The sequence below is a fragment of the Zestomonas ipomoeae genome (assembly GCF_057128665.1).
Genome location: NZ_JBSKHQ010000003.1, coordinates 168,295 through 225,965, shown reverse-complemented (window position 1 = coordinate 225,965; position 57,671 = coordinate 168,295). Strand labels below are relative to the sequence as shown.

Below are 57,671 nucleotides of genomic sequence, written 5' to 3'. Positions count from 1 at the left end.
TGGTGTCGCCGCGCTGGATCGACCACAGGCCGATGATGGCGTTGTGCACCGAGAGGCTGAACTGGGTTGGTGACAGCGGCTCGCCCTTGGCCAAGTCGCTGAGAATGGCGAAGGTGCGCGGCGTTTCGCCGTGCCGGGAGGCGAACACCAGGGGCATCGGCGCCTGCTGCTCGGCCAGCGGCCAGGCGACATCGAAGACCATGCGCGCCAGGCGGCTCAGGCGGCGGCGCTGCATGGCCGGGAGAAAGCTCACGTCGGGTTGCGAATCATCCGCCGGCGGCTGCCAGGGCGACAGGCTCCATTGCAGCCAGTCCTGCGCACTCGCCAGCCCTGGCGCCCAGGCTCGCCATTGATCGATATTGAAATGAATCACGCGTAGAGCTCTTCCGGCCCTTTCTGGGCATCACAACGTCGACGGAGGCGTCCTGAACGACAAGACCTTGTCGATGGTGCCATAGCAAAGTGATGGCATTATCCAGGCCGCGCGGGTCGCAGGCAAACTCCCACTAGCTTATCCGGACCGGAGGTTTCAGTGCACCTGGCGTGACGGAAGGTTGCCTGGATAGTTCCACTGGGGCGACGTTCGGTCACGAGCTGACCGAGAGCCTCGCCCTTGTCCCGTTCATTGCATAGAATCCTTGGCTTCACTCTCAGGGAGGTGTGGCATGCGGCGCGTGGTATTCAATCAGAAGGGAGGCGTAGGCAAGTCGAGCATTGCCTGCAACCTGGCGGCGGTGAGTGCGGCGGAGGGCTATCGCACATTGTTGATCGACCTCGACGCCCAGGCCAATTCCACCCATTACCTCACCGGGCTCACCGGCTCGGACATTCCCGAAGGCATCGCCGAGTTCTTCAAGCACAGCCTGTCGTCCGGACTGCTGGCGAGGAAGGGCAAGGTGGACATCTATGAGACGCCGTTCGACAACCTGCACGTGGTGACCGCCACCGCCGAACTGGCCGACCTGCAGCCGAAGCTGGAGGCCAAGCACAAGATCAACAAGCTGCGCAAATTGCTCGACGAACTGGCGGAAGACTATGACCGCATCTATCTGGATACGCCGCCTGCGCTGAACTTCTATACGGTCTCCGCGTTGATTGCCGCCGATCGCTGCCTGATTCCCTTCGATTGCGACAGTTTTTCCCGCCAGGCGCTGTACGGGCTGCTCGCCGAGATCGAAGAGCTGAAGGAGGACCACAACGAGGGGCTCGAGGTCGAGGGCATCGTCGTCAACCAGTTCCAACCTCGCGCTTCGCTGCCGCAGCAACTGCTGGACGAGCTGGTGGCCGAGGACATGCCGGTGCTGCCGGTCTACCTGATGAGTTCGGTGAAGATGCGCGAGTCCCACCAGGCCTGCACGCCACTGATCTTCTTCGAGCCCCGGCACAAGCTGACCCAGCAGTTCGTCGAACTGCACGGGTTGCTGGAGGGGACTGCGCAGGAGGGGTAGCTCTCCGCTCATTCCAGCGAGGCGTTTGCGGACCAAGGATGAGGACCTGCGAGCCTGCCCCTGGGCCCCGGCCTTCGCCGGGGTGACGGACAAATAAGTTTGTCGATATCGGGTATCCCCACGGCTTGGCTGGCTACCGGGAGGCAGGCCGCTCGGTGATTTTGATCGGCACCCTCCACTAGCCCCGTCATACCGACGCAGGTCGGTATCCAGGCCAGGCAGCGCAAGAGACTGGCTGATGCACGGCGGAAGGCGCCGCTAAGGGCAAGCACCTACCCGCCTGCCCCTGGGCCCCGGCCTTCGCCGGGGCGGCGGGCAAATAAGTTATTTCGATATCGGGAGTCCCCGCTGCCTGGCTGGCTATGAGGAGCCAGGCCGCTCGGTGATTTTGATCGGTACGCTCCACCAAGCCCGTCATGCCGACGCAGGTCGGTATCCAGGCCAGGCAGCGCAGGAGGCTGGCTGATGCACGGCGGAGGGTGCTCCGAAGAGAGAAGACCCTAGCCGCCTGCCCCTGGGCCCCGGCCTTCGCCGGGGCGACGGGCAAATAAGTTTGTCGGTATCGGGAGTCCCCTGCTTGGCTGGCTATGGGAAGCCAGGCCGCTCGGTGATTTTGATCGGCACATCCTTCCAGACCCGTCATACCGACGCAGGTCGGTATCCAGGCCAGGCAGCGCAAGAGACTGGCTGATGCACGGCGGAAGGCGCCGCTAAGGGCAAGCACCTACCCGCCTGCCCCTGGGCCCCGGCCTTCGCCGGGGCGACGGGCAAATAAGTTATTTCGATATCGGGAGTCCCCGCTGCCTGGCTGGCTATGGGAAGCCAGGCCGCTCGGTGATTTTGATCGGCACGCTCCACCAAGCCCGTCATGCCGACGCAGGTCGGTATCCAGGCCAGGCAGCGCAGGAGACTGGCTTATGCATGGCTGAAGGCGCCGCTAAGGGCAAGCACCTACCCTCGTGCCCCTGGGCCCCGGCCTTCGCCGGGGTGACGGGCAAATAAGTTTGTCGGTATCGGGAGTCCCCTGCTTGGCTGGCTATGGGAAGCCAGGCCGCTCGGTGATTTTGATCGGCACCCTCCACCAGCCCCGTCATACCGACGCAGGTCGGTATCCAGGCCAGGCAGCGCAAGAGACTGGCCTATGCACGGCGGAAGGCGCCGCGAAGGGCAAGCACCTACCCTCGTGCCCCTGGGCCCCGGCCTTCGCCGGGGTGACGGGCAAACAAGTTTGTCGGTATCGGGAATCCCCTGCTTGGCTGGCTATGGGAAGCCAGGCCGCTCGGTGATTTTGATCGGCACGCTCCACCAGCCCCGTCATACCGACGCAGGTCGGTATCCAGTCAGGCAGTGCAAGAGACTGGCCTATGCACGGCGGAGGGTGCCGCGAAGGGCAAGCACCTACCCTCGTGCCCCTGGGCCCCGGCCTTCGCCGGGGTGGCGGGCAAACAAGTTTGTCGGTATCGGGAATCCCCGCTGCCTCGCTGGCTACCGGGGGGCAGGCCGCTCGGTGGTAGTGACTGGCACTCTCCACCAGCCTCGTCATACCGACGCAGGTCGGTATCCAGGCCAGGCAGCGCAAGAGACTGGCCTATGCACGGCGGAAGGCGCCGCGAAGGGCAAGCACCTACCCGCCTGCCCCTGGACCCCGGCCTTCGCCGGGGTGACGGACAAATAAGTTTGTCGGTATCGGGAATCCCCTGCTTGGCTGGCTATGGGGAGCCAGGCCGCTCGGTGATTTTGATCGGCACGCTCCACCAAGCCCCGTCATACCGACGCAGGTCGGTATCCAGGCCAGGCAGCGCAAGAGACTGGCCTATGCACGGCGGAGGGTGCTCCAGCGGCGGAGTCCCGTCACGTCCCTTCCCGTACACCAAAGAACAAAGGACGCCGATGGCGTCCTTTTCTGGGGTGCATTTACCGGGCTCAGTGCACCACCATCACATCGCACGGGGCCTTGTGCAGGAAGTGCTGCACCAGGTCACCGAGCAGTGCGTTGGCCAGCGAGCCGCGGCCGTGGCTGCCGAGTACCAGCAGTTCCGCATCGCGGTTGCGAATGGCGTCCTGCAGGGTGCGCGGCATGCTGCCGGGTTCCACCTCGTGGCTGAGGGTCGGGCCGGGCGGCAGCCCCTGGGTTTCGTCCTTGAGCAGTTGGGCGATCAGCGCCCGCTGGGTACCCAGTTCCGCCTGCAGATGCCGCGGCGACCCTTTGCCGGCATCGAAGACGTGCAGCGCATGCAGTTCGGCTGTCGGTGGCAACATCAGGTAGGCGTGATTGAAGGCGTGGCAGGCGCAGAGCGAGAAGTCCAGGGCGGCCAGCGCTTTCTCGTAGGGCGCGGCACTGTCGCGGGCGGCGAGCAGCAGGGGAATCGGGCAACGCTGGGCGATGCGGTCGAGCGTGGTGCCGGAGAACAGGTCGTGGCGTTGATGGTGCGAGCCGAGCACCAGCAGGTCGGCCTGCAACTCATCGACTTGCGCCAGGATCACGTCCGCCGGTCGGCCATTGCACAAGCGCAGTTCGGTCCCGGTGGGGGCGAAGCGGGTGAGGCTCGCATCCAGGGATTGCCGGGCGGCGTCCAGCTCGGCGGCGGTCTGGTGTGGCGGGCTGACGTACAGCATGGTCAGCTGGGAGTTGTGCTGGCGTGCCAACTGAGCGGCACGGCGTAGGGCGAGGTCCGCCGTGTCGCGCAAATCGTGGGCGATCAGAATGTGTTTCATCATGGGGGTCGGCCCTCCAGGCGTGATGCCGTTCCGTGTCTGACAATCCGGTCTGACTGACTGGAATACTCCTCGTTTAGCGTTGTGGCAAGGTCAAATATCAGTGCGCCCGCAATTGGTAGAGGCCATGGCTTTCGGCAACCGCCTGGCCGCTATCGTCGACCAGTTGCAGGTGCAGCGCGAACTCGGCCTTGCCCTTCAGAGTGGCCTCGCTCTGCAGTCGTTCAATCTGCTGTGCATCGAGTGTCGCTTCGACCCGGATATCGCCGGTGGCCGGGCGCAGGAAGCGCAGTTGCAGGTCCTTGACCACCGGGTAGAAGCGTTGGGCGTCGAAGCTGGTGAGGAACAGCGCGCCGCCGGGGATTTCCGCCAGGGTGAAGAGGGCGCCGGCGTACATGCTGCCGATATGGTTCTGGTTGCCGGCCAGCGGCATGCGCAGGCGCACGTGGCCGGGTTCGAGCAATTCGGCCACCAGGCCGGCACGGGCGACGAAGGGGATTTTCTGTTCGACGAGCTGGCGGGCGATCTCTGCGGGCAGCGGCATGGCGACATCCTGATGGCGGATAGCGACCAGCCTAGCCAGCGCCCGCCCGCCGGCAATGACCGTGGCGCTCAGTCTGCGCTGACCGATTCGGTCAGATGCCCTGGCCGCGCAACCAGGCGAGCAACTGAGGCAGCGGCAGGGCGCCGCTCTGGCGGGCGACCTCGCGGCTGCCCTTGAACAGGATCAGGCTTGGGATCGAGCGAATGCCGAGCTGTCCGGCCAGTTGCGGATTGGCCTCGCTGTCGAGCTTGGCCAGCCGGCAGCGCCCGAGCAATTGCCCGGCGGCCTGCTCGAAGATCGGCGCGAAGCTGCGGCAGGGGCCGCACCAACTGGCCCAGACATCCAGCAGCAGCGGCAGGTCGCCCTTCACCTGCGCGGCGAAACCTGCCTGGTCGAGGACGAAGGGGTGTGCCGTCAGTACGTCCTGCTTGCAGCGGCCACAACGTGGCGATTCCTGCAGGCGCGGTTGCGGCACGCGGTTGAGTGCGCCGCAGTGGGCGCAGGGGATCAGCAGGCTATCGGTCATGGGAGGGTCTCCGCTCATGGGGTCGAAACTGGGGGCTGGGCACCGGCAAAACAAGGGCAGCGGCCCGGTCGGCGAGGGGGTGAGCTGCTACATTCTGAAGAACCCATAAGAAGAAGCCTGCCGAGGTGCCGCATGTTCCGTTCCCTGCTCACTGCCTTTCTGCTCACTCTCTTCGCTACTTGCGCCGCAGCCCAGATCATCGAGATCAAGCACGTCGCCCTGCGCGAGGGCTCGGCCCTCGACCAGTACGCGCTGGAGTTGCTGAAGTTCATGATCGCCAGGACCGGTACCGACGCCACCTATGTCGCCTACCAGCCCTCCGGCGCCCAGACGCGCAAGGAAATGCTGCTGCAGGAAGGTGCCTTCGACATCGACTGGCTCGGCGCTACCCAGGATACCGAGGCGCGGGTAGCGCCGGTCCGCTACCCGATCCTGCGCGGGCTGCTCGGCCATCGAGTGTTCATCACCAACAAGGAAACCGCCGCCAAGTTGAGCAAGGACATGCCCTTCGAGCAGCTGAAAACCTTCAGCGTGGTGCAGGGGCAGGGCTGGGGCGACATAGCGATCCTGCAAGCCGGCGGCTTCACCAGGATGCAGACCAACTCCACCTTCGACAATCTGTTCAAAATGGTCGATGGCGGCCGCGCCGACCTGTTCCCGCGCTCGGTCATCGAGCCCTATGGCGAGCTGGCGGCGCGCTGCAACCTGGGCGAAGACGCCGTGTGCAGCGACAAGAACCTGCTGGTGGATGACAAGCTGCTGGTGGTCTACAAGCTGCCCATGCTGTTCTTCGTTTCCCCCAAGCGACAGGACCTGAACGCTCTGCTGAATAAGGCGTTCGAAGAGCACTACGACGAATTCCTGGTGTTCTTCAACGAGCACCCGTTGGTCAAGGATTCGCTCCAGAAGCTCGAAGGCCGCACGGTCTACCGCATCGAACAGAACCAGTCGCTGAGCCCGGAAACCAACGCGATCCCGGACAAGTACTGGCTGCAGCTGTAGCGGCCGGAGGCGGGCAGCCCCGCCTCCGGGCCGGAGCCTAGCCCTTGGCGGCGTCCAGCGCCTGGGCGAGGTCGGCGAGGATGTCGTCGCAGTGCTCGATGCCGATGGACAGGCGCACCATGTCCCGCGGTACGCCGGCCTTGGCCAGCTCCTCGTCGTTGAGCTGGCGGTGGGTGGTGGATGCCGGGTGGCAGGCCAGGGACTTGGCGTCGCCGATGTTCACCAGCCGCACCACCAGCTTGAGCGCGTCGATGAAGCGCGCCCCGGCTTCCTGGCCGCCGACGATGCCGAAGGAGAGGATCGATGCCGGCTTGCCGCCGCAGTAGCGCTGCGCCAAGGCGTGTTCCGGATGGTCGGCAAGGCCGGCGTACTTCACCCAGGCCACCTGGGGATGGCTACGCAGGTACTCGGCCACTTTAAGTGCGTTGTCGCAATGACGCTCCATGCGCAGGGCCAGGGTTTCCAGCCCCTGCAGGATCAGAAAGGCGTTGAACGGCGAGAGTGCCGCGCCCATGTTGCGCAGCGGCACCACCCGGCAACGACCGATAAAGGCCGCCGGGCCGAAGGCCTCGGTGTAGGTCACCCCGTGGTAGGAGGCATCCGGCGTATTGAGCAGGGCGAAGCGCTGCTGATGCTGGGCCCAGGGAAACCTGCCGGAGTCGACGACGATGCCGCCGATGCTGGTGCCGTGGCCGCCCATGTACTTGGTCAGCGAGTGCACGACGATGTCGGCGCCGTGCTCGAACGGCCGGCAGAGCATCGGCGTGGCCACGGTGTTGTCGACGATCAGCGGCACGCCATGGCGGTGCGCGGCATCGGCCAGGGCTCGCAGATCGATGATGTTGCCCGCCGGGTTGCCGATTGACTCGCAGAACACCGCCTTGGTGCGTTCGTCGATCAGCGCCTCCAGGGCGGCGATGTCGTCGTGCGCGGCGAAGCGTACCTGGATGCCCTGGCGCGGCAGGGTGTGGGCGAACAGGTTGTAGGTGCCGCCGTAGAGCTTGGCCACCGAGACGATATTGTCGCCGGCTTCGGCGATGGTCTGGATGGCGTAGGTGATGGCCGCCATGCCGGAGGCCACCGCCAGTGCGCCGACCCCGCCTTCAAGCGCCGCCACGCGCTTCTCCAGCACGTCGTTGGTGGGGTTCATGATGCGCGTATAGATGTTGCCCGGCACCTTGAGGTCGAACAGGTCGGCGCCGTGCTGGGTATCGTCGAAGGCGTAGGAGGTGGTCTGGTAGATTGGCACGGCCACCGCCTTGGTGCTCGGGTCGGGGCTGTAGCCGGCGTGGATGGCCAGGGTTTCCAGTTTCATGCGCGCGTTCCTTCAGGCAGGGAAAGCCCGCAGCATCGGGAAATGCCTGGCTGTGGTCAATGACCCAGATCAGCGCCGTGCCGGCGCAACATCCGCATGGCGCCTCTACCTAGCCTAAAAACAGGGCAAGTGTTTCCCGCAATGCGGTGAAGGCAAGGGGCGCCTTGCCGGTGTGCTCAATCATGGCTTGAGCGAATCCCAATCGCGGCATGTCCCGTACGATCGCCGCGGCCCGAGCGGTTTCCGTTTCGCTCAAATACGGACCGTCGTCCTGCTGGTAGCTGGGGTGCAGATGATCATCATCGGCAATGGCCTGGATGAAGAGCGTTCCCCACAGGCTGTAGAGGCTATCGAAGGGCGGACGCTGCATATCGAATGACCGATAACGATCCATCAGTACATAGCGTTCGGCACCTTCTATGGCGGCAAAGCTCTGCAGCACTTCCGTTGCATCTTCGCTCCGGAAGACAATGCTTTGCCCGGCGAGCGCCACGGCCATGCCCTCGGAAAACCAAGTGGGCAAGGCAAACGGATGCGTTATGCCCAACAGATTGGCCTGGAAGAAATGCACCAACTCGTGATGTACGAGGCGTTGCGACTTGTCCATGTCGGCAGTATCGACGCAGGCGGTTATGCCGTGGAAATTACCCGTCCCGCCGTAGCCTCGCTCGATCCTCACGTCTGGTTTCTTATGCGTAGGCGGGGAAACGCCAAACTGCCGGGCGCAGACTACGTAGGCGTGGCTGACAATCTCCTGGAGCGCGGCCACTTGCCCGTCCGAAAAGCCCGCGGCGACATCAATAGGCAATTTCATCGTTGATCCTCTTCCTTGGAGGTGGGTCAGCAAGCCCGGCACGCCGCGTTTCCGGCGTGCCTGCTCGAGTCAGACTGGCTGCAGCGGCCAGAACAGCGGGATGACCACGGTCGCCACCGCCCACAGCAGCAGATTGAGCGGGATGCCCACCTTGAGGAAGTCGCTGAAGCGATAGCCGCCGGCGTTGTAGACGAAGGTGTTGGTCTGGTAGCCGATCGGCGTGGCGAAGCTGGCGCTGGCGGCGAACATCACCGCCACCACGAAGGGCCGCGGGTCCAGGCCCAGGTGCTGGGCCAGGCCGATGGCGATGGGGGTGACCAGCACTGCCACGGCGTTGTTCGACAGCATTTCGGTGAGCAGCGAGGTGAACAGGTAGACCAGCGACAGCATCAGCAGCGGCCCGGCCCAGGGCATCGCGCCCATCAGGTTTTCCACCAGCAGGCCGACCAGGCCGACCTTGTCCATGGCGATGCTGATCGCCAGCATGCCGAAGATCAGGCTGAGGATTTTCCAGTCCACGGCCTTGTAGGCGTCTTCCACGTCCAGGCAGCGGGTCGCCAGCACGACTACCGCGCCGATGATCGCCAGGCCTTCGATGGGCATCACGCCGAAGGCGGCCAGCAGCATCACCGCTAGCGTCGCGACGATGGCGATGGGTGCCTTGTCGCGGCGGAAGGCGCGTTCCTGCACGGCGTTGAGGCTGATCAGCTCGCCGTTGTCGGCGAAGCGCTTGATCTGCGCCGGGGTGCCTTCCACCAGCATCACATCGCCGAACTGCAGCTCGAATTCGTCGAGGTTACCCTGGATATTCTCGTCCTGGCGATGCACGGCGAGCACGGCGATGCCGTAGCGCGCGGTAAGGTCGAGGTCGCGCATGGGGCGGTGGCTGTAGCGCGAATTACGGCCGACGATGGCCTCGGCGAGGATCACGTCGTGGCTGGAGATGGTCTCGAAGGCATCGCTGCGGTTGAAGATCAGGTGGCCGCTCTCGCGCAGCTCGACCACGTTCTTCACCTGGCCGTGCAGCACCAGCTGGTCGCCAGCGGCGAGCACGGTGTCGTGGGTCGGCGCGCTCAGCTCGTTCTGCTCGCGAAAGATCTTCAGTACCTGCAGGCCGCTGCCGCCGTTGAGGTTGGCTTCGGCCAGGGTCTTGCCGATCACCGGCGAGTCGTGGGGCACCAGCAGTTCGGTCATGAAGGTGCGGTCGAGGTCCGGGCGCAGTTGCCGGGACAGGGTGTCGCGCTCGGGCAGCAGATGGCGGCCGAACAGCAGCAGATAGGCCATGCCGGCGGCGGCGAAGAACAGCCCGGCGCCGGTGATCTCGAACATGCCGAACGGCTGCAAACCGGCCTTGCGCGCGACGCCATCGACCAGGATGTTGGTCGAGGTACCGAGCAGGGTCAGGGTGCCGCCGAGAATGGTGGCGTAGGACAGCGGGATCAGCAGCTTCGACGGCAGGGTGCCGGCGCGGCGGGCCAGGGCGATGGCCACCGGGGTGAGGATGACCACCACCGGGGTATTGTTCAGCGCGGCGGAAGCCACCAGGGCCGTGATGGTCAAACCGGCGAGCACGCGGGTCGGGTTGCTGCCCACCAGGTTGCCCAGCCAGTTGCCCAGGGCGTCGATGCAGCCGGTGCGTTCCAGCGCGGCGGAGAGCACGAACATGCAGGCGATGGTCACCGGCGCCGAGTTGGACAGCACGCCGAGCACTTCCTTGGGTTCGAGCAGTTGGGTGACAAGCAGCGCTGCCACGGCGATGGCGGCGACCAGGTCGGGGCTCCACTTCTCGCGGACGAAGGCGTAAAGCACCCAGAGCAGGAGGGCGGCGACGAAGAGCAGCGACAGCGTGTCCCCGAACATGGTCATCCTTAGGGCGGGCGAATCTCGTATGAGGTATCGGGCGCGCCTGCGGCGGCCGTACAAGGTGGCCAAGATAGTGGGCTTTGCTTAGATAGTCTAAGAATGTTTGAGAAGGTTTATATGCCTTTTTGTGTGGGTTTGGCTGTGCCGGCCGGTCGCCGTCCAGCTGTATCTGGCACGCCTTTCCGGCGCGCGGCTAGGCTTGCCCGGACACCATCAGGAGAACGGTCATGCGTACACTTGGCATCCTCGGCGGTATGAGCTGGGAGTCCACCGCCAGCTACTACCGCCTGCTCAATCAGGGCGTGCGCGAGCGCCTGGGAGGGCTGCATTCGGCGCCGCTGCTGCTGCATTCGGTGGACTTCGCCGGCATCGCCGCGTTGCAGAAAAGCGGCGACTGGACGGCGGCTGGCGAGCAACTGGCCGCCGCCGCCCTGGGCTTGCAGCAGGCTGGGGCGAGTGCGTTGCTGCTGGCCACCAACACCATGCACAAGGTCGCCCCGGCCATCGAGGCGGCGCTGGACATTCCGTTGCTGCACATCGGCGATGCCGTCGGCCAGGCGCTGCAGGCGCGGAAGCTGTCCTGCGTCGCGCTGCTCGGCACACGTTTCACCATGCAGGAGACGTTCTACCGGGAACGCTTGCTCCAGCACTTCGGCATCCAGGTCCTGGCCCCGGAGCTGGCGAACATGGCCGAAATCGACCGGGTGATCTTCGAGGAGCTGTGTCGCGGTCAATTTACCGAGGCATCGCGCCGCTTCTATCTGGAAGAGATCGAGCGCCTGGGCATGGACGGTGCGCAAGCCGCAATCCTCGGCTGCACCGAAATCGGCCTGCTGCTCGAAGGACACGAAGCCGCGCTGCCGCTGTTCGACAGCACCGAGTTGCACGTGGCAATGGGGCTGGACTGGATGTTGTGGGCGCGAAGCGAATGAGCCTGGGCTACTGGTACAGCTCCATTGCCTGCACTTGGCGCTGCTCGGCACCTTCGAAGCGTTCGGCGATCAGGCGCCGAATGGCGCTCTGGCGGTCCGGCTCGCTCAGGCCCGATGCCGCGATGGCGGCGCGCTCCTTCTGATAGTCGGCCAGGCGTCGGTCGAACTCGGCGTGCTGGCGATCCAGCTCGGCCAGGGCGACGGCGGCCTCCTGGCCGAGGGTTTCGGCGCGCACCTTGAACAGCGCCTCGGCACTGGCACCGTTCTGCTTCATTGCCTCGGTGGCTTCGTACAGGCGGCTGTGGCGGGTTGCCTGCTCGCGCGCCTCGCGCAGCGGGGCGGGCAGGCTCTGTTCCAACTGGTCGAGGCGGGCCTGGCGTTCGGCGGTGGAGAGCTGCTCGTCCTGGGCAAGCGCCAGTTGCCGCAGCATGTAGGCGTCCTGTTCCTCCTCGGCCTTGAAGAAGGCGCCGCCTTCCTCCGCGGAAAAGTACTGGCGTCGCACGGCTTGCAGTCGCCGCTGGCGCTCCGCGAGTGCATCCAGCGAATAGCTGTCCGGGCCGGCCGTCACCGGCAGGCGGTCGAGGTCGATCAGCGCGATCTTGTAGTCGATATAGCGCCGCAGCAGGTCGCGGGCCTGATCCAGTGCCGGGCCGTGCAGTTGGCCGGCGAGGTCGAGGCTGATGCGCGCCAGCACCGTGTCCAACGGCTCTTCCAGCAACGCCGACAGGTAAAACTCGAACAGGTGCAGGATATCGCCGCGGATCAGCAGGTTGCCGTTGGCGTCGGTGTGCAGGCGCACGTCATGGGAGGTGTCGCGCAGCGAGCGGGGCAGGGGCGGCAGGGTCGGCAGGTCGGCCAGGGGCTGTTGCTGGAAGGCATGGTTGGTCTGGCTGGCGACCGTGGCGTCCAGCTCGATACCCGGCACCTCGGCTGCCGGCGCGGCGATGTCGCGAGGCTCGGGCAGCAGCAGGACGGTGGTCAGCACGCCCGCGGCCGCGCAGGCCAGGGCGACGAACAGCAGGGATCGACTGGAGGGCATGGCGGGTTTTCCTGCAACGGGCAGGCGACCCGGTGCGGGTCGCCTGCATCGGTCTTCAGAGGCCGGCTTGCTTGAGGCGCGTGGCGTGGTTCTTGAACAGGGTCTTGGGGTTGCTTTCGAACCAGGACACCAGGCCGAGTACGTGGTTATTGATGTCGATGTGGTTCATGCGATAGCTGTCCTGGATTACCTGGCCGAAGTGGTTGGCGCAGACCCCGGTGACACCGTCATTGGCCTGGCCGCCGAATGCCAGGCTGGTGGTGGCGAAGAGATAGTCGGAGGGGTCGAGCATATGGGTGAACGGCGAGCCGCCGCCCCAGGAGTACAGGCGGATGTTCTTGCCGTCGATGCTCACGCTGGCCGGGCCGCTGCCGCAGTACTGGGTGGGCACGCCGGCGGGGAACTGGGCGTTGAACGCGGCCGAGCCCTGTTTGTTGAACTCGCCGAGCATGGCGAAGATGTCCGACTGGCTGGCCTTGTTGCTGGAGAAGAAGTTCACCAGGTTGCCCACGGTATTGGCGAACACCTCGAAAGCCACGCCCTGGATCGACCCGGGCGGTGCATTGGTGGTCACTAGGTCCGCCAGCGGCGAGCCGGTGTGCGGGGTGGACATGGTGGTCACCGAGGCCACCAGGTCGGGACGCACGTTCATCACGTAGCGCGAGGTGACGCCGCCCTGGCTGTGGCCGATCAGGTTGAACTTCTGGATGCGCCCGAGGGAGGCGGCCTTGATGCTCTCCAACTGCCGGATCAACTGGTTGCCGCGATTCACCGAGTTATCGAAGGCATTGATCTTCGGCACGTAGACCTCGGTGCCCTGGGACTGCAGCGCCGAGGGGATCTGGTACCAGTAATCGATGAAGGCGATGTTGTCGAAGGCGAAGATGCCGGGGACCAACACCACCGGGTGTTTGGTGTAGCCAGCCTGACAGGTGAGGGTGAACAGGCTCAGGAGTAAGCCGCCGAGGGCGGCGCGAAGGGTCTTATGCATGTGAATGTCCCGTGGCTGTTGTTTTTGTTGTACTGCTGTGGCGTGGGCGACCGCCAACTGCGCGGGCGCCGGGCAGCAGGCTGACGGCGGCAAAGCGGGACGCGCAATCCGCCAGCACGGCTGTGGGGATTCTATGAACTGCGGCGCGGCTTGTATTTCACCTAAATGGGGGAGAAAAGCGAGGACGGGGGCGCTCGCTTTCCGTTTGAAGCTCGCAGCTTGCAGTTGCTTCTATGACGAGCAGCTGATTTCCAGGTGCTTGCCCCATTCCGGCGGGCGCTCGGCATAGCGCTCCATGCCCGGTTGTTCATCGAACGGCCGGCCGAGCACGGTGTGCAGGCGGCGCACTTCGCTGTAGTCGCCTTGCTCGGCAGCCTCGATGGCCTGCTGGGCCAGGTAATTGCGCAGGATGTACTTGGGATTGACCGCCTGCATGCGCGTGCGTCGCTCGTCCTGGCTGCCACCCTCGCGTTCGCAGCGGGCGCGGTATTCGGCGGCCCAGGCGTCGAAGCCGGCCAGGTCGACGAAGTCCTCCCGCAGGCGCGCCAGGGACTGCTCGGGCGCGCTGTCGCCCAGTTCGCGGAAGAAGCGGCTGTAGTCCACCGCGCCGCCCTGCATGAGCTGCAGCAGGCGCTCGACCAGCGCCTCGTCGCCGTCTGCGGCGCTGCCGAAGCCCAGCCGGCGACGCATCAGGTCGAGGTACTGCGCCTGGTACAGCGGCAGGAACAAACCGAGTAGCTCGCGCAGCGTTTCCACCGCGACGAATGGCGTCAGCGCCTGGGCCAGCGCTGCCAGGTTCCAGTGGGCGATGGGCACCTGGTTGCTGAAGGAGTAGCGACCGCTGTCATCCGAGTGGTTGCAGATGAAGTTGGCATTGAAGTCGTCGAGGAAGGCGTAGGGGCCATAGTCGAAAGTGATGCCGAGGATCGACATGTTGTCGGTGTTCATCACCCCGTGGCAGAAGCCATAGGCCTGCCAGCGGGCGATCAGCTCCGCGTTGCGCTCGACCACGTCGCGGAACATCGCCGCGTAGGGCTCCGGCTGTTCCTGGCAGCCGGGGAAGTGGGCGCTCAGCACATGCTCGCCGAGCCGCTTCAACTGCTCGTGTTGCTGGGTGTAATAGAAGTACTCGAAATGGCCGAAACGCACATGGCTGGGTGCCAGGCGCAGCAGCATGGCGGCGCGTTCCTGCTTCTCGCGCCACACCGGGGTATCCGAGGTGGTGACGCACAAGGCGCGGCTGCTGGGGATGCCGAGGGCCGGCAGGTGTTCGCTGGCAAGGAACTCGCGGATCGAGCTGCGCAGCACCGCGCGGCCATCGCCCATGCGCGAGTAGGGCGTCTGCCCGGCGCCCTTCAGGTGCAGGTCCCAATGCTCGCCGCGCGAATTGACCACTTCGCCCAGCAGCAGGCCGCGGCCGTCGCCCAGGCGTGGGTTGTAGACGCCGAACTGGTGCCCCGAATAGACCATTGCCCGTGGCTCGGCATCGGCCCACAGCTTGTGGCCGGCGAACAGTTGGGCGAACACCTCGCTGTTCGCTTCGGCCGGGTCCAGGTCGATCAGCGCCATGGCCGCCGGGCTGGCCACCACCAGCCGCGGCTCGGCAATCGGCTCGGGCAGTACCGCGGTAGAGAAGTCGTCGCCCAGGCGGGCGAAGCGGTTGTCGAAGGTCAGTTCGGTAAGGCTGTTCAACGGCAGGCTCCAGAGCAATTCCGAGCATTGTGCTGGGAATTGCTTTGGAGTGGTAGGCCACAGGATTTCTCCCTGGCGTCAGGCTTCCGGGGTCGCCGCCCCCGGCGGGCCGGCCTCGGAGCCCCCCGGCACCAGGTGCAGTTCCTTGCCATCCAGGTTCTTCACGTACACGTCCAACTGGCGGAAGGCGATGTTGATGCCGTGGGCCTTGAACTCGCGGTCGATGAAGCGGTTGATCTCGTCGATCGCCGGATTGCGGTCGCCGAGCTGACGCACGTGCAGGCGCAGCTCGTGGTCGAGGGTGCTTTCGCCGAAGTTGAGGAAGTACACGATCGGCTCCGGGTCCTTGAGCACGCGCGGGTTGTTGGTGGCGGCCTGCATCATCAGTTCGCGCACCTTGTCCAGGTCGGAGCCGTAGCCAACGCCGATCTTGATGGTCACCCTCGTCACCGTGTCGGTCAGCGACCAGTTCACCAGTTGCCCGGTGATGAAGGTCTTGTTCGGCACGATGATTTCCTTGTGGTCGAAGTCGGTGATGGTGGTGGCGCGGATGCGGATGCGGCTGACCGAGCCGGACAGGTTGCCAATGGTCACCACGTCGCCGATGCGTACCGGCCGCTCGAACAGGATGATCAGGCCGGAGACGAAGTTGGCGAAGATTTCCTGCAGGCCGAAGCCCAGGCCCACCGAGAGTGCCGCCACCAGCCACTGCAACTTGTCCCAGCTGACCCCGAGGGTCGACAGCGTGGAGACGAAGCCGATACCGACGATGGCATAGGACAGCAGGGTGGTGGTGGCGTAGGCACTGCCCTGGGCCAGGGACAGGCGCGACAGCACCAGCACCTCCAGCAGGCCCGGCAGGTTGCGTGCCAGCACGATGGTGATGCCGGCGATCAGCAGCGCGCCGAGCACGTCGAGCAGGCTGATCGGCTGCAGGCTGGCGGCATCGCCGGTACCGCTGGTGAATTCGTAGAGGGTGACGTTATCGAGGTAAGACACCACGCTGATCAGGTCCGCCCAGACCCAGTACAGCGCGCCGAGGAACAGGCCGAACAACGCCAGGCGGATCAGCCGCAGCGACTGCTGGTTGACCTGCTCGATGTCCAGGGTCGGCGCCTCGACCACGCTCTCGCTCTCGTCGCCGTCCTTCGGTTGCGCCTGGCGCTTGGCCAGGACCCGCTGGTAGGCCAGGCGTCGGGCGGCGACCCCGAGGCCGCGTACGAAGGTGGCCTCGATCACCACCCAGAGCATCAGTAGGTAGAGGGTGTCGATCAGCCGGTCGCTGAGCTTGAGCGCCGTATAGTAGTAGCCGAAGCCGACGGCGACGATCAGCACCAGCGGCAGCAGCGCGAACAGCAGGCCGATCATCAGTCGCAGTGGTGGCGCGTTGTCGCTGGCCGGTCCGCGCAGCAGCAACTTGGTCAGCAGCCAGGTCATCAGCGCGTAGCAGCTCAGCACCACGGCGATGCCGATGACATCCTCGGCCAACGCGCCCGGCTGGTGTTCGGCGATGGCCACCACCGCCACCAGGGCGATCACTACCAGGCCGAGGCGACGCAGTTGCTTGTGCAGGAAGGCCACCTGCGGCCTGGCCCAGCGGAAATGCAGCTCGGCCACGCCGCCGGGCGAGAGGATGCGGTAGGCGGTGTAGAACATCAGCCAGGCCTGGGCCATTTCGAACAGCGCCGAGCCGAGGCTGGCGTTCTGCCCACGGGCGTCCATCTGCAGGGCGTAGCCGCAGAGCACCAGGAACAGCGCGCCGGGCACCGCCAGCAGCAGGTTCAGCAGCAAGGCCAGCGGTGTGTGCAGCTGGCTGTCGCGTTTGAAGTGGCCGATATCCCGGTGCAGGGCGTTGAGCTTGTCGTAGAGGAAGCTGCGTTTCCACAGCAGCGCGCCGATCAGCAGCAACAGCGGCAGGAACAGCAGCGGCCGGTCGGTCAGGCCGGCGCCCAGCTCGCTGACCACCGAGCCCCAGGGCACTGCGACCAGCTGGCGCTCCAGCAGCAGCGGCACGCTCTTGAACCAGGCCAGGTCCAGCGGCTTGTTGCTCGGCACCCAGAACATCTGCCCGTCCAGCGTGGAGCGCAGGGCCTGGGCGGTGTTGTGCAACTGCTTCTGGTTCAGCTGCAGGGTGATGGACTCGTTGAGCAGTGCGCTCAGCTCACGGCTCAGGCGCTCCAGCAACTCGCTGCGGGTCACCGCCAGTTCCAGCAGGGCGCGGCGCAGTGCCGGGGTGACTTCATCGGCGGGCTGCCCGGCGAGCAGGCGCTCGACGTAGGCTGCCGGGCTGCCCAGCTGGTCGCGCTGCTGGTTCAGCTCGAACTGGTAGAGGCGCAGATCGGCGATCTGGTTGGCCAGGTTGCCGTCCAGGCTGATCTGCGGCAGCGCCTGCTTCTGCTGGTAGAGGATCTTCGACAGCAGCAGGCTGCCTTCGAGCACGCTGATCTGCTCCTCCAGGCCCTGTTCGCTCTGGCTGAGGGTGTCGAGCTGCTGCTTGGTCTGCAGGTTCTGCCGGGTCACCTGGTTGAGCCGCTCGGTGGTGCGCAGCAGATAGTCGGACAGCTTGAGGTTGGCGGCGCTTTCCTTCGCCAGCAGGGTGTCCGAGCCGGCCTTCTGCGCTTCCAGGGACAGCTCGGCGACGGTCTGCTCGGACAGCGCGCGGCGCTTGTCGTTGATCAACGACTGCAGGTCGAAGCTTTCCTGTTCCAGGCGGCCGATGCGCTCCACCAGCAGGTCGCGCTGGCTGTTGCCGAGGTCCTGCAACACGCTGTTGCCGGCCAGTTCCTGGCGGCGCAGCTGGGTCTTGGTGTTGAGCGCGGCCAGTTCGGCTTCGAGCCGTTCGCTGCGCTCGCGGCTCAGCGGCCGGCCGTTTTCGCGGCCGGACTTGAGGATGCCGTTGATCTGCTGGATGCGGACCTGGTTGCTGCTGATCTCCGCCTGCGCCCGCTCCGGGCGGGTCTGTGCGGTAATGACCAGGCTGTTGGCCTGGCCCAGCGCCTTCTGCGCTTCGGCCAACTGGTTGCCGCGCTCGGCGAGCTGCTGCTCCAGCTGCGGCACCGTGGCGCTGGCATAGCGCTGGTCCACCGGGATGGGCTTGGTCGCTTTCAGGCGGGCCAGCTCGCGCTGGTTGTCGGCGATCAGCTTGGGCGCTTCGTCGAGCTGCCGCTTGAGCGCGGCCAGGCGCCTCTCGCTGTCGGCTTTGTCGGCGAGCTGGGCGAGGGTCTGCTCGAGGGTTTGCTGCAGGGCGGCGTACTCGGCCTCGGGCAGCTTGCGCTCGGGCAACTGCTCCAAGGTGCGCTGCACCGCGGCGGCGGTGGGCAGCTCGGCATGCGATGAAGTGGATATCAGGCACAGGCCCAGCAGGGCACAGGCAAGCAGACGACGCAGTGAGGGCATGGTGGCGAATCGGCGGCTACAAAGGCCTGCAAGTTTAGAGGAACAGGCCGGGCCCCGGGCGACCGCCTTCGGGAAATTTGACGCCGACCTTGCGAATCTTGTTGCCCTCCATCAGTGCCACCGTCCAGGTCAGGCCGTTCCACTCCACCTGGTCGCCGACCACCGGCTCGCCGCCGATCTCTCGGGCGATGAAGCGGCCCAGCGGCTGGCTGCCGTCGACACCGTCCAGCTTGAGGCCGTAGAGCGCGGTCACCGCGCTCAGCTCGGCATCGCCCTCCAGCACGAAGTCGCCGAAGAAGCGCAGGTCCTGGGTGCGCTTCGGCGCCTGGCTAAACAGCTTGCCGAGGGCCGACAGGTCGTGCTCGTGGCCGATCACGCAGAGCAGGTCGCCGGCCAGCAGGCGCGTGCTGCCCGACGGGTGGAGCAGCTCGCGGCCGCGGAACAGCGCGGCGATGCGCGTGCCGTCGGGCATCTTCAGCTCGCGCAAGGCGGCACCGATGCACCACTTCTCGGCGCCGAGGCGGTAGATGAACAGCTCCCATTCGCTGGTTGGATGGACTTCCAGGCCGGCGCGGGAAATCGGCGCGGGCTCCGGCGGCACCGTCACCCGCAGGCGCTGGGCGAACCAGGGCAGGCTGGCGCCCTGCAGCAGCAGGGATACCAGCACGATGAAGAACGCCACGTTGAAGAACAGCTGGGCATTCGGCAGCCCGGCCATCATCGGAAACACCGCGAGGATGATCGGCACCGCGCCGCGCAGGCCGACCCAGGCGATGAACACCTTCTCGCGATCATGGAACGCGCGAAACGGCAGCAGGCCGAGGAATACCGACAGCGGCCGGGCGAACAGGATCATCCATAGCGCCAGGCCGAGGGCAGGCACGGCGATGGGCAGCAACTGATGCGGCGTCACCAGCAGGCCCAGCACCAGGAACATGCCGATCTGCGACAGCCAGGCGAGGCCGTCGAGCATGTGCAAAATACCGTGGCGCGAACGGATCGGCCGGTTGCCCAGCAGCAGGCCGCAAAGATAGATGGCGAGGAAGCCGCTGCCGCCGACGGCGTTGGTCAAGGCGAACAGTGCCAGGCCGCCGCTGACCACCAGCAGCGGATAGAGGCCGTTGGCCAGGCTCAGGCGGTTGATCAGGGTCAGCAGCAACCAGCCGCCGCCGAGGCCGAACAGCGCGCCGATGCCGAATTGCTGCAGCAGTTGTCCGAGGAAGCCGAAGCTGAAATGGCTCTCGCCGCTGGCCAGCATGGCGATCAGGGTCACGGTGAGGAATACCGCCATCGGGTCGTTGCTGCCCGATTCGATCTCCAGAGTGGCGCTGACCCGCTCGTTGAGACCGCGCCCGCCGAGCAGGTTGAACACCGCCGCGGCATCGGTGGAGCCGACGATGGCACCGATCAGCAGCCCTTCCAGCCAATGCAGCTTGAACAGCCAGGCGGCGGCCAGGCCGGTCAGCCCTGCGGTGACCACCACACCCACGGTGGCCAGCGACAATGCCGGCCACAGCGCCACGCGGAAGCTCGCCACCCGCGTGCGCAGGCCACCGTCCAGCAGGATCACCGCTAGCGCCAGGTTGCCCACCAGGTAGGCCATCGGGTAGTTGTCGAAGACGATGCCGCCGGGGCCGTCGACGCCAGCCAGCATGCCGACGCCGAGGAAAATTACCAGGATGGGAATGCCCAGCCGGGTGCTGAGGGAACTCACCAGAATGCTCGCGCCCACCAGTAACGCGCCGATCAGAAACAGGCTGTTGATGGTGCTGGCATCCAAGGGGGCGGGCTCCGAACGGCGCGGCCGCGAATGCAGGCCGATGCCCGGATTCTGACGGGGCGGTCGCGGGGCTGCAAGGGTGATGCGGGACGATGAGGCGGCTGGACTGGGTGTTTCGACGAGGGCGCTGGCTTGCCCACCTGCGCGGTTCACTTCAACACCCTGTAGGTTGCGGTTGAGGAGCAAAGCGACGAAGCCCAACGGGAGGCCGCGCAAGGCCGGTCCTACGCGGCCTGCGCGCCCTTGTTGGGCTTCGCTGCGCTCAACGCCAACCTACTCCGGTTTCGCCCACCTGCGCGATTCACCTCAACACCCAGTAGGTTGCGGTTGAGGGGCAAAGCGACGAAGCCCAACGGAGGCCGCGCAAGGCCGGTCCTACGGGGCGGTTTCGGTCGTTAGAACCAGCCTTCGCGCATGTCCAGGCAGGTCGGGTCGCGGGCTTCCAGCAGGGCCAGCTCATGGTGGCAGCCTGGCACTTCCCAGGTGAGGAAGTAGCGCGCGGCCTGTAGCTTGCCTTTATAGAAGTCGGTATCCGCCTCGCTGCCCGTGGCCAGCCCCTGTTCGGCGCGAATCGCCTGCTCCAGCCAGCGCCAGCCAATCACCGCATGGCCGAAGACCTTCAGATACAGCGCCGAGTTGGCCAGCCCCTGGTTGACCTTGCCCGCCATCAGGTCGCCGAGCAGGGCCAGGGTCACCGCACCGAGACGCGCCACCAGTTGCTCCAGCGGCTGGCGCAGGGCATTGAGCGAGGCAAAGGCCTCGGCGCGCTGGCAGGTGTCCTGGATCAGCGCAGTCAGCTGCTTGAGCGCGGCACCGCCGTTCATCGACACCTTGCGGCCGAGCAGGTCCAGCGACTGGATGCCGTGGGTACCCTCGTGGATCGGGTTCAGCCGGTTGTCGCGGTAGTACTGCTCCACCGGGTACTCGCGGGTGTAGCCGTGGCCGCCGAGGATCTGAATGGCCAGTTCATTGGCCTTCAGGCAGAACTCCGAGGGCCACGATTTGACGATCGGCGTCAGCAGGTCGAGCAACTCCAGGGCCTTCTTGCGCTCGGCCTCGGTCTCCAGGGTGTGGGTATCGTCGAACAGCCGCGCAGCATACAGGCCGAGGTCGAAGGCGCCTTCCACGTAGGCCTTCTGAGTCAGCAGCATGCGCCGCACGTCGGCATGCTCGATGATGGCGACCTGCGGGCTGGTCGGGTCCTTGCCGTCCGGATGACGGCCCTGCGGCCGCTGGCGGGCGTAGTCCAGCGAGTAGAGGTAGCCGGCATAGCCGAGCATGATCGCGCCCATGCCGACGCCGATGCGCGCCTCGTTCATCATCTGGAACATGTACGACAGGCCGTGGTGCGGCTTGCCCACCAGATAGCCGACGCACTCGCCGTTATCGCCGAAGTTCAGTGCGGTGGAGGTGGTGCCGCGCCAGCCCATCTTGTGGAACAGCCCGGCCAGGGTCACATCGTTGCGCTGGCCCAGGCTGCCGTCCTCGTTGACCAGGAACTTCGGCACGATGAACAGGCTGATGCCCTTCACCCCAGGCGGCGCATCCGGCAGCTTGGCCAGCACCATGTGCACGATGTTCTCGGAGATCGGCTGGTCGCCGCCGGAGATGAAGATCTTGTTGCCCTTGATGCGATAGCTGCCGTCGGCGGCCGGTTCGGCCTTGGTGCGAATGTCCGACAGCGACGAGCCGGCATGCGGCTCGGTCAGCGCCATGGTGCCGAAGAAGCGCCCGTCGATGATCGGTTGCAGGAAGCGCGCCTTCTGCTCCTCGCTGCCGAAGGCCTCGATCAGGTTGGCCACGCCCATGGTCAGCATCGAATAGGAGCTGGTGGCGCAGTTGGCCGACTGGAAGTGGGCGAAACACGCCTGGGACAGCAGGTTCGGCAACTGCATGCCGCCGACCTCGAAGTCGCGGGTGGCATTGAGAAAGCCCGCCTCATGGAAGGCTTTCAGCGCCGGGGCTACTTCCGGGATCAGCTCGGCGGCGCCGTTCACGTACTGCGGCTCATGCTCGTCGTTCTTTCGGTTGTGCGGAGCGAACAGCGCCTCGGCAATGCTGCGAGCGGTGCCCAAGGCGGCATCGAAGGTCTCGCGGCTGTGCTCGGCGAAACGCTCGCGGCGGGTCAGGGCCTCGGCATCCAGCACTTCATAAAGCTCGAACGCCAGGTTGCGGGAACTGAGCAGGGTCTCGGACATGACATACCTCCTGTTGATCGGAGCAGTCTAGGTCGACCCCATGCATGGGCCCAGCACTATCCATGCGCGTGATGCAACCGCCTGTGCCGCTGTTAATGCCGGCAAGCCTCACTGTCAGCCCGTCTCCCCGGCGAAGGCCGGGGCCCAGGGCAGGCGGCGCTATGCCCCGGTCAATCGCCACTGCTTCCAAACCCTCGCCAAAAGAACATCGCCCCGCACCTGTATGGCAGCGGCGCAGTTTGATGGCATCTCGCGACACGGCTTGCCCCGAGCGCACAGGCAGCACGGAGCCTCTCGCTTGCCGGTCCTTCCATCCCCGTCTCCCCGGCAAAGGCCGAGGCCCAGGGGCAGGCGGCGCGATACATTGGCCAATCGCCACTGCCCCCAAGCCCTCGCCAAAAGAACATCGCCGCGCACCGGTATGGCAGCGGCGCAGGCTGATGGAATATCGCGGCACGGCTTGCCCGGACCGCACAGGCTGCGTGGAGCCTCCCGCTTGCCGGTCCTTCCATCCCCGTCTCCCCGGCGAAGGCCGGGGCCCAGGGGCAGGCGGCGCGATACATTGGCCAATCACCACTGCCCCCAAGCCCTCGCCAAAAGAACATCGCCCCGCACCCGTATGGCAGCGGCGCAGTTTGATGGCATCTCGCGACACGGCTTGCCCCGAGCACAGGCAGCACGGAGTCTCTCGTTTGCCGGTGCTTCCATCCCCGTCTCCCCGGCGAAGGCCGAGGCCCAGGGGCAGGCGGCGCGATACATTGGCCAATCGCCACTGCCCCCAAGCCCTCGCCAAAAGAACATCGCCGCGCACCGGTATGGCAGCGGCGCAGGCTGATGGAATATCGCGGCACGGCTTGCCCGGACCGCACAGGCTGCGTGGAGCCTCCCGCTTGCCGGTCCTTCTATCCCCGTCTCCCCGGCGAAGGCCGGGGCCCAGGGGCAGGCGGCCCGATGCATTGGCCAATCGCCACTGCCCCCAAGCCCTCGCCAAAAGAACATCGCCGCGCACCGGTATGGCAGCGGCGTAGTCTGATGGCATCTCGCGGCACGGCTTGCTCGGACCGCACAGGCTGCGTGGAGTCTCCCGCTTGCCGGTCCCTCTATCCCCGTCTCCCCGGCGAAGGCCGGGGCCCAGGGGCGGGCGGCGCGGCGCCTTGGTCAATCGCAAAGGAGGCGAAAACCACCAGCCGCCTCGTCAAGAACAAATCCCTACCTGGCAGCCCTGTTAGAATCCGCGTCCTTGCGAGGACCCTGCCATGAACTACCGCCATGCCTTCCACGCCGGCAACCACGCCGACGTCTTCAAACACCTGACCCTGGCCCGGCTGATCTCCCTGCTGTCGAAAAAGGAGGCTCCCTTCGCCTACCTGGACAGCCACGCCGGCATCGGCCTCTACGACCTGCACGGCGACCAGGCTAGCCGCACCGGCGAATGGCAGGACGGCATCGCCCGGCTGTGGAACCTGGCCGACGCCCCGGCCACCACGGCCGACTACCTGCGAGTCATCCACGACCTCAATCCCGACGGCCAGCTGCGCTACTACCCCGGCTCGCCGGAACTGGCCCGCCGCCTGACCCGCCCGCAGGACCGCCTGCACCTCAACGAAAAACACCCGGAAGACGGCCGCCTGCTCAAGGACAACATGGCCGGCGACCGTCGCGTCGCCGTGCACCTCGGCGAAGGCTGGCACGTCCCCCGCGCCCTGCTGCCGGCCAAGGAAAAGCGCGCCCTGTTGCTGATCGACCCACCCTTCGAGCAAACCGACGAATTGCAACGCTGCGCCCAGGCCATGCAGGAAGCCATCGCCCGCATGCGCCAGACCGTGGTCGCCACCTGGTACCCGATCAAGGACCAGCGCCAGCTCAAACGCTTCTACCAGGACCTCGCCAAGACCGGCGCCCCCAAACTACTGCGCGCCGAACTCATGGTGCACACCGCCGACAACACCCTCGGCCTCAACGGCTCCGGCCTGGCCATCGCCAACCCGCCGTGGGGGCTGGAAGAGGAACTTAAGGAACTGCTGCCCTGGCTGAGCGAGACGCTGCAGCAGAGCAAGGGGAGTTGGCAGTTGGATTGGTTGATCGAGGAGTAGCAGGAAATAGTGGCGTCTGCCTGTAGGGGCGAATTCATTCGCCTGGGCTGCTACTGGTGTGTGGGAACGCAGCCAGGACGCATCCCATCCCAACGGGCTTGCTGACCAGGCGCTCGGCAAAAGGCAGGGATAACGGCCGAGAACACACTGACGGCGCTGGCTGGGCTAATAGTCCGAGAGGCATAGAGTTGTTTTGTGTGATATGCGTCACATGTCGATCGGCAACTCCGTGCGCACCCTGCCACCTACTGAGCGCGCTCATTATGATTCGCGCCCCACCTCAAAGGGATTTGAAAGATGCCGCTCTCCACTCGTTTTATCTATCGCTCGGCCATGCTGCTGGGCCTCTTGCTCACGACCTGCACTGGCTCGCTATTGGCGGCAGAGGTCAAGACAAAACCTATCGTCAGTTACGTTCTGTATGGATCAGCTATTAGCAACCCATCTCTCGATGGCCTTATTGCCAATCTTAATAATGCTTATGAGGTGGACTTCCAAACCTGTATTCAGAAACCAATCTACAGTTGCTCCTGGTTCAAAGTTTCAACGGTTACTCCTGAGGGGGCTATCCGCATCAATGGCGAGCCTCTGCATTACTCCTTATCACGTGAGCGCTATAGCCAAAGCAGGGGGATGGATGGTGTCGTCCATTCCTACACCGCTGATGACAGCGGCATACGGGCTACGGTTGTATGGGAATGCCCTAAGCCTTTTAGCCCCGTTCAGAAGGGCTACCCCTCGGATATTCGTACCATGGAGTGTGTACTGATCGAGGAAGAATCCTGCCCAGCTACGGGCAATCCGATTCAGATTGCCACCGGCAATAAGTTCGAACACGAAGTGGATTACAGCACGGCCGACGGCCTGCTGAAGATAGAACGCTATTACCTCAATCAATATTCAGGTTGGACAATTGATCTCCCTAAGCGCCTCTTGGAAGTACCTGCCGGCAATGAGGTGCCGGCTTCGAGCCTAATTGGCGCTAATCATTTAGCGCCGAATGCTTCAGTGAAGATTCGCAACCGTTATAGCCTTAACCCTGCGAGCCCCTTCAGTCCTCAGCAATATTCAACTCTTCACCAACCAATACTGCTTAACACCAGTGGCGAACGCATCGTCTATCTATGGCTAGGACGGGTTCGCCACCGTTTTGTTGGCTCCGGACCTGTACTGCGTGGTGATGGCCCGATTGGCATCGGTAATCAATTGCAACAGGTAGACCCGGCGCAGTTCTTCGGTGCCAGTTGGCAGTTCACCAATGCGGAAGGCGACAGCTCATTCTTCTCGGCGGATGGTCGTCTGCAGCTCACCCTGTTCGCACACGGGGGGCATCTCAAGTACAGCTATGGCCCGCATGGGCTGACCAGTAAGACTGACCATCTGGGCCGAAGCCTGCTCTATGAATACGATGGTGATGGCCGCCTGATTCGCATTACGCCGCCGGATGGCCAGGCGATCAGCTACGTCTACGGTGCCGATAAGGACCAAGTCGATTACTGGCTGCTAAAGCGGGTTACCTGGGCTGATGGCGGCAGCGTTGGCTATCTGTACAACGAATCCGAACATATCGGCAGCGGCAGCACGGGGGCGCTGCTTCTGACTGGCAAGGTGGACAGTGACGGACAGCGCATCGGTACCTACAAGTACAACGGCAACCGGGCCGTTTCTACCGAGGGTGCCTTGGGGGCAAACAAACGCACCATAACGGTTTATCCGAGTTTCGCTTATGTAAAAGACAGCCTCGGCGCTCAATACACCCACTACTTCAACAAGACCCTCACCGACGGCACCAAACTGCCTACAGGCGTCAACCAGCCTGCGGGCAGTGGTTGCGCCACCAGTTCGTCAAAGATCGAATACGACGATAAGGGCCTTAAAAAGTTGGAAGCCGATTTCAATGGCAACAAGACTCTGTATGCGCATGATCTGGATCGCGGTTTGGAAACCGTGCGGGTCGAGGGTGTCAACCGCTCTGATGGCAAGGATTACCTTCCTAACGGTGTGACCCTACCGGCCGGAGCACGCAAGATCAGTACCCAATGGCATGCTTCTCTGCGCAAGCCGATCCAGCGTGCCGCGCCCAAGCTGCTGACTACCTATATCTACAATGGCGGCGCCGATCCTTCTGTGAGCGGTACTGCCGCCCAATGCGCGCCGGCCGGGTTGCCGGTGCTCTGTGCCATGGTGCAGCAAGCCACCCTGGACCCCAATGGCGCCCAGGGCTTTAGCGCCGCGCCGGATTTCAGTGTGCCCGCTCGTGAGCGGCGTTACAGCTACAATGCCCGAGGGCAATTGCTCACCGTGTCGCGTGCTGGAAACCTGGAGTACAGCCTCGAGTACTACGAGAGCAGCGGCCCCTCATGGACAAAGGGCGACCTGAAGAGCCTCACCAACGCCTTGGGTCACACCACCCAATTCACCCAGTACGACCCGAACGGCCGTCCACTGCGCATGATCGATGCCAATGGCGTGGAAACCTCGTTCAGCTACGACCCACGCGGCCGCCTGCTCAGCCAGTCGGTCGCCGGCGCGGCCACCACCCACCGCTACGACAACAACGGCCTACGTATCGCCAGCATCCTGCCCAACGGCAGCACCGTGAGCTATCGTTACGACGCAGCCCAGCGCCTGATCGGCCTGGAGAACGGTCTCGGCGATCGCATCGAATACGAACTGGATACCGAAGGCAACCGCCGTGCCGAGCGGGTCTACGACAGCAGCGGCAGCCTCAGCTACACCCAGACGCACCTGTACGACCCGCTGTCCCGCGTGAAGCAAACCCTGGACGGCAACGGGCACACCCGCGACTTCCGCTACGACGCCAATGGCAACCGCATCGGCCTGACCGATCCCAAGCAGAACGTCAGCAGCACCGCTTTCGATGCCCTCGACCGCCCCAACAAGGACGTCGACGCGCTGAAGGGTGAGACGCTCTACCGCTACGAGGCAAACGGCCAGCTCAGCGAAGTGAAGGACCCACGCGGCGTTACTACCCGCTACGAGTACGACGGCCTTGGCAACCTCACCAAGCTGATCAGCCCGGATAGCGGTACCACGCGCTTCGAGCACGACGCGGCTGGCAACGTCACTAAGAAAACCGATGCTCGCGGCGTAGTTACCGAGTACCAGTACGATGCTCTCAATCGCCTCATCGCCAAGCGCTACCCGGCCAGCCCGGCGCTCAACGTGCAATACCACTACGACATGACCGGCAACGGCAACCACGGCATCGGCCGGCTCACCGCCGTGCAGGATGCCAGCGGAGTGCTCGGCTACCGTTACGATGCTCAGGGTCGATTGATCGAGCAAATACGCTCGGTGGACGTCAACGGCTCGGATCGCTACGAAAGCCTGTCCTTTGCCTACGACGAGGCCGGCAACCTGACTCGCCTCGACTACCCGAACGGCCTCAGCCTGCACTACAGCCGCAACGCCGCCGGGCAGGTCAGCGCCGTGCGCATTAGTGGGCAGGCCAGTGGCGATCTGGCCAGCGGTATCCAGTACCTGCCGTTCGGTCCGGTAAAGAGCCTGACCTGGGGCAACGGCATCCACCTCAGCCGCGAGTACGACCAGAACTACCGCCTGACCGAACAGCGCGTCGGCCCCTGGCAGGATCAGTACCAGTACGACCCCAACGGCAATATTACCCGCCTGCAAACCAGTCGCTGGGGTACCCTCGACTACCAGTACGATGCCCTCGACCGCCTCACCGAAGAGAAAGGCGCCGCGCTGGCCCAGACCCTCACCTACGATGCCGTGGGCAACCGTACCCACCAGGCCCGCACCACTGCGGACGGCAGCCAGAGCATCAGCTACCAATACGGCAGTGACAGCAACCGCCTGACCCAGCGCTATGGCCAAACGGTGAGCAGCGATGCTGCCGGCAACCTGACCCAGGACCGCCCCGACCGCCAGCTCGCCTATGACGCACAAGGCCGCCTAAGCCGCGTCACCCTGGCCGGTAAAGTCGTCGCCGACTTCCGCTACAACGCCCTCGGCCAGCGCACCCACAAGGTCACCGAGCAAGGCACCACCACCTTCCTCTACGGCCCGGACGGCCAACTGCTCGGTGAGACCCAGTACAACGCCCAGGGCCAGAAGCAGAAGGCCCAGTTCTACCTCTGGCTGGACAGCCTGCCCCTGGGCGGCCTGACCCTGGCCTACAACGCCCAGGGCGCCATCGCCAGCAGCACCCCGTTCTACCTGCACGCCGACCACCTCAACACCCCGAGAGTCGCGACCAGCCACGGCCAGCAAATCATCTGGCAATGGCAGTCGGATGCGTTCGGGGTAGGGCAGGCGACCGGCACCCTGGCCATGAACCTGCGCTTTCCGGGGCAGTACTTCGATCAGGAGACTGGGCTGCACTACAACTACTTCAGGGATTACGATCCGGAGACTGGGCGGTATATTGAAAGCGACCCCATAGGGCTGAATGGTGGGTTGAATACGTTTGGGTATGTTGATGGCAATCCACTTATATATATTGATCCTTTCGGACTTGCTAATTCAGGAAAGCCAACTCAGGTGCCTGGCACACAAACAACTATTCGAATTGATAACCCTCATGTGCCGGGGCAGCAGCAACATGCACATGTACAGCCCAAAGGTCAGCCTGAAGTAGTTATAAATAAGGATGGTTCGGGTAGTCATGGCTCCGACCCAAAGGAGATGACAAAAAATAAAAAGGTTTTGGAGTACTTAAGAAAGAAGGGCTTCAAAGTAGGGCCGGGATTGCCCTTCTTCTGGCCTTCGTATGAGGAAATCATGCAGGAGTATTGCGTTAAGAATCCTTATGATTACCAATGCATGAAAGACAGTATTCCCTTGGAGTGTAAGTGACATGAAAATGTATGGTTATGCTCGGGATGGCTCACAGGTGCTAATGGAAATGCTCGAGGTTTCTCTCGTTGCTTCTACGGATGAGCTTCGGAAAGCTTCGGACTTTTTACGGGAGTTGGCTGATCGAATAGAGCGGGAGGAAAATTTTGATCACGCTCATTTGCGTGATCGGCTAGCATATTGGCAGGATGATTTTTCAGATTTGATTGTGATAAACAACAAGTAAAAGTGCTGCCATCCGTGCAAAGCGCGGGATGATTGTCTTGGTTTATCAGACTGGGAATTCGATGGGAAACCGCCTTGCGGGTTTTCCCTCCTTACACAGGTTCAGCTCGTGGATTGAGCCTGCGATACCCACCGTGCGATCTTTCCGACACGCACTGGCCTGTGGCTTTGCGTGTTGGGTATCGCTTCGCTCAACCCAACCTACGGGGCGACTGACCTACGCCTTCGGCTAACACCCCCCGCCTCTCTCAACGGCGCCCTGGGGTATCCAGCCCGGCGCCGTTTTTCCGTATCACTCCGGCAAACAAACCCCCGTCCCGCCCAGTCCGCAGTACCCACCCGGATTCTTCGCTAGATACTGCTGGTGATAGGCCTCGGCGTAGTAGAACGGCGGGGCGTCGGCGATTTCGGTGGTGATGGGGCCGAGGCCGGCTTTGGCCAGTTCCGCTTCGAACAGGGCCTTGCTGCGTTCTGCGGCGGCGCGTTGGTCGGCGTCGAAGCAGTAGATGGCGGAGCGGTATTGGGTGCCGGTGTCGTTGCCCTGGCGCATGCCCTGGGTGGGGTTGTGGGCTTCCCAGAAGACTTTGAGCAGTGCGTCGTAGCTGGTCTGCTTGGGGTCGAACACCACCAGCACCACTTCTGTGTGGCCGGTGAGGCCGGAGCAGACTTCGTCGTAGGTGGGGTTGGGGGTGTAGCCGCCGGCGTAGCCCGCGGCGGTGGTCCAGACGCCGGTCTGCTGCCAGAAGCGCCGCTCGGCGCCCCAGAAGCAGCCGAGACCGAATACGGCTTGTTGCAGGCCGCCGGGGAAGGGTGATTGCAGCGGGTTGCCGTTGACGTAGTGGGCCTCGGGCACCGGCATCGGGGTGTCGCGGCCGGGCAGGGCTTGTTCGGGGCTGGGCAGTTCCAGCTTGTGAGCGAGGATTTGCGAGCGCAGGACCATGGGGGAATCTCCTTGGGTGGCTACAGGCTAGACCGTTGGCTGGGCTCTACGTTACGGCGGTGGTGGAGGTTCGTACAGGGCCGCGATAGGCGAATGAACTCGCCCCTACAGATTCAGCGGCGGCAGGGGTAGCGGCGCAGGCTGTCGATCAGGATGCGGGCGGAGATCGGGCGGTCGAACAGGTAGCCCTGGCCGACGTCGCAGCGCTGGCGGCGCAGGAAGCTGAGCTGGGCGGCGGTCTCGATGCCTTCGGCGACCACCTTGAGCTTGAGGTTGTGGGCCATGGCGATCACCGCCGAGGTGATTTCCATGTCGTCCTGGCTGTCGGGGATGTCCTTGATGAAGCTGCGATCGATCTTGATCACGTCGATGGGGAATTTCTTCAGGTAGCTGAGGGACGAGTAACCGGTGCCGAAGTCGTCCATCGCCAGGGTCAGGCCGAGGCTCTTGAGGTCGCTGAGCTGGCGGCGGGTGTCGTCGCTGGCTTCCAGCAGCAGGCTTTCGGTCAGTTCCAGTTCCAGCAGGCCGGGCGGCAGTTGTTCCTCGTGCAGGATGGCGGCGATCGAGCCGACCAGATCGGGGTCGGAGAACTGCTTGGGCGACAGGTTGATCGCCACCTGTACGGTGCCCAGCCCTAGCGCCGACATCTGCATGCTCATGCGGCATGCCTGGCGGGCTACCCATTTGCCGATGGGGATGATCAGGCCGGTCTCTTCCGCGACACTGATGAACTGGTCCGGATTGATCATGCCCTTGTCCGGATGATTCCAGCGCAGCAGAGCCTCCAGGCCGAGCAGTTGGCCGGTCTTCAGGCACAGCTTGGGCTGGTAGAAGACTTCCAGTTCGTGCTGGGTGAGGGCGCGGCGCAGGTTGTTTTCCAGGAAAAGCTTGTAGTTGGCCTCGGCATTCAGCGCTTCGGTGAAGACCTGGGCCTGGTGCTTGCCGTTGGCTTTGGCCTTGTGCAGGGCCAGGCCGGCGTGCTTCATCAGGGTTGGCGAGTCCTCGCCGTGGCGCGGCGCGCAGGCCAGGCCCACCGAGCCGGTGACGTTGATCAGGTGGTTGTCGACGAACAGCGGCTTGTTGATGGTGTGCAGCACCTGGCTGGCGATCACCTGGCCGGCGTCCAGATCGACACCATCGAGCAGCACGGCGAATTCGTTGCTGGCGAAGCGCGCCAGCAGGGCGTTCTTGCTCAAGCTGTTGCGCAGGCGGCGGGCCAGGCTCATCAGCAGCTTGTCGCCGGTCTGGTGGCCAAGGCTGTCGTTGATGCGCTTGAAGTTGTCGATGTCCACCAGCAGCAGGCTGGCGGGCCTGTCGCTGCTGTTGGCGAAGCGCTGCTCCAGGCTGCGGATGAAGTACGGGCGATTGCCCAGGCCGGTGAGATTGTCGTGATAGGCCAGGCGCTCGATGTGCTGTTGCGCCAGCTTGCTCTCGGTGATGTCCTCGTAGATGCCGATGTAGTGGGTCAGCTCGCCGCTCTCGTTGTACACCTTGGACAGCGACAGATGGCCCCAGTAGGGGTCGAGGTTCTTGCGCCGGCTGCGGAATTCGCCCTGCCAGCTGTTGCGCTCGTTGAGGCTGGAGCGGGCATCGAACAGCAGTTCGCCGAGGTTTTCCAGGGCCGGCAGTTCGGCCAGGCGACGGCCGCGCACTTCGTCGGCGCTGTATAGGGTGATGGCGGTGAAGCTGGGATTGACGTAGTCCACCAAGCCGTCGCGGTCGACCAGGATGAAGGCGCTGGCGCTCTGCTCGACGGCGCGTTGGAACAGGTGCAGGGCGCTGGTGGCGTCGCGCCGCTGCTGGTTGATCAGCACCTGGGCGTACTGGTCGGCCAGTTCGCCGGCGAAGGCGATTTCGTCGGTCTGCCAGACCCGTGGCGCCCCATCATGTTCAAGGCAGAGCACGCCGACCACTTCGCCGCCGATGCGAATGCTGGCGTCGAGCAGGGCATTGATACCCATCGGCTTGAGGTAGCTGTCGGCCAGCTCGTTGGTACGCGGGTCGCTCAGCGCATTGTGGGCGTCGATGGCGCGGCCGCTGTTCAGTGCGTCCAGATAGTGCGGGTAGCGGCTGACATCCAGTGCCGGCGGGTGCTCGTGCTGGTCGATATCGCGGCGATACAGGGCCACCGGCTCCAGGCGCTCGCCGCGCAGGTCCCAGATTGCCGCGCGGGCGACTTCGTAGGCTTCGCAGGCGGCCTGGGTGATCAGCTTGGCGGCCTCTTGCAGGGGGTCGCTGGAGCTGTAGCGGTGCCGTGCCAGGCGCACGATCAGGCTTTGCTGGGCGCGCGAGCGGATCAGGTGTTGCAGGTGGTCTTCCTGGGCACGCTGGTACAGCTCCAGGGACGACTTCAGGCGCTGGTTCTGGGCTTCCAGTTCGTCCTGGTGGGCTCGCTCGGCGTCGTCCACTGCCGAGCCGAGGGGCAGCAGGTAGCCGCGCAGCAACTGGCGGCCGTGTTGCTGGAACACTTCGCCCAGTTCGAGCACGCGCAGCGGTCCGTCCGGCGCGTGCAGGCGGTATTCGATCTGGTAGCGGGTGGCTTCGGCGAGTTGCAGCTGAATGGCATCGTGCAGCCGGTAGCGTGCTTCCGGCTCCATCAGGCTGGCATAGGGGGAGGTGATCAGTGCGCACAGCTCGCTGGCCGGTAGGCCGAGGAGGTGTTCGCAGGCGGAATCCAGATAAAGCAGGGGCCAGTTCGGCTCATTGAGTCGCTCGAAACGCAACATGCCCAGCCGCGCGGGCACTGGCAACTGCGTCACAACCTCGACCGCCGAACGGCTGGCAGCATCGGGATGGCTTTTCATTGGGCGACTGGCTTCCAGTATGCTGACCGAGTAGGGCCTCGGCCCATTTCACTATCGCGTTCGGCAAGGGTGCACCATGCGGCTAGTACTGACAAGAACACTGAGTGGGTTGCTGCTCGCGGCACTGGCCGCGCTTTCTCCGGCCCAGGCCGACGAGTCTGCATTGAGCGGCGCGGAGCAGGGCAGGTATCTGGCGGAGCTCAAGCGGCTCTACCTCACCGACAACGAGCGCACGGCGCTTCTCGCCCATAGCAACGACCTGCTGAAGACCTACGCGCTGCTCGCCGGCTACCAGGTGGGCGAGCGCGAGCGCAAGGACCTGAGCTACCAGCTGAGCGCCGGCAAGTCCGGTGAGCTGCTGGTGCGCGAGCAGACCCGCAGCGAGTCGAGCGGCGAGCTGCGGGTGACCCAGCAGCGCCTGTCGGTGTTCGGCCTCGATCCATTCATTCGCTACGAATGCCCACAGACCGGCACCACCTGCGTGCTGCTCAATCCGGCCGACGGCAGCCCCTTGCTGACCATTGTGCGTGACCACAAGGGCGCCGCCGAGCTGGCCAAGGCGCTGAGCTTCCTGATTCGCAACCTGCAGAAGGGATGACCGGGGCATGGGCAGGCGCCACCTGGCGGCGCCTGCCTATCGTCCTCAGGGCTTGTCCCAGCTCGCCACGACCTGGCCCTCGCCAGCGGTCATGCCTCTCTCGGCGTGGTCCTTGAACAGCACCTCGATCTTTTCCAGGCTGCCCTGCGGGCGAACGTTCACTGCCCAGCGGGTGAAGCTGTCGGCGCTGTTGGCGTCGTCGGCACCGGCTTTGAGGCTGTCTTTTTCCCATTGGTGCCAGGCGAAGAAGCCGGTGCGCAGCAGGATATGGCGCTGGCGCAACTGGCCGCCGATCCGCTCGCTCAGGCGCAGCACGTACTGGCAGCCCGACGCGGCGCAGTACCAGCGGTATTGCTCATGCAGTTCTTGCTGGTCGGTGGCCAGGGTCGGGTCGTAGAGGCGCACCAGATTGCCGGTGCGCGCATAGGGCGGGTGGATCAGCGTCAGTGCCGGGCTGGTGCGGCTGATCGAGCCGAACAGCGTCAGCACAGGTAGCTGGTGCTCGATGGGCAGTTCGCCCAAGCCGGCGGGCCCGTAGCAATAGGGCTTCTGTCCGCAGGGTTGGGGATAGGGCACCGGATCGTATTGGCTGAGCCCGTAGTTCCAGCGCAGCAGCTTGCCGCTGGCGGCGTCGTAGTGGATCTTGCCGGCGCGGTTGCTGTAGCCCTCCAGGTGGGTCTGGATGCGCGAGACATTGGCGTCGGCGAACATCGAGTACAGATAACCGGCTTCGCGGTGGCCGGCGCCGCCCTGCATCGGGTCCTGCTTGTGCTGCTTGATCGAGCCGTCGGCCTGGTAGAGGTAGGGCGGGATGAACTCGCGGCGCTCCAGATCGTAGCCCCAGGTGTCGCCGACGTTGCCGTTGTCGGCGCTGTCGCCGGGCAGGCTGGCGGCATAGGGGAAGCGCTTGGCCCCGGCGACGAAGTGGTTGTTGAACTCGCTGCCGAAGGTCGACTGGTAGTCCGCGCCGGCATGGCCCAGGCCGTGGCCATGGCCGATCTCGTGAATCATCACATCGCCCCAGTTGTCACCGGTGCCGACGTTGCCGCCGCCTAGGCCGCCCCAGATGGTGCTGTAGCCGTTCGCGGCGTAGCGCGGATGGAAGACCAGGCCGTAATAGTCGGCGCTGTCGCCTTCGCCGTTGGCGTTCATCAGCAGGTGTAAATAGTCGAGCACGCCGCCCATGGCCCGGTAGCCGTCGCATACCGGGCTCTGGCCTTGCGTATCCGGGCAACTGGGCCAGACCGGCAGGGCCTCGCCGGGCGCGCTACCGGTGGGGCGCAGGATCAGCCGGTCGAGCTGCAAGGGTGGCGCGGCGCGATAGTCGAAGCGGCTGACCGGCAGGCGCGCGGCGTATTCGCGTACCCGCTCGGCACTCATCGCCAGGCCATCGGCGGGCAGGCTCGCCAGGCTGCGGCCGAACAGCACGAAGGGCACGCTGTAGTAGGTGATCACGTTGGCGGCGCCGACACTGGGCTTTTCCAGGCCGAGGAGTTGGGTGCCATGCAGCAGGCGGACCTGCATGCCGGGCCGCACCCAGGCGGCCGGCAAGCGGGTGCTGTGGGCGAGGGTGAAGGGTGCCGGACCGTTGCCGGCGGTCTTGTCCAATTGTGCGGGCGGGGCGAGGGTGCGGCTGCCGAGCAGGCCGCCGGCTTCGTCCAGCACTTCGATGCGCAGCGGCTGGCTGGCGTTTTCCACCCGCGCCAGGTACAGCGCGTCGCGCTGGCCGACCAGGCGGAAGAAGCGATCCAGCGGTCGCAGCACATGGGTCTGGGCGAAGTACACATCGAGCAAACGCGCTTGCGAAGCGGGTGGTTTACCGCCGTCGACCACTGGCTTGTCGCTGCCACCGGCGGATGTGCCGCCTGGCGCCGGGGTGCTGCCAGACGTGCTGCTGCTGCCGGAAGACGACTTGCCGCCACCACCGCCACCACTGTCGAAGCAGCCGCCGAGCAACAGGGTCGCGAGTATCAAACAGGTCAGTTGCCGCATGGCGCGCCTCGCCTCGATGGGAAGGCGGCATGCTAGGGGTAAAGTTGCCAGCGTTTGGGTTAAGCGCGTCTCACTGCCGTTCGGTTATAAGGCTGGGCTGTGGGGCGGCTCACAGTGATCTGCCGTGCACGATTCTTTGCACACCTCGGCACGGCTTCTCGTTGGGCTGACGAGGTTGTCGCTTGTTCGTTGGGTCTGTCGGTCGACGCGCGTACAGACCTCTTCGTTTCGAGGAGGCTCGCTGTTGGGCTTCGGGGAAAAGCGCCCCTACGCCTGCGTCTTGTAGGTTGTGGTTGAGCGGAGCGAAGCCAACGGACGGGTTGCGTCCCGTTCAGAAAATCGACAATGCCTGCCAGCATTCTCGATCCAGCTTGTGCCTGGCCCTTGGCAGGCTTTCAGTGCGGTATCAAGGCGGTCGTTTTCCGAATCCCAAAAAAAGCCCCGCCGATTGGCGGGGCCGAGGTACGAGCGTGGCGTGCTCGAAGGGAGAGTGGGGCCGGGCAGCCGGGCTGCCCGGTGGGTTACAGCAGCAGCGTGCGAATATCCGCCAGCAGTTCGCCGAGGCGCTTGGTGTAGCGTGCCGCGGCGGCACCGTTGATCACCCGGTGGTCGTAGGACAGCGACAGCGGCAGCATCAGGCGTGGCTGGAAGGCCTTGCCGTCCCAGACCGGCTGCATGGTCGCCTTGCTCACACCGAGGATTGCCACTTCCGGCGCGTTGACGATCGGCGTGAAGCCGGTGCCGCCAATGTGGCCGAGGCTGGAGATGGTGAAACAGGCGCCCTGCATGGCTTCGGCGGAGAGCTTCTTGGTGCGGGCCTTTTCGGCCAGCTCCGCGGCTTCGGCGGCCAGTTGCAGCAGGCTCTTCTGGTCGACGTCGCGGATCACCGGGACCAGCAGGCCATCCGGGGTATCCACGGCGAAGCCGATGTGCACGTACTTCTTGCGGATCAGCGCCTTGCCGGACGGGGCCAGCGAACTGTTGAAGTCCGGCAGCTCCTTGAGCAGGTGGGCACAGGCCTTGAGCAGCAGCGGCAGCACGGTCAGCTTGACGCCGGCTTTCTCCGCCACCGCCTTCTGCGCGACGCGGAAGGCTTCCAGCTCGGTGATGTCGGCCGAGTCGAACTGGGTTACGTGGGGCACGTTGAGCCAGCTGCGGTGCAGGTTGGCGGCGCCGACCTGCATCAGGCGAGTCATCGGCACTTCTTCCACGTCGCCGAACTTGCTGAAGTCCACCGCCGGGATCGGCGGGATGCCGGCGCCGCCGGTCGCGCCGGCGGGCGCTTCCTTGGCTTTCTGCATCATCGCCTTGACGTAGGCTTGCACGTCTTCCTTGAGGATGCGGCCTTTCGGACCGGTGCCGGTGACGGCGGCGAGGTCGACGCCGAACTCACGGGCGGTCAGGCGCACGGCCGGGCCGGCGTGCACCTTGGCGCCGTCACGGCTGGGCGCGCCCACCGGGGTGGGTGTTTCGGCCTTGGCAGCTGGCGCGGCAGGGGCGGCTGCCGCTGGCTTGTCGGCCTGCGGCGCGGGTGCCGCGGCAGCCGGAGCCGGCTTCGCGGCCGGGGCGGCGCCCGCCACCTTGAGGGTCAGGATTAGGTCGCCGGTGCCGACTTCGTCGTCCAGCTTGACGGTCATGCTTTCTACCACGCCGGCCTGTGGGCAGGGGATTTCCATGCTCGCCTTGTCCGACTCCAGGGTGATCAGCGACTGGTCGGCCTCGACCGAGTCACCGGGCTTGACCAGCACTTCGATGACCTTGGCCTTGCCCGCCGAGCCGATGTCCGGCACGCGGATTTCCTGGCTGCTGCTCTCGCCGCTGGCAGCCGGGGCCTTGGCTTCGGTTTCGTCAGGCACCGGGGTGGGCTGCGGGGCGGCAGCCGGGGCTGCGGGCGCTTCGGCGGCCGGAGTGGCGCCTTCGCTTTCCAGTTCCAGCAGTTCGTCGCCTTCCTTGAGGTTGTCGCCCAGCTTCACTTTCAGGCTCTTGACCACGCCGGCCTTGGGCGCGGGGATTTCCATGCTGGCCTTGTCGGATTCGAGGGTCACCAGGCTCTGGTCGGCTTCGATGCGGTCGCCCACCTTCACCAGGATCTCGATGACTTCGCCTTCGCCGTTGCCGATATCGGGTACGCGGATAATCTCGCTCACAGTGCGTCTCCTCAGCAGTCCAGCGGGTTGCGTTTTTCAGGGTCGATGCCGAACTTGGCGATGGCTTCGGCAACCACCTTCGGTTCGATATCGCCGCGGTCGGCCAGCGCCTCGAGCGCAGCCAGCGCCACCCAGTAACGGTCCACTTCGAAGAAGTGACGCAGCTTCTTGCGGGTATCGCTGCGGCCGAAGCCGTCGGTGCCGAGCACCTTGTATTCCTTGACCGGTACCCACTGGCGGATCTGGTCGGCGAACAGCTTCATGTAGTCGGTGGAGGCGACCACCGGGCCGCGGCGGCCGGACAGGCACTGCTCGACATAGCTCAGCTTGGGCTTCTGCTCCGGGTGCAGGCGGTTCTGCCGCTCGACGGCCAGGCCGTCGCGGCGCAGCTCGTTGAAGCTGGTGACGCTCCAGACGTCGGCGCCGACATTGAACTCGTCGCGCAGGATCTTCGCCGCCTCGCGGACCTCGCGCAGGATGGTGCCGCTGCCGAGCAGTTGCACATGGTGGGCGGCGTCGCGCTTGTCCTCTTCGAGCAGGTACATGCCCTTGATGATGCCGTCCTCGACCCCTTCGGGCATGGCCGGCTGGGCATAGGCTTCGTTCATCACGGTGATGTAGTAGAAGACGTTCTGCTGCTCTTCCATCATCTGCCGTGTGCCCTCGCGCACGATCACCGCCAGCTCGTAGCCGTAGGTCGGGTCGTAGCTGCGGCAGTTGGGAATGGTCGCGGCCATCAGGTGGCTGTGGCCGTCCTCGTGCTGCAGGCCTTCGCCGTTCAGCGTGGTGCGGCCGGCAGTGCCGCCGATGAGGAAGCCGCGGGTGCGGCTGTCGCCAGCGGCCCAGGCCAGGTCGCCGATGCGCTGGAAGCCGAACATCGAATAGAAGATGTAGAACGGCAGCATCGGCTGGTTGTGGCACGAGTACGACGTGCCGGCGGCGATGAACGAAGACATCGCGCCGGCTTCGTTGATGCCTTCCTCGAGGATCTGGCCCTTCTTGTCCTCGCGGTAGAACATCACCTGGTCTTTATCCACCGGCTCGTAGAGCTGGCCGACCGAGGAGTAGATGCCGAGCTGGCGGAACATGCCTTCCATGCCGAAGGTCCGCGCCTCGTCCGGAATGATCGGCACGATGCGCTGGCCCAGTTCCTTGTCCTTGACCAGCTGCGAGAGGATGCGCACGAAGGCCATGGTGGTGGAGATTTCGCGGTCGCCCGAGCCATCGAGAATGGCCTTGAGGGTTTCCAGTGGCGGAGTCGGAATGCTGAAGCTGTTGGCCCGACGCTGCGGGATGCAGCCGCCCAGCGCCTCGCGCTTCTTCTTCAGGTACTTGGCCTCGGCGCTGCCCTCTTCCGGACGGTAGAACGGCAGTTTTTCCAACTCGTCGTCCTTCACCGGGATGTCGAAGCGATCACGGAACTTGCGCAGGCTGTCCACATCCACCTTCTTGGTGTTGTGGGCGATGTTCTTCGCCTCGCCGGCGCCGGTGCCGTAGCCCTTGATGGTCTTGGCCAGTACGACGGTGGGCTGGCCCTTGTGGTTGACCGCCTGGTGGTAGGCCGCATAGACCTTGTAGGGGTCGTGGCCGCCACGGTTGAGCTTCCAGATTTCCTCGTCGGAGAGGTCCTTGACCATCTCCAGCAGCTCCGGACGCGCGCCGAAGAAGTGCTCGCGCACGAAGGCGCCATCTTTGGCCTTGTAGTTCTGGTAGTCGCCGTCGACCACCTCGTCCATGCGCTGCTGCAGCAGGCCGGCTTCGTCCTTGGCGAACAGCGGGTCCCAGAAGCGACCCCAGATGACCTTGTTGACGTTCCAGTTGGCGCCGCGGAACACGCCTTCGAGTTCCTGAATGATCTTGCCGTTGCCGCGCACCGGGCCGTCGAGGCGCTGCAGGTTGCAGTTGATGACGAAGATCAGGTTGTCCAGGCCTTCGCGGCCGGCCAGGGAGATCGCGCCGAGGGACTCCGGCTCGTCGCACTCGCCGTCGCCCATGAAGCACCAGACCTTCTGCTTGCCGGCGGGAATGAAGCCGCGGCTTTCCAGATACTTCATGAAGCGCGCCTGGTAGATCGCCTGGATCGGGCCGAGGCCCATGGACACGGTGGGGAACTGCCAGAAGTCCGGCATCAGCCACGGGTGCGGGTAGGAGGACAGGCCGTTGCCGTCCACTTCCTGGCGGAAGTTGTTCATCTGCTCTTCGGTGATGCGACCTTCGAGGAAGGCGCGGGCATAGATCCCGGGGCTGGCATGGCCCTGGTAGAAGATCAGGTCGCCGCCGTGCTCGTCGGTCGGACCCTGGAAGAAGTAGTTGAAGCCGATGTCGTAGAGCGTGGCGGACGAGGCGAAGCTGGAGATGTGGCCGCCGAGGTCCGGGTCGTGCAGGTTGGTGCGCATGACCATGGCCAGCGCGTTCCAGCGCACCAGCGAGCGGATGCGGCGTTCCATGAACAGGTCGCCGGGCATGCGTGCTTCGTGGGTCACTGGAATGGTGTTGCGGTAGGGGGTGGTGATCGCGTAGGGCAGCTGGGTGCCGCTGCGAGTGGCCAGCTCGCCCATACGGGTCATCAGGTAATGGGCGCGGTCTTCACCCTCACGGTCGAGGACGGACTCCAGGGCGTCCAGCCACTCCTGGGTTTCGATTGGATCGAGGTCTTGCATGGCTTGCTCCAGGGCGGAAAGGCTTCCAGAATCGGATGCCTATAGTTCGTCGCCAGCCTTTTGGGCAGGCTTCGTGATTCTTGGATTTACCGGGGGTAGGACCGGCCGCTTGTAGTTTTACTACATATCGACGCCGAATTCAGCCCTGCGGACACATCCATTGGTAGTAAAACTACAGTGAGCGTGGAAAACCGGGGCTTGTAGTCCCTTCTCGGTTTCCGCCACAGCTTCGAAGGATAGCCCATGAGCTTGCCGCCGCTGGTCGCCCTGCCTGTCGTGCTTCAACCCCTCGCCCAGCGTGCCGAACAAGCCATGAGAACCGCCCTGGCGGGTGCCGACCCGACCTTCGAGCAGTGGCCGGCGGAGCGCCGCGAGACCTTCGCCCGCGTCACGGCGGCCAGCGATTTCGTCGCCGAGCAGGCGGCCCGCGAGCCCGAGCGTTTTCTCGCCCTGGTGCAGGCCGGCGGCCTCGATCGGGCGCTGGCGCCCGGCGAGCTGCGCGGCGAGTTGCAGGCCGCGCTCGCCGAGTGCGCCGACGAGGATGCATTGGCCCGTGCCCTGCGGCGTTTCCGCAATCTGCAACAGTTGCGCATCATCTGGCGCGACCTGACTCGCCAGGCTGATCTGCGCGAGACCTGTCGCGATCTTTCCGATCTGGCCGACGCCTGCATCGACCTGGCCTACCGCTGGCTCTACGCGCGTCACTGCGCGCAGTTCGGCACGCCCACCGGGCGTCGCTCGGGGCAGGCGCAGCATCTGGTGATCCTCGGCATGGGCAAGCTCGGCGCGGGGGAGCTGAACCTGTCCTCGGACATCGACCTGATCTTCGCCTACCCGGAAGGTGGCGAAACCCAGGGCGCCAAGCGTGCGCTGGATAACCAGGAATTCTTCATCCGCCTCGGCCAGAAGCTGATCAAGGCGCTGGATGCGATCACCGTCGACGGCTTCGTGTTCCGCGTCGACATGCGCCTGCGCCCCTATGGTTCGAGCGGCGCGCTGGTGCTCAGCTTCAGCGCGCTGGAGCAGTACTACCAGGACCAGGGGCGCGACTGGGAGCGTTACGCGATGATCAAGGCGCGAGTGGTCGCCGGCGACCGGCAGGCCGGCAAGGACTTGCTGGAGATGCTGCGGCCCTTTGTCTATCGCCGCTACCTGGACTTTTCCGCCATTGAGGCGCTGCGCAACATGAAGCAACTGATCCAGCAGGAAGTGCGGCGCAAGGGCGTGGCGGAAAACATCAAGCTGGGCGCTGGCGGCATTCGCGAGGTGGAATTCATCGCCCAGGCATTCCAGCTGATACACGGCGGTCGCGACCTCAGCCTGCAGTTGCGGCCACTGCTCAAAGTGCTCGGCGTGCTGGAGGAGCAGGGCTACCTGCCGCCGGCGGTGGTGGCCGAGCTGCGCGATGGCTACGAATTCCTGCGCTACACCGAGCATGCGCTGCAGGCCATCGCCGACCGGCAGACGCAGATGCTGCCGGACGACCCGCGGGAGCGGGCTCGGGTGGCGTTCATCATGGGCTTCGCCGGTTGGGCGGATTTCCAGGCGCGGCTGATGCACTGGCGCGGGCGCATCGACTGGCACTTCCGCCAGGTGATCGCCGACCCGGACGAGGACGAGCAGGGTGCCTGCGAGGAGCCGGTCGGTGCCGAGTGGCAGCCGCTCTGGGAGGAGGCGCTGGAGGAGGAGGCCGCCTGCCGGCAGCTCGACGAGGCCGGCTTCGCCGAGAGCGGCGTGGCTTACCGGCGTCTGCTGGACTTGCGGCATGGTCCTCAGGTCCGCGCCATGCAGCGCCTCGGTCGCGAGCGGCTGGATGCCTTCGTGCCGCGCCTGCTGGCCCAGGCGGTGGAGCATGAGAACCCCGATCTGGTGCTGGAGCGCGTGTTGCCACTGGTAGAAAAAGTGGCCCGGCGCTCGGCCTACCTGGTGTTGCTCAGCGAGAATCCCGGCGCTCTGGAGCGCCTGCTCACGCTGTGTGCGGCGAGCCCGTGGATCGCCGAGCAGATCGCGCGCTTTCCCTTGTTGCTCGATGAGCTGCTCAACGAGGGGCGCCTGTACAGCCCGCCACAGGCACCGGAGCTGGTGGCCGAGCTGGGCGAGCGCATGCTGCGTATTCCCGAGGACGACCTCGAACAGCAGATGGAGGCGCTGCGGCATTTCAAGCTCGCCCACCGCCTGCGGGTCGCCGCCTCGGAGATCGCCGGTACCCTGCCGTTGATGAAGGTCAGCGACTATCTGACCTGGCTCGCCGAGGCGATCCTGGAGCAGGTGCTGGCGCTGGCCTGGCGGCAGACGGTGGCCAAACACGGTACGCCCAGGCGTGCCGACGGCAGCCTGTGCGATCCGGATTTCATCATCGTCGGCTACGGCAAGGTGGGCGGTATCGAGCTGGGCCATGGTTCGGACCTGGACCTGGTGTTCATCCATGATGGCGATTCCCAGGCCGATACCGACGGCGCCAAGCCCATCGACGGCGCGCAGTTCTTCGCCCGCCTGGGCCAGCGCATCATTCATCTGCTGACCACCCAGACCACCTCCGGCCAGCTCTACGAGGTGGACATGCGCCTGCGGCCCTCAGGCGCGGCCGGTCTCTTGGTCAGCTCCCTCGGCGCCTTCCAGCGTTACCAGGAAAACGAAGCCTGGACCTGGGAGCACCAGGCGCTGGTGCGCGCCCGTGTGCTGGTCGGCTGCCCACGGGTCGGCGCGGCGTTCGAACAGGTACGCGCGGCGGTGCTCGGCAAATCGCGCGAGCTGGACAAGTTGCGTGCCGAAGTCAGCGAGATGCGCGCGAAGATGCGCGACAACCTCGGCAGCAAGGCCACCGCCGCCGGTACCGCGGCGAATGCCTTCGACGCAGCGGCGCCGTTCGATCTGAAGCAGGATGCCGGTGGTATCGTCGATATCGAATTTATGGTGCAATACGCGGCCCTTGCCTGGTCGCACCGGCACCCGGAACTGCTGCGCTACACCGACAATATCCGCATCCTCGACGGCCTCGGCGAAGCCGGCCTGCTGCCGATGGCGGATGTGCAGTTGTTGCAGGAGGCATACAAGAGTTACCGCGCCGCCGCGCACCGGCTAGCCTTGCAGAAGCAGCCGGGCGTGGTCGGCGGCGATCAATTCCAGGCCGAGCGCCGCGCGGTGATGAACATCTGGCGCGAGCTGGGCCTGTAGCGAAACCCGGCGAAGCGCGGGACGAACCGAATCTTTGAGGAGCGCATTACCTATGTCGATGGCCGATCGTGATGGTGTGATCTGGTATGACGGCGAGCTGGTGCCGTGGCGCAGCGCCACCACCCATGTGTTGACCCATACCCTGCATTACGGCATGGGCGTGTTCGAGGGCGTGCGTGCCTATGACACCCCGCAGGGCACGGCGATCTTCCGCCTGCAGGCGCATACCGACCGGCTGTTCGATTCCGCCCACATCATGGGCATGAAGATTCCCTTCAGCAAAGACGAGATCAACGAGGCGACCCGCGCCGCGGTGCGCGAGAACAACCTGGAAAGCGCCTACATCCGCCCGATGGTGTTCTACGGATCGGAAGCCATGGGCCTGCGCGCCAGCGGCCTGAAGGTACAGGTGATCGTCGCTGCCTGGAGCTGGGGCGCCTACATGGGCGACGAAGCCCTGCAGAACGGCATCAAGGTGCGCACCAGCTCCTTCACCCGCCACCACGTGAACATCTCCATGACCCGCGCCAAGGCCAACGGTCACTACATCAACTCCATGCTTGCCCTGCAGGAAGCGCTCTCCGCCGGCGCCGACGAAGCGCTGCTGCTGGACCCGGAAGGCTACGTCGCCGAGGGCTCCGGGGAGAACGTGTTCATCGTCAAGGACGGTGTGGTCTATACCCCCGAGGTCACCGCCTGCCTCAACGGCATCACCCGCAACACCGTGCTGCGCCTGGCCGACGAGCTGGGCATCAAGCTGGTGGAGAAACGCATTACTCGTGACGAGGTGTACATCGCCGACGAAGCCTTCTTCACCGGCACCGCCGCCGAAGTCACGCCGATCCGCGAGGTCGACGGCCGCCAGATCGGCGCCGGCCGCCGTGGCCCGGTGACCGAGAAGCTGCAGAAAGCCTACTTCGACCTGGTGACCGGCAAGACCTCGGTGCATGCCGAGTGGCGCACCCTGGTCAAATAAACGAGCCGTAGGTTGGGTCGAGCGAAGCGAGGCCCAACATGGCGTCGATTCGCTCCATGCTCGTTGGGCTTCGTCGCTTTGCTTCTCAACCCAACCTACCGAATGTGCAGGCATGAAAATTCTGATCGTAGGCCCCAGTTGGGTGGGCGACATGGTGATGGCGCAGACGCTGTTCCAGTGTCTCAGGCAGCGCCACCCCGACTGCATCATCGACGTGCTGGCGCCCGAGTGGAGCCGGCCGATTCTCGAACGCATGCCCGAGGTGCGCCAGGCGCTGAGCTTTCCGCTCGGCCATGGCGTGCTCGACCTGGCTACCCGTCGCAAGATCGGGCAGTCCCTGCGCGGCCAGTATGACCAGGCGATCCTCCTGCCCAACTCGCTGAAGTCGGCGCTGGCGCCATTCTTCGCCGACATTCCCGTGCGCACCGGCTGGCGCGGCGAAATGCGCTTCGGCCTGCTCAACGACATTCGCAAGCTCGACAAGCAGCGCTACCCGCTGATGATCGAGCGCTTCATGGCGCTGGCCTTCGAGCCTGAGGCAAGCTTGCCCAAGCCCTATCCGCGCCCCGAGCTGCGCATCGATCCTGCGAGCCGCGAGGCGGTGCTGGACAGGTTCGGCTTGCAGCTGGACCGCCCGGTGCTGGCGCTTTGTCCCGGTGCCGAGTTCGGCGAGGCCAAGCGCTGGCCGGCCGAGCACTACGCCAGGGTCGCCGAGGCGAAGATTCGCGCCGGTTGGCAGGTCTGGCTGTTCGGCTCGAAGAACGATCATGGGGTGGGCGAGGATATTCGCTCGCGGCTGATTCCGGGCCTGCGCGAGGAATCGGTCAACCTGGCCGGGGAAACCTCGTTGGCCGAGGCCATCGACCTGCTGTCGTGTGCCGAGGCAGTGGTTTCCAACGATTCCGGGCTGATGCACGTGGCGGCGGCGCTGAATCGCCCGCTGGTGGCGGTCTACGGCTCCACCTCGCCCGAGTTCACCCCGCCGCTGGCCGAGCATGTCGAGATCGTGCGCCTGGGCCTTGAATGTAGCCCCTGTTTCGATCGCACCTGCCGCTTCGGCCACTACAATTGCCTGCGCGAGCTTGGCCCGCAAACGGTGCTGGATGCCCTCGGCCGCTTGGTTGGCGATCCGGTCGAGGTCGAATAGCTTGCGGGTTCTGCTGATCAAGACTTCCTCTCTGGGCGACGTCATCCACACTCTGCCGGCGTTGACCGACGCCGCGCGGGCGGTTCCCGGCATCCGCTTCGACTGGGTGGTGGAGGAGGGCTTCGCCGAGATTCCCGCCTGGCACCCGGCGGTATCCCAGGTGATCCCGGTGGCGATCCGCCGTTGGCGCAAGAATCTCTGGCAGACCTTGCGCAGCGGCGAATGGTCTCGCTTCAAACAGCGTCTGCGGGAAACCCGCTATGACCTGGTGATCGACGCCCAAGGGCTGCTGAAGAGCGCCTGGTTGACCCGCTACGCCCCGGCGCCGGTGGCCGGCCTGGATCGCGACTCAGCGCGCGAGCCGCTGGCCAGCCGGTTCTATGACCGGACCTTCACCGTGCCCCGCGACCTGCATGCGGTCGAGCGTACGCGCCGGTTGTTCGCCCTGGCCCTCGACTATGCGCTGCCGCCAGGTATGGGCGATTACGGCCTGGATCGCGCGCAACTGGCCGGCGCCCCCGCCACCCAACCCTACCTGCTGTTCCTGCATGGCACCACCTGGGCCAGCAAGCACTGGCCGGAAGCCGATTGGCGCGCGCTGGCCGAGCGCATGAGCGCGCTGGGCTGGGCGATTCGCCTGCCTTGGGGCAATCCGCAGGAGAAGGCGCGGGCCGAGCGCATCGCCGCCGGGCTCGACAATGCCGCCGTGCTGCCGAAGCTGAACCTCGCCGGGGTGGCCAAGGTGATCGCCGGGGCGCAGGCCTGTGTGGCGGTGGATACCGGGCTTGGCCATCTGGCCGCGGCGCTGGACGTGCCGAGCATCTCGCTCTATGGGCCGACCCTGCCGGGGCGCGTGGGGGCCTATGGCCAGGCCCAGATGCATCTCTGTGCCGAGGGGCCCAACGCCGGTAGCGGCGATCGGCATCGGCCCTGTTTCGACGGGCTGGATGCCGAGCGCGTCGGTACCGAACTCGAGGCGTTGCTGCTGACGCCGCCCAGCCTGTTGAAGGACCGCGTCTGATGCAACTGGCATTCATCCTCTATAAGTACTTTCCGTTCGGTGGCCTGCAGCGCGACTTCATGCGCATCGCCCTGGAGTGCCAGCGGCGCGGCCATTCTATCCGCGTCTACTGCATGATCTGGGAAGGCGACGTACCGGACGGCTTCGAAGTGCTGGTGGCGCCGGTCAAGGCGCTGTTCAATCACGTGCGCAACGAGAAATTCACCGCCTGGGTGCAGGCCGATCTCGCGGCACGCCCGGTGGACCGCGTCGTCGGCTTCAACAAGATGCCGGGGCTGGATGTCTACTACGCCGCCGATCCCTGCTTCGAGGATAAGGCGCAGACCCTGCGCAGCAGCCTGTATCGCCGCTGGGGGCGCTACAAGCACTTCGCCGACTACGAGCGCGCGGTGTTCGCTCCCGAGGCGCGCACCGAGATCCTGATGATCTCCGAGGTCCAGCAGCCGCTGTTCGTCAAGCACTACCACACCCCGCGCCAGCGCTTTCACCTGCTGCCGCCGGGCATCGCCCAGGACCGCCGCGCCCCGGCCAACGCCGCCGAGGTCCGCGCCGAGTTCCGCCAGGAGTTCGGGTTGCAGCAAGGCGAGCTGCTGCTGGTGCAGATCGGTTCGGGTTTCAAGACCAAGGGCCTGGACCGCAGCCTCAAGGCCCTGGCGGCGCTGCCCAAGGAGTTGAAGAAACGTACCCGGCTGATCGCCATCGGCCAGGACGACCCCAAGCCCTTCCTGCTGCAGACCAAGGCACTCGGTCTGTCCGACCAGGTACAGATTCTCAAGGGACGCAGCGATATTCCGCGCTTTCTGCTTGGCGCCGACCTGCTGATCCATCCGGCCTACAACGAGAATACCGGCACCGTGCTGCTCGAAGCCCTGGTGGCTGGCCTGCCGGTGCTGGTGAGCGACGTCTGCGGCTACGCCCACTACATCGCCGACGCCGATGCCGGGCGCGTGGTACCCAGCCCCTTCGAGCAGGGCAAGCTGAACCGCCTGCTCGCCGACATGCTGGCCGACGACCGTCAGCGCGCGTTCTGGCATCGCAACGGCCTGGCCTATGCCGACAGCGCCGATCTCTACAGCATGCCGCAGCGCGCGGCCGACGTGATCCTGGCGGCGCATTGATGAAGCTTTCGCTGAGCGAGCCGTTCAACAGCCTGTGGGCCGGGCGCGATCCCTTCGTGGAAGTCGAGAAGCTGCAAGGCGAGGTCTTTCGCGAACTGGAAGGTCGCCGCACGCTGCGTACCGAGGTGCAGGGGCGGGGCTACTTCGTCAAGATCCACCGCGGCATCGGCTGGGGCGAGATCTTCAAGAACCTGCTCAGCGCCAAGCTGCCGGTGCTCGGCGCTGGCCAGGAATGGCAGGCCATCGAACGCCTGCACCAGGCCGGCGTGCCGACCATGACCGCTGTGGCCTATGGCGAGCGCGGCGACAATCCGGCCGCGCAGCATTCCTTCGTCATTACCGAGGAGCTGGCGCCGACCGTCAGCCTGGAGGACTTCAGCCTCGACTGGCCGCGCAATGCACCGCCGCCGGCCTTGAAGCGCGCGCTGATCGCCGAAGTGGCGCGCATGACCGGCACCATGCACCGTGCCGGGGTGAACCACCGCGACTGCTATATCTGCCATTTCCTGCTGCATACCGACCGGCCGGTGACGGCAGGCGACTTCCGCCTGTCGCTGATCGACCTGCACCGCGCCCAGACCCGCGCCCGCACGCCGCGCCGCTGGCGCGACAAGGACCTGGCCGCGCTGTATTTTTCCGCGCTGGACATCGGCCTCACCCGCCGCGACAAGCTGCGCTTCCTGCGCGGCTACTTCCAGCGCCCGCTGCGGCAGATCCTGCGCGAGGAAGCGCGGCTGCTGGCCTGGCTCGAGCGCAAAGCGGAGAAGCTCTACGAACGCAAGCAGCGCTATGGGGATGCGCTCTGATGTGGTTGATTATCGGGAGAACCTGCTGATGGACTGGAACGGAGTCAGGGTCGCCATTTTGCCCTGTACCGCGCTTGGTGATGTCACCATCTACTTGAGGTTGGCGTGGATATTCCATCAGGCTGGAGCACGGGTGCGGTTTATCGTCAGTACCTTGTATCCCGCCCGGGGTTATTTCGACTGGCTGCAGGTGGAGCCCAGCGATTCCGTCGACTTGCTTGAACTGTCGGACGGCAATGATCTGGTAATCAGCTATATAAATTGGCTGCTAGACGGGTCTCAGGACCAAGCCTCCAGAATCTTACAGCGTGAGAATCTCGCGTTCGTCACAGCGAAGAAGTTGCCGCGCCACCTTGGTCTCGATGGGCGGCGAGTGAGCGTGTGCGGATACGAGATGCCCGGTGCGAGCCGGCCTCTTTGCCTGAAGTCCCGGGCCGGCTTGAGCATGGTGCAGTGGGTCGACCAGTACGCCGAGACCGTATACAACCTAAAAGCCGAGTCACCGTTGCCCATGCCGCAGGGTTTGCCTCGAAGTTCGGTTGAAGCTGCTGCGCGCATCGCCATCTTTCCGACGACGCCGCAGGAGAAGAAGAACTATGCACCCCTCGGATTTCGTCTCTTGGCGAATCGGCTGCGATCGAAAGGGTGGCGCGTCGAGTTCGTCGGTATGCCTGCCGAACGGGACGTTCTGCAGGAGCAATACGCGCATTTCCCGGTGCATGCGTTTGCGGATATCAAGCAACTGATGGATTTCCTCTCAAGCTGTTCGGTCGTCATCAGCAATGATTCCGGTGGTGGACACCTCGCTTCTTTGATGGGCCTGCGAACCTTTACGATAACCCGCAAGAACGATCAGTTCGTTTGGCGGCCTGGCTTCAACGACCTCAATCAGGTGCTGGCCCCGCTCTTCACCTTCAAGTTACTCGGGCGTTATGTGTGGCGCCCGTTTGTGCCGGTTTGGAGAATCCTTTCGGCTGTCGGGAATGCTTCAGAGATCATCGCCGGGGAGCCTGAGCGCTGATGGCGGGTTGGAATCTGGATGCCGCCTATTCAGGTTTGGCGGATGAGTTCGGTAGTCTGGCGGCAGTGTTTGCGCTGCAAGGTGAGCGCTTAACCACGGACCCCCTCTCTGAGGTCATCCGCATCGAGCGGGCGGGTGTGCGTTACTACGTCAAACGCTACTGGGGTGCCGGCAAGGGCTTGCGCCGATATCTTGGCCGGCCGCGGGTCAAGGCTGAGTGGCAAAACCTGAGAAAGTTCGCTAAGTGGGGCATTCCCACGGCCCCTATCGTCGCCTGGGGTTTGGAGCGCAAAGCTGGTGCGTTCATGCGTGGCGCGTTGATCACCCGCGAGCTTCCGGAAACGTTGGATATGGCGCATATCGCCGCCCAGCGAGATACGCGCTTGGCGGATCCTTGCTGGGTCGATGGGATCAGTCGCCAGTTGGCCCGCGCCACCCGCATCTTGCACGATCATCATTTCGCTCATAACGACCTGAAGTGGCGCAACCTGCTGGTCAACCGTGAAGGCGAGCTTTTCCTGATTGATTGCCCCACCGGCTCCTTCTGGTGGGGGCCTTTTCTGCGCTACCGCATTGTCAAAGACTTGGCATGCCTGGATAAGGTGGCTAAGCACCACCTGAGTCGCAGTCAGCGGCTGCGTTTCTACCTGCAATACCGTAGGCGCCAGCGTTTATCCCTGGGTGACAAGCAGCGCATTCGGCAGGTTGTAAATTTCTTCGAGGGACGCGAGTGAACGATTTTATCGCTTCCGAGGACCGGGGCCTGTTGGAGCTTCATGGGCTGGCGAGTTTCGATGCGCTGTGGGGTCTAAAGCTTGAGGCGGTCGACGAGCCGAATACCGAGCGCGGCGGTTGGAGCAGTGTCTACCGACTGGACCTGGGCGAGGCAGCCTACTACCTCAAGCGGCAGAGCAACCATCTGACCCATACCCTGAGCCACCCACTGGGCGAGCCGACGTTCGCCCGCGAGTTCCGCAACATCCGGCGCTATCAGCAGTTCGGCATTCCGGCGTTGCGCGCAGCTTTTTTTGCCCAGCGGAGGGTTGGTAGTGAACAAAGAGCGATCCTGCTGACCGAGGCGTTGGACCTCTGGCAAGGGCTCGATAGGTGGTTGCAGGGCTGGGCGACTCTGAGTGCTGCGCAGCGCAGTGGCATTTTGCGTGCATGCGGTGGATTGGCGCAGCGGCTGCACCGGGCAGGCCAGATGCATGGCTGTTTCTATCCAAATCATATTTTCCTGCGTGAGTGCGGCGAAACCTTCGAGGCTTGTTTGATCGATCTGGAAAAGACCCGGCCCATGCTTTTTGCAAGGCGTGATCGAATCAAGGATCTTGAGCCATTGCTGCGTCGTGCCAAGGCATGGGGCGAGGCTGAGGTGCGGGAGTTGCTGTCCGCTTATTTGGAGCCCGGAGCGGATATCGAGGCTTGGTGTGAGCGTCTGACCCAGCGCCGGCGCAACAAGGAGGCCCGGCGATGAAACTGCACGAGTTGGAGCAGGCCGGCCGCACGCTGGCGTTGCCACTGTCGATCGATCTGGCCGATGCCGCCGGCCCGGCGACCTTGCATCTGCAAAGCCTGCTACGGGTGCTGCCCGGCCAGCGCTATGTCGGTGTCGGTGACTGGCGCGGGCGGCGGGTGCTGGCCAAGTTGCTGGTCGGCGGCAGGGCATCGCGGCATTTCCAGCGCGAACGCGCCGGGGCGAAGCTGCTCGCCGAACAGGGCCTGGAGACGCCGCTATTGCTGGCCGACGGCCTGGTGGAGGGCGAGGGCGGCTGGTTGTTGTTCGATTATCTTGACGCCGCGCAGAGCCTGGATGACGCCTGGCGTGACGTCGAGCCGCAGTCGCTGCTGTCCGAGGCGCAGCGGGCGGTGCTCGGCGAAGCCCTGGCGGCCATCGCCGGCCTGCACGCCAAGGGACTCTGGCAAGAGGACCTGCATCTGGACAATCTGCTGCGCCACCAGGGCCGCCTATACCTGATCGATGGCGGTGGCGTGCGTGCGGAAGCCCCGGGCCGGCCGCTGTCCCGCGAACGGGTGCTGGAGAACCTCGGGGTATTCTTCGCTCAACTGCCGGCGAGCCTGGAGCCCTTCACCGAAGAGCTGCTGGTGCATTACCTGCTGGCCAACGGCGAGCATGCCCTGCCGCTGGAGGCGTTGCTGAAGGAGGCACAGCGGGTGCGCGGCTGGCGTCTGCGCGACTACCTGAAGAAGGTCGCCCGCGACTGCAGCCTGTTCAGCGCCAAGGTCGGTGCCTTCGGCCTGCACGTGGTCCGGCGCGACGGCGAAGCTGCCTTGCAGCCATTGCTGGAGAACGTCGATGCGTTCGTCGAGCGCGGCCATGTCTTCAAGACCGGCGGCGCGGCTACGGTGGCTCGCGTGGAGCTGTCGGGCCGGCCGCTGCTGGTCAAGCGCTACAACATCAAGAACCTGGCCCATTGGCTGAAGCGCTGCTGGCGGCCCAGCCGCGCCTGGCATAGCTGGGTCGAAGGCAATCGGCTGGATTTCCTCGGCATCGCCACCCCACGCCCGCTGGCGGTGATCGAGCGCCGCTGGCTGTGGCTGCGGGGCCGCGCCTGGTTTATTACCGAATATTGTGCCGGGCAAGATATAATCGCGCGTTTTCAGCTGTACGTCGGCGCGCCGGAGCACGGCGCCACGCCGCCGGAAGACGAGCTGGCGGCGCTGGACCGGCTGTTTGCAGCCTTGCTGCGCGAGCGGATCAGCCATGGTGACCTCAAGGGGCACAACCTGCTCTGGGACGAGCGCGGCCACTGGTCGCTGATCGATCTCGACGCCATGCGCCAGCATCGCCGCGATAGCAGCTTTGCTCGTGCCTATGCGAGAGACCGCGCGCGCTTCATGCGCAACTGGCCGGCAGACTCGGCGCTGTACCGCTTGCTGGATGAACGAATACCCAAGACCAGCGCATGACGCTGGCAGTACAAGCCCCAGGTGGGCGATGTAAATAACGATCGCTGTCGCTTCGAGCCCTGGGCTTCGAACTTCAAGCTGCTTTCAAGAGGCAAAAACCAGTGGCACTGACGATTCTCGGCCTTTCCGGCGCCCTCAGTCATGATCCTTCCGCCGCCCTGTACATCGACGGCAAGTTGATCGCGGCCGCCGAAGAAGAGCGCTTCGTGCGCGACAAGCACGCCAAGAACCGCATGCCCTACGAGTCCGCCAAGTTCTGCCTGGAGCAGGCCGGCATCAAACCCTCCGACGTCGACGTGGTGGCCATTCCCTTCGCCCCCATCAGCCTGTTCGGCGAGGCCCGCTGGCACTACGCCAAGCGCTACTGGTACGCGCCGGATCGTGCGCTCGATGCCATCCTGATGGGCAACCGCCGCTACAAGCGCTACCGCAAGAAGATCGTCTGGTGCCTGGAGCAGCTGGGCTTCGACGCCAAGAAAATCAAGATCGAACCGGTCGAGCATCACCTGGCCCACGCCTCCAGCGCCTACCATTGCTCGGGCTTCAAGGAGAAGACCGCGATCCTCGGCATCGACGGCAAGGGCGAGTACGCCACCACCTTCTTCGGCTACGGCGAGAACGGCCAGATCCACAAGATCAAGGAATTCTACGACCCGGACTCGCTCGGCGGCCTGTACGGCGCGATCACCGAGTTCCTCGGCTTCGAGATGCTCGACGGCGAGTTCAAGGTCATGGGCATGGCGCCCTACGGCGACGCCGCCAAGTACGACTTCTCGCGCCTGGCCAAGTTCGAGAACGGCGAGCTGATCATCAACACCGACTACGCCAACGTCATCGGCTTCCGTCGCTACAAGGAAAACGGCAAGGGCTACTACTTCTCGCCCAAGCTGATCGAGTGGCTGGGGCCGAAGCGCCAGGGCGACATCGCTGACGACCCGTATATCCACTACGCCGCCAGTATGCAGGCACTGTTCGAGAAACTGGCGCTGGAGATGATGGAGTACTACCTCGGCGACATCCTCAAGGAAACCGGCAAGATCGCCTTCGCTGGCGGCTGCGCGCTGAACGTCAAGCTGAACCAGAAGATTATCGCCCGCGACGACGTCAAGGAGCTGTTCGTGCAGCCGGCTTCCGGGGACGCCGGCACTGCGGTCGGCGCCGCCGCCTATGTCTCGCACCAGCGTGGCGTGCCGGTGGAGAAGATGGAGCACGTCTACCTGGGCCCGCGCTATTCCAACGAAGACGTCATCGCTGCCTGCGCCCGGCACCCGAGCAAGCCGGTGTTCAAGCAGATCGACAACGTCGAGAAGCGCATCGCCAAGATCATGGTCGATGGCAACCCGGTGGCCTGGTTCCAGGGCCGCATGGAATTCGGTCCGCGCGCCCTGGGTGGCCGCTCCATCATCGGCTGCCCGAGCATTCCGGGTGTGGCCGATCGCATCAACGAACAGATCAAGTTCCGCGAGCGCTGGCGGCCGTTCTGCCCGTCGATGCTCGATACCGTGGCGCCGCAGATGCTCAAGGTCGACCACCCGAGCCCGTTCATGACCTTCACCTTCGAAGTCACCGACGAGTGGAAGACCCGCGTCAGCGAGGTGGTGCACGAGGACGGCACCTCCCGCGCCCAGGTGCTCGAGCGTGAGTACAATCCGCGCTGGTACGACCTGATGAAGGAACTGGAAAACCTCACCGGTAACGGCGTATCGCTGAACACCTCGCTGAACCGCCGCGGCGAGCCGATGATCTGCTCCCCCACTGACGCGCTGAACATGTTCTACGGCTCGGACCTGCAGTACCTGATCATGGAAGACATCCTGGTCGTCAAAGACGGTGTGGACTGGTATGACTCGGTCGGCTGAGCCCCGCGTCCTGCAGTTCTGCCACGGCTACGACGGGCCGTTTCTCGACTGCGCGCGGCAGTACGCTAGCCTGTTCGCCGGCACGTCGTACAAGGTTACTACCGTGTTCCTGATCGGCGCGCCGGACCCGGAAGTCGCCGCCGGCTGCGCCTCCGACGAAGTGCTGTTTCTCGACTACAGCTCGAAGGACGTGCGCGGTCTCAAGCTGGCGGCGATTCGCGATCTGCGCGAGATCGCCCGCTCGCGGGACTTCCGCTTCTGCATCGCCCACCGCTTCAAACCCCTTTACATCGCCTGCCTGGCGACCAGCCTGCCGGTGATCGGCGTGCATCATGCCTTCGGCGACTACCGGCGCCTGACCCGCAAGCTGTTTGCTCGGCTTTTCCGCAAACGCCTGAGCTTGCTCGGGGTTTCCGATGCGGTGCGCGACGACATGCGCGCCTGCTTGCCGGAGTGGCCGCAGGAGCGCATCGAGACGCTCTACAATCGCATCGATGTCGGTGCCCTGCGCGCCAAGCAATACGGCCGCTACGAGGCGCGCCGCGAACTGGGCCTGCCGGCGGATGCCTGGATCGTCGGCAATGTCGGCCGTCTGCATCCGGACAAGGACCAGGCGACCCTGTTGCGTGGTTTCGCCGCCGCCCTGCCGCGCCTGCCGGAAGACAGTCTGCTGGCTATCCTCGGCAGCGGTCGGCTGGAAGACGACCTCAAGGACCTCGCCCGCGAACTGGGTATCGCCAAGCAGGTGTTGTTCCTCGGGCAGGTCCGCGAGGCGCGCAACTTTTTCCGCGCCTTCGATGTATTCGCCCTGGCCTCCGACCACGAACCGTTCGGCATGGTCCTGCTGGAAGCCATGGCCGCCGGCGTACCGCTGATCGCCACCGCCTGCGGCGGCGCACGGGAAGTGGTTGAAGGCGTCGGCATCCTCTTCCCGCTGGGCGACGAAGCCGCCCTGGCGGAGGGGCTTGGCCACCTCAGCGTGTTGGACGAAGGGCAGCGCAAGGCCTGTGCGGCTGCGATGGAAGCGCGCTTGAGCGAGCGTTTCACCGACCAGGCGGTGAGTCGGCGATTCTGGAAGTTGTCGGCGGTGACTTCCGTTCAGGGGGCTCGCTGACCGATAACTCGCCATGGGCAGTTACCCGTGGAAATTAATCCAGAGGTTTAGAGAGGCGAGTTTAATTTGCGAGTTTTATTTCTAGTGCAGGATGAGCAACGCATAATCCTGGACAACTTTTACCAAGCAATTGCCGAGCACTGTGATTGCGATCTTCGCCGTCTTTCATCGAGCGAGCAGGCTAACCTGCGCAAGTACTTTAACGAGCAGGTGGATCTATCCCGCTATGAGCGCATTATTCTGTTCCTTCGCTTCAAGAAGCAGATCCGTCAGGTAGCGTTTATCCGCACGCTGCCTAATCTGGTCGAGTTGGAGCATGACGCGTACCAGAATTATATTCCTTGTAAATATACCGGCGCCTTCAGTCGTTATTACCGTCGTATGCCTTGGGTTCGCGTGCTCAGTTCGGGTGCCTTGGTAACCGAGCGGCTGCGCGCAGAGGGGGTGGATGCCGTCTTCGTCCCTAAGGGGTACGACAGCGCTCTGCTTTGGGATATGGGGCTGGAGCGGGATATCGAGCTGGGGTTTGTCGGAAGCCTGAAAAGCGCTGCCTACGATGGTCGCCGCCGCCTGCTGGAGGAGCTTGGGCAGCACGAGAAGTTGCTGGTTACCCGCACCAAATCTGGTGAAGAGTATCGCCAGATGCTCAATCGGATTCGCTATTTCATTAGCGCCGATGTAGGCATGGGCGAATACATGATCAAGAATTTCGAAGCCATGGCAAGTGGTTGCGTCCTATTCACCTATGATCAGGGAGTATCTGAGAACTCTGCGTTGGGCTTCCGAGACATGGAGAACCTCGTGTTCTATCGCTCGGTCGATGAGCTGCGCGAGAAGCTAGCTGCCTTGAGGGCCGACCCAGAGCTTAGCGCTAGAATTGCAGCGGCCGGCAAAGTGTTGGTTCAGGAGCGTTATAGTTTTCAGGCGCTGGGCCGGAAGATCGTTGAAGAGGTCGGCCATCCCTTGCGCGAACGCCCCAATGAGCCCTGGTGGAGGCGTGCTTTGGCGCGATTCATATGACTATGAAGCAGCAGATGGTGTCAGAGGGTGGAGATTGGTTGGTCTACCTGGTCTTTGGTGCCAGTAGCTATCACCAAGAGGCGGTATTCAGCATCGTGAGTGCGTTGTCTCGATTGGTCGATGAGCCAGTGCGTCCAGAAATACATGTTTTCTCTGACGATGCGGAACCTTATGCCGGCTTGCCTCTCATAGTCCACCCGCTGAGTGTGGAGCAGCTGCGCGAATGGTCGGGCCCTCACGCGTACCATTTCCGAGCCAAGCATGTAGTGCTGCGGCTGGCGCTACAGCAGTGTCGCCGTGCCGTATTTATAGACACGGATACATTCTTCAATCATTCACCTAGGGCGTTGTTCGATCGCGTGGCGGATCGGGCTCTCCTGGCCAATGCGCTTGGGCACGAATATGGGGCCCGGCCAAAAGATCTGCTCTATCAAACGTTAGCCAAGGATTTACAAGCCTTGGACCTGGCCCCTGATGACATGCGTCTAGTCAACTCAGGAGTGATTGGCCTCTGCCGAGATGCTGATGCACTGCTGGCACGCTCCATCGAGCTTATGGATCGCTTTCGGCCTCAGGCCAGGCAAGCCTATACCTTAGAGGAGTTCATGCTGGCGGTGGCCGCCCGGGAGGCGGGCTACCAGCTGAAAGATTGCACCGACCTGATCTTTCACTACTGGAGTCGTAAACAGCTCTTTCGTGCCAAGATTCAGGCATGGCTTGCGAAGCACCGGGGCGATCCCGTCAGCCAGCAGGCTCTATCCGATGTGCGTTTGGTTAATGGCTGGTTGCCAAGGCCCAACCGCTTGAGCCGCCTATTCATCAAGGCAAGGACGCTGATGGTGCCTGCTCATCAGCGCCAGTTCGTTCGTGAATTGCTGAACGGTTTCCAATTATCGGGCACTGAATTTGACAAGGCTTGTGGGCCGGT

38 protein-coding genes and 2 pseudogenes (2 of these 40 only partly in view) are annotated in these 57,671 nt (G+C 64.5%); 22 read left to right on the top strand and 18 right to left on the bottom strand.

Translation table 11 applies throughout. From position 1 onward, the window contains the following. A protein-coding gene (locus ACWKV7_RS06640) for a beta-ketoacyl synthase chain length factor (protein ID WP_483856865.1) crosses the window boundary here: on the bottom strand, positions 1 to 373 show its 5' portion. 347 nt of this gene lie to the left of the window's left edge; only the first 373 of its 720 coding nucleotides appear in the window; its start codon is at positions 371 to 373; the stop codon falls past the left edge of the window. 292 nt (positions 374 to 665) lie between these two features. Between ACWKV7_RS06640 and ACWKV7_RS06635 the strand changes: the two genes are divergently transcribed. Then, complete coding sequence (locus ACWKV7_RS06635) at positions 666 to 1,448, top strand: ParA family protein (RefSeq protein WP_483856864.1); 783 nt, start codon at positions 666 to 668, stop codon at positions 1,446 to 1,448. A 1,923-nt stretch (positions 1,449 to 3,371) separates the two neighbouring features. Here ACWKV7_RS06635 and ACWKV7_RS06630 read toward each other — a convergent pair. The 3 genes from ACWKV7_RS06630 to trxC form a co-directional block, all read right to left on the bottom strand. After that, entirely contained in the window at positions 3,372 to 4,166 is a 795-nt protein-coding gene (locus ACWKV7_RS06630) for a universal stress protein (protein ID WP_483856863.1), read from the bottom strand. A 97-nt stretch (positions 4,167 to 4,263) separates the two neighbouring features. After that, the gene (locus tag ACWKV7_RS06625) at positions 4,264 to 4,707 is read right to left on the bottom strand and encodes a YiiD C-terminal domain-containing protein (RefSeq protein WP_483856862.1); all 444 of its coding nucleotides are present in this window, start codon (positions 4,705 to 4,707) and stop codon (positions 4,264 to 4,266) included. A gap of 91 nt (positions 4,708 to 4,798) precedes the next feature. Further along, a complete protein-coding gene (gene trxC, locus ACWKV7_RS06620) occupies positions 4,799 to 5,233 on the bottom strand; it encodes a thioredoxin TrxC (protein ID WP_483856861.1) in 435 nt (144 codons plus the stop codon). A 132-nt stretch (positions 5,234 to 5,365) separates the two neighbouring features. Between trxC and ACWKV7_RS06615 the strand changes: the two genes are divergently transcribed. After that, entirely contained in the window at positions 5,366 to 6,235 is an 870-nt protein-coding gene (locus ACWKV7_RS06615) for a type 2 periplasmic-binding domain-containing protein (RefSeq protein ID WP_483856860.1), read from the top strand. Between the two features lie 37 nt (positions 6,236 to 6,272). On the opposite strand, the gene ACWKV7_RS06610 is transcribed toward ACWKV7_RS06615, so the two are convergent. The 3 genes from ACWKV7_RS06610 to ACWKV7_RS06600 all read right to left on the bottom strand — a co-directional run bounded on the left by ACWKV7_RS06610 (position 6,273) and on the right by ACWKV7_RS06600 (position 10,287). After that, on the bottom strand, positions 6,273 to 7,550 hold the full coding sequence (locus ACWKV7_RS06610) for a bifunctional O-acetylhomoserine aminocarboxypropyltransferase/cysteine synthase (RefSeq protein WP_483856859.1): 1,278 nt from the start codon (positions 7,548 to 7,550) through the stop codon (positions 6,273 to 6,275). Positions 7,551 to 7,659: 109 nt separating this feature from the next. Then, complete coding sequence (locus ACWKV7_RS06605) at positions 7,660 to 8,364, bottom strand: hypothetical protein (protein ID WP_483856858.1); 705 nt, start codon at positions 8,362 to 8,364, stop codon at positions 7,660 to 7,662. Positions 8,365 to 8,433: 69 nt separating this feature from the next. Continuing rightward, positions 8,434 to 10,287 carry an SLC13 family permease gene (locus ACWKV7_RS06600; protein ID WP_483856950.1) on the bottom strand — a complete coding sequence of 618 codons (1,854 nt, stop codon included), beginning with the start codon at positions 10,285 to 10,287 and terminating at the stop codon, positions 8,434 to 8,436. Between the two features lie 167 nt (positions 10,288 to 10,454). Between ACWKV7_RS06600 and ACWKV7_RS06595 the strand changes: the two genes are divergently transcribed. Further along, positions 10,455 to 11,159 (top strand): aspartate/glutamate racemase family protein, encoded by a 705-nt coding sequence (locus ACWKV7_RS06595; RefSeq protein ID WP_483856857.1) that lies wholly within the window; start codon positions 10,455 to 10,457, stop codon positions 11,157 to 11,159. A 7-nt stretch (positions 11,160 to 11,166) separates the two neighbouring features. On the opposite strand, the gene ACWKV7_RS06590 is transcribed toward ACWKV7_RS06595, so the two are convergent. The 6 genes from ACWKV7_RS06590 to ACWKV7_RS06565 all read right to left on the bottom strand — a co-directional run bounded on the left by ACWKV7_RS06590 (position 11,167) and on the right by ACWKV7_RS06565 (position 22,255). Then, complete coding sequence (locus tag ACWKV7_RS06590) at positions 11,167 to 12,198, bottom strand: lipase secretion chaperone (protein ID WP_483856856.1); 1,032 nt, start codon at positions 12,196 to 12,198, stop codon at positions 11,167 to 11,169. Between the two features lie 55 nt (positions 12,199 to 12,253). After that, positions 12,254 to 13,189, bottom strand: a complete 936-nt coding sequence (locus ACWKV7_RS06585) for a lipase family alpha/beta hydrolase (protein WP_483856855.1) — start codon at positions 13,187 to 13,189, stop codon at positions 12,254 to 12,256. Between the two features lie 231 nt (positions 13,190 to 13,420). Continuing rightward, positions 13,421 to 14,881, bottom strand: a complete 1,461-nt coding sequence (gene selO, locus ACWKV7_RS06580) for a protein adenylyltransferase SelO (RefSeq protein WP_483856854.1) — start codon at positions 14,879 to 14,881, stop codon at positions 13,421 to 13,423. Between the two features lie 78 nt (positions 14,882 to 14,959). Then, positions 14,960 to 18,277 carry a mechanosensitive channel MscK gene (mscK, locus tag ACWKV7_RS06575; RefSeq protein WP_483856853.1) on the bottom strand — a complete coding sequence of 1,106 codons (3,318 nt, stop codon included), beginning with the start codon at positions 18,275 to 18,277 and terminating at the stop codon, positions 14,960 to 14,962. A 34-nt stretch (positions 18,278 to 18,311) separates the two neighbouring features. Beyond that, positions 18,312 to 20,057 carry a potassium/proton antiporter gene (locus ACWKV7_RS06570; RefSeq protein WP_483856852.1) on the bottom strand — a complete coding sequence of 582 codons (1,746 nt, stop codon included), beginning with the start codon at positions 20,055 to 20,057 and terminating at the stop codon, positions 18,312 to 18,314. Positions 20,058 to 20,452: 395 nt separating this feature from the next. Next, positions 20,453 to 22,255, bottom strand: coding sequence for an acyl-CoA dehydrogenase (locus tag ACWKV7_RS06565; protein ID WP_483856851.1), 1,803 nt, complete (start codon positions 22,253 to 22,255; stop codon positions 20,453 to 20,455). 1,256 nt (positions 22,256 to 23,511) lie between these two features. Between ACWKV7_RS06565 and ACWKV7_RS06560 the strand changes: the two genes are divergently transcribed. From ACWKV7_RS06560 to ACWKV7_RS06545, 4 genes and pseudogenes are all read left to right on the top strand, one after another. Then, the gene (locus ACWKV7_RS06560) at positions 23,512 to 24,348 is read left to right on the top strand and encodes a 23S rRNA (adenine(2030)-N(6))-methyltransferase RlmJ (protein WP_483856850.1); all 837 of its coding nucleotides are present in this window, start codon (positions 23,512 to 23,514) and stop codon (positions 24,346 to 24,348) included. A 297-nt stretch (positions 24,349 to 24,645) separates the two neighbouring features. Next, positions 24,646 to 27,549, top strand: a pseudogene (locus ACWKV7_RS06555) (hypothetical protein); the annotation flags it as partial. 201 nt (positions 27,550 to 27,750) lie between these two features. Further along, positions 27,751 to 28,854 (top strand): annotated as a pseudogene (locus tag ACWKV7_RS06550) (RHS repeat-associated core domain-containing protein); the annotation flags it as partial. A 337-nt stretch (positions 28,855 to 29,191) separates the two neighbouring features. Continuing rightward, positions 29,192 to 29,416 carry a hypothetical protein gene (locus ACWKV7_RS06545; RefSeq protein WP_483856849.1) on the top strand — a complete coding sequence of 75 codons (225 nt, stop codon included), beginning with the start codon at positions 29,192 to 29,194 and terminating at the stop codon, positions 29,414 to 29,416. 291 nt (positions 29,417 to 29,707) lie between these two features. Here the strand turns inward: ACWKV7_RS06545 and msrA are convergent, their stop codons facing one another. Both msrA and ACWKV7_RS06535 read right to left on the bottom strand, forming a co-directional pair. Continuing rightward, the gene (gene msrA, locus ACWKV7_RS06540) at positions 29,708 to 30,355 is read right to left on the bottom strand and encodes a peptide-methionine (S)-S-oxide reductase MsrA (protein WP_483856848.1); all 648 of its coding nucleotides are present in this window, start codon (positions 30,353 to 30,355) and stop codon (positions 29,708 to 29,710) included. Positions 30,356 to 30,468: 113 nt separating this feature from the next. After that, a complete protein-coding gene (locus ACWKV7_RS06535) occupies positions 30,469 to 33,159 on the bottom strand; it encodes a bifunctional diguanylate cyclase/phosphodiesterase (protein WP_483856847.1) in 2,691 nt (896 codons plus the stop codon). 76 nt (positions 33,160 to 33,235) lie between these two features. Between ACWKV7_RS06535 and ACWKV7_RS06530 the strand changes: the two genes are divergently transcribed. Next, positions 33,236 to 33,757 carry a hypothetical protein gene (locus ACWKV7_RS06530; RefSeq protein WP_483856846.1) on the top strand — a complete coding sequence of 174 codons (522 nt, stop codon included), beginning with the start codon at positions 33,236 to 33,238 and terminating at the stop codon, positions 33,755 to 33,757. Between the two features lie 45 nt (positions 33,758 to 33,802). Here the strand turns inward: ACWKV7_RS06530 and ACWKV7_RS06525 are convergent, their stop codons facing one another. The 3 genes from ACWKV7_RS06525 to aceE form a co-directional block, all read right to left on the bottom strand. Next, on the bottom strand, positions 33,803 to 35,749 hold the full coding sequence (locus ACWKV7_RS06525; RefSeq protein ID WP_483856845.1) for a M66 family metalloprotease: 1,947 nt from the start codon (positions 35,747 to 35,749) through the stop codon (positions 33,803 to 33,805). Between the two features lie 521 nt (positions 35,750 to 36,270). Next, a complete protein-coding gene (aceF, locus tag ACWKV7_RS06520) occupies positions 36,271 to 37,896 on the bottom strand; it encodes a dihydrolipoyllysine-residue acetyltransferase (RefSeq protein WP_483856844.1) in 1,626 nt (541 codons plus the stop codon). An 11-nt stretch (positions 37,897 to 37,907) separates the two neighbouring features. Further along, positions 37,908 to 40,556 carry a pyruvate dehydrogenase (acetyl-transferring), homodimeric type gene (gene aceE, locus ACWKV7_RS06515; protein WP_483856843.1) on the bottom strand — a complete coding sequence of 883 codons (2,649 nt, stop codon included), beginning with the start codon at positions 40,554 to 40,556 and terminating at the stop codon, positions 37,908 to 37,910. Between the two features lie 243 nt (positions 40,557 to 40,799). Between aceE and glnE the strand changes: the two genes are divergently transcribed. The 14 genes from glnE to ACWKV7_RS06445 form a co-directional block, all read left to right on the top strand. Beyond that, complete coding sequence (gene glnE / locus ACWKV7_RS06510; RefSeq protein WP_483856842.1) at positions 40,800 to 43,730, top strand: bifunctional [glutamate--ammonia ligase]-adenylyl-L-tyrosine phosphorylase/[glutamate--ammonia-ligase] adenylyltransferase; 2,931 nt, start codon at positions 40,800 to 40,802, stop codon at positions 43,728 to 43,730. A gap of 52 nt (positions 43,731 to 43,782) precedes the next feature. Further along, entirely contained in the window at positions 43,783 to 44,706 is a 924-nt protein-coding gene (locus ACWKV7_RS06505) for a branched-chain amino acid transaminase (RefSeq protein WP_483856841.1), read from the top strand. A gap of 112 nt (positions 44,707 to 44,818) precedes the next feature. Beyond that, entirely contained in the window at positions 44,819 to 45,853 is a 1,035-nt protein-coding gene (gene waaF, locus ACWKV7_RS06500; protein ID WP_483856840.1) for a lipopolysaccharide heptosyltransferase II, read from the top strand. Position 45,854: 1 nt separating this feature from the next. Next, positions 45,855 to 46,874, top strand: a complete 1,020-nt coding sequence (gene waaC, locus ACWKV7_RS06495) for a lipopolysaccharide heptosyltransferase I (protein WP_483856839.1) — start codon at positions 45,855 to 45,857, stop codon at positions 46,872 to 46,874. After that, positions 46,874 to 47,992, top strand: coding sequence for a glycosyltransferase family 4 protein (locus tag ACWKV7_RS06490; RefSeq protein WP_483856838.1), 1,119 nt, complete (start codon positions 46,874 to 46,876; stop codon positions 47,990 to 47,992). The genes waaC and ACWKV7_RS06490 overlap by 1 nt, the downstream gene beginning before the upstream one ends. Next, positions 47,992 to 48,798, top strand: a complete 807-nt coding sequence (rfaP, locus tag ACWKV7_RS06485; RefSeq protein WP_483856837.1) for a lipopolysaccharide core heptose(I) kinase RfaP — start codon at positions 47,992 to 47,994, stop codon at positions 48,796 to 48,798. The genes ACWKV7_RS06490 and rfaP overlap by 1 nt, the downstream gene beginning before the upstream one ends. Further along, positions 48,788 to 49,819: a glycosyltransferase family 9 protein gene (locus tag ACWKV7_RS06480; RefSeq protein WP_483856836.1), complete on the top strand. Its 1,032-nt coding sequence runs from the start codon at positions 48,788 to 48,790 to the stop codon at positions 49,817 to 49,819. The genes rfaP and ACWKV7_RS06480 overlap by 11 nt, the downstream gene beginning before the upstream one ends. Continuing rightward, positions 49,819 to 50,553: a lipopolysaccharide kinase InaA family protein gene (locus tag ACWKV7_RS06475; RefSeq protein WP_483856835.1), complete on the top strand. Its 735-nt coding sequence runs from the start codon at positions 49,819 to 49,821 to the stop codon at positions 50,551 to 50,553. The genes ACWKV7_RS06480 and ACWKV7_RS06475 overlap by 1 nt, the downstream gene beginning before the upstream one ends. Then, positions 50,550 to 51,296: a lipopolysaccharide kinase InaA family protein gene (locus tag ACWKV7_RS06470; RefSeq protein WP_483856834.1), complete on the top strand. Its 747-nt coding sequence runs from the start codon at positions 50,550 to 50,552 to the stop codon at positions 51,294 to 51,296. The genes ACWKV7_RS06475 and ACWKV7_RS06470 overlap by 4 nt, the downstream gene beginning before the upstream one ends. Beyond that, positions 51,293 to 52,750, top strand: coding sequence for a lipopolysaccharide kinase InaA family protein (locus ACWKV7_RS06465; RefSeq protein WP_483856833.1), 1,458 nt, complete (start codon positions 51,293 to 51,295; stop codon positions 52,748 to 52,750). The genes ACWKV7_RS06470 and ACWKV7_RS06465 overlap by 4 nt, the downstream gene beginning before the upstream one ends. Before the next feature lie 101 nt (positions 52,751 to 52,851). Beyond that, positions 52,852 to 54,609 (top strand): carbamoyltransferase family protein, encoded by a 1,758-nt coding sequence (locus tag ACWKV7_RS06460; protein ID WP_483856832.1) that lies wholly within the window; start codon positions 52,852 to 52,854, stop codon positions 54,607 to 54,609. Next, on the top strand, positions 54,593 to 55,723 hold the full coding sequence (locus ACWKV7_RS06455) for a glycosyltransferase (RefSeq protein WP_483856831.1): 1,131 nt from the start codon (positions 54,593 to 54,595) through the stop codon (positions 55,721 to 55,723). The genes ACWKV7_RS06460 and ACWKV7_RS06455 overlap by 17 nt, the downstream gene beginning before the upstream one ends. Before the next feature lie 66 nt (positions 55,724 to 55,789). Further along, positions 55,790 to 56,743, top strand: coding sequence for a glycosyltransferase family protein (locus tag ACWKV7_RS06450; RefSeq protein WP_483856830.1), 954 nt, complete (start codon positions 55,790 to 55,792; stop codon positions 56,741 to 56,743). Beyond that, positions 56,740 to 57,671 carry the 5' portion of a hypothetical protein gene (locus ACWKV7_RS06445; protein WP_483856829.1) on the top strand. 160 nt of this gene lie beyond the right edge of the window, so 932 of the gene's 1,092 nt are visible here — the first part of the coding sequence; it begins with the start codon at positions 56,740 to 56,742; the stop codon falls past the right edge of the window. Before ACWKV7_RS06450 ends, ACWKV7_RS06445 begins: the two co-directional genes overlap by 4 nt.

What these genes read in the sequence shown, in the direction of transcription:
- ACWKV7_RS06635 (WP_483856864.1), top strand. Translation starts at nt 666, where the DNA reads ATGCGGCGCGTGGTATTCAATCAGAAGGGAGGCGTAGGCAAGTCGAGC.
- ACWKV7_RS06630 (WP_483856863.1), bottom strand. Translation starts at nt 4,166, where the DNA reads ATGATGAAACACATTCTGATCGCCCACGATTTGCGCGACACGGCGGAC.
- ACWKV7_RS06625 (WP_483856862.1), bottom strand. Translation starts at nt 4,707, where the DNA reads ATGCCGCTGCCCGCAGAGATCGCCCGCCAGCTCGTCGAACAGAAAATC.
- trxC (WP_483856861.1), bottom strand. Translation starts at nt 5,233, where the DNA reads ATGACCGATAGCCTGCTGATCCCCTGCGCCCACTGCGGCGCACTCAAC.
- ACWKV7_RS06615 (WP_483856860.1), top strand. Translation starts at nt 5,366, where the DNA reads ATGTTCCGTTCCCTGCTCACTGCCTTTCTGCTCACTCTCTTCGCTACT.
- ACWKV7_RS06610 (WP_483856859.1), bottom strand. Translation starts at nt 7,550, where the DNA reads ATGAAACTGGAAACCCTGGCCATCCACGCCGGCTACAGCCCCGACCCG.
- ACWKV7_RS06605 (WP_483856858.1), bottom strand. Translation starts at nt 8,364, where the DNA reads ATGAAATTGCCTATTGATGTCGCCGCGGGCTTTTCGGACGGGCAAGTG.
- ACWKV7_RS06595 (WP_483856857.1), top strand. Translation starts at nt 10,455, where the DNA reads ATGCGTACACTTGGCATCCTCGGCGGTATGAGCTGGGAGTCCACCGCC.
- ACWKV7_RS06590 (WP_483856856.1), bottom strand. Translation starts at nt 12,198, where the DNA reads ATGCCCTCCAGTCGATCCCTGCTGTTCGTCGCCCTGGCCTGCGCGGCC.
- ACWKV7_RS06585 (WP_483856855.1), bottom strand. Translation starts at nt 13,189, where the DNA reads ATGCATAAGACCCTTCGCGCCGCCCTCGGCGGCTTACTCCTGAGCCTG.
- mscK (WP_483856853.1), bottom strand. Translation starts at nt 18,277, where the DNA reads ATGCCCTCACTGCGTCGTCTGCTTGCCTGTGCCCTGCTGGGCCTGTGC.
- ACWKV7_RS06565 (WP_483856851.1), bottom strand. Translation starts at nt 22,255, where the DNA reads ATGTCCGAGACCCTGCTCAGTTCCCGCAACCTGGCGTTCGAGCTTTAT.
- ACWKV7_RS06560 (WP_483856850.1), top strand. Translation starts at nt 23,512, where the DNA reads ATGAACTACCGCCATGCCTTCCACGCCGGCAACCACGCCGACGTCTTC.
- ACWKV7_RS06545 (WP_483856849.1), top strand. Translation starts at nt 29,192, where the DNA reads ATGAAAATGTATGGTTATGCTCGGGATGGCTCACAGGTGCTAATGGAA.
- msrA (WP_483856848.1), bottom strand. Translation starts at nt 30,355, where the DNA reads ATGGTCCTGCGCTCGCAAATCCTCGCTCACAAGCTGGAACTGCCCAGC.
- ACWKV7_RS06535 (WP_483856847.1), bottom strand. Translation starts at nt 33,159, where the DNA reads ATGAAAAGCCATCCCGATGCTGCCAGCCGTTCGGCGGTCGAGGTTGTG.
- ACWKV7_RS06530 (WP_483856846.1), top strand. Translation starts at nt 33,236, where the DNA reads ATGCGGCTAGTACTGACAAGAACACTGAGTGGGTTGCTGCTCGCGGCA.
- ACWKV7_RS06525 (WP_483856845.1), bottom strand. Translation starts at nt 35,749, where the DNA reads ATGCGGCAACTGACCTGTTTGATACTCGCGACCCTGTTGCTCGGCGGC.
- aceE (WP_483856843.1), bottom strand. Translation starts at nt 40,556, where the DNA reads ATGCAAGACCTCGATCCAATCGAAACCCAGGAGTGGCTGGACGCCCTG.
- glnE (WP_483856842.1), top strand. Translation starts at nt 40,800, where the DNA reads ATGAGCTTGCCGCCGCTGGTCGCCCTGCCTGTCGTGCTTCAACCCCTC.
- ACWKV7_RS06505 (WP_483856841.1), top strand. Translation starts at nt 43,783, where the DNA reads ATGTCGATGGCCGATCGTGATGGTGTGATCTGGTATGACGGCGAGCTG.
- waaF (WP_483856840.1), top strand. Translation starts at nt 44,819, where the DNA reads ATGAAAATTCTGATCGTAGGCCCCAGTTGGGTGGGCGACATGGTGATG.
- ACWKV7_RS06490 (WP_483856838.1), top strand. Translation starts at nt 46,874, where the DNA reads ATGCAACTGGCATTCATCCTCTATAAGTACTTTCCGTTCGGTGGCCTG.
- rfaP (WP_483856837.1), top strand. Translation starts at nt 47,992, where the DNA reads ATGAAGCTTTCGCTGAGCGAGCCGTTCAACAGCCTGTGGGCCGGGCGC.
- ACWKV7_RS06480 (WP_483856836.1), top strand. Translation starts at nt 48,788, where the DNA reads ATGCGCTCTGATGTGGTTGATTATCGGGAGAACCTGCTGATGGACTGG.
- ACWKV7_RS06475 (WP_483856835.1), top strand. Translation starts at nt 49,819, where the DNA reads ATGGCGGGTTGGAATCTGGATGCCGCCTATTCAGGTTTGGCGGATGAG.
- ACWKV7_RS06465 (WP_483856833.1), top strand. Translation starts at nt 51,293, where the DNA reads ATGAAACTGCACGAGTTGGAGCAGGCCGGCCGCACGCTGGCGTTGCCA.
- ACWKV7_RS06455 (WP_483856831.1), top strand. Translation starts at nt 54,593, where the DNA reads ATGACTCGGTCGGCTGAGCCCCGCGTCCTGCAGTTCTGCCACGGCTAC.